The sequence below is a fragment of the Mucilaginibacter pankratovii genome (assembly GCF_014773265.1).
GTDB classification, from domain to species: domain Bacteria; phylum Bacteroidota; class Bacteroidia; order Sphingobacteriales; family Sphingobacteriaceae; genus Mucilaginibacter; species Mucilaginibacter pankratovii.
Genome location: NZ_JACWMY010000020.1, coordinates 1 through 57,671, shown reverse-complemented (window position 1 = coordinate 57,671; position 57,671 = coordinate 1). Strand labels below are relative to the sequence as shown.

Annotated in this window: 50 protein-coding genes and 1 rRNA gene (1 of these 51 running past the window's edge); 28 read left to right on the top strand and 23 right to left on the bottom strand. The window is 45.2% G+C overall.

The window, feature by feature from the left end; all coding sequences use genetic code 11:
• The 6 genes from atpH to IDJ77_RS26770 all read right to left on the bottom strand — a co-directional run.
• Positions 1-43 carry the beginning of an ATP synthase F1 subunit delta gene (gene atpH, locus IDJ77_RS26795; RefSeq protein ID WP_191192077.1) on the bottom strand. 506 nt of this gene lie to the left of the window's left edge, so the window shows 43 of its 549 coding nt (coding positions 1-43); its start codon is at positions 41-43; its stop codon lies beyond the left edge, outside the window.
• Positions 44-121: 78 nt separating this feature from the next.
• On the bottom strand, positions 122-616 hold the full coding sequence (gene atpF / locus IDJ77_RS26790; protein WP_191192076.1) for a F0F1 ATP synthase subunit B: 495 nt from the start codon (positions 614-616) through the stop codon (positions 122-124).
• Positions 617-712: 96 nt separating this feature from the next.
• Positions 713-922, bottom strand: a complete 210-nt coding sequence (gene atpE / locus IDJ77_RS26785) for an ATP synthase F0 subunit C (RefSeq protein WP_191192075.1) — start codon at positions 920-922, stop codon at positions 713-715.
• Between the two features lie 45 nt (positions 923-967).
• The gene (atpB, locus tag IDJ77_RS26780; RefSeq protein WP_224751253.1) at positions 968-1,984 is read right to left on the bottom strand and encodes a F0F1 ATP synthase subunit A; all 1,017 of its coding nucleotides are present in this window, start codon (positions 1,982-1,984) and stop codon (positions 968-970) included.
• Positions 1,985-2,067: 83 nt separating this feature from the next.
• Positions 2,068-2,454, bottom strand: coding sequence for a hypothetical protein (locus IDJ77_RS26775; RefSeq protein WP_191192073.1), 387 nt, complete (start codon positions 2,452-2,454; stop codon positions 2,068-2,070).
• A complete protein-coding gene (locus IDJ77_RS26770) occupies positions 2,451-2,681 on the bottom strand; it encodes an AtpZ/AtpI family protein (RefSeq protein WP_191192072.1) in 231 nt (76 codons plus the stop codon). Before IDJ77_RS26770 ends, IDJ77_RS26775 begins: the two co-directional genes overlap by 4 nt.
• Positions 2,682-2,821: 140 nt before the next feature.
• Here IDJ77_RS26770 and IDJ77_RS26765 point away from each other — a divergent pair, with 140 nt between their 5' ends.
• The 5 genes from IDJ77_RS26765 (at position 2,822) to uvrC (ending at position 10,641) form a co-directional block, all read left to right on the top strand.
• Positions 2,822-3,007, top strand: coding sequence for a hypothetical protein (locus IDJ77_RS26765; RefSeq protein ID WP_191192071.1), 186 nt, complete (start codon positions 2,822-2,824; stop codon positions 3,005-3,007).
• Positions 3,004-3,486: a nucleotidyltransferase gene (locus IDJ77_RS26760; protein ID WP_191192070.1), complete on the top strand. Its 483-nt coding sequence runs from the start codon at positions 3,004-3,006 to the stop codon at positions 3,484-3,486. Before IDJ77_RS26765 ends, IDJ77_RS26760 begins: the two co-directional genes overlap by 4 nt.
• A gap of 24 nt (positions 3,487-3,510) precedes the next feature.
• The gene (porW, locus tag IDJ77_RS26755; RefSeq protein ID WP_191192069.1) at positions 3,511-6,459 is read left to right on the top strand and encodes a type IX secretion system periplasmic lipoprotein PorW/SprE; all 2,949 of its coding nucleotides are present in this window, start codon (positions 3,511-3,513) and stop codon (positions 6,457-6,459) included.
• A gap of 7 nt (positions 6,460-6,466) precedes the next feature.
• Positions 6,467-8,734 (top strand): penicillin-binding protein 1A, encoded by a 2,268-nt coding sequence (locus IDJ77_RS26750; RefSeq protein ID WP_191192068.1) that lies wholly within the window; start codon positions 6,467-6,469, stop codon positions 8,732-8,734.
• An 83-nt stretch (positions 8,735-8,817) separates the two neighbouring features.
• Positions 8,818-10,641, top strand: a complete 1,824-nt coding sequence (gene uvrC / locus IDJ77_RS26745; protein WP_191192067.1) for an excinuclease ABC subunit UvrC — start codon at positions 8,818-8,820, stop codon at positions 10,639-10,641.
• 111 nt (positions 10,642-10,752) lie between these two features.
• On the opposite strand, the gene porN is transcribed toward uvrC, so the two are convergent.
• From porN to IDJ77_RS26710, 7 genes are all read right to left on the bottom strand, one after another.
• The gene (gene porN, locus IDJ77_RS26740; RefSeq protein WP_191192066.1) at positions 10,753-11,742 is read right to left on the bottom strand and encodes a type IX secretion system ring subunit PorN/GldN; all 990 of its coding nucleotides are present in this window, start codon (positions 11,740-11,742) and stop codon (positions 10,753-10,755) included.
• Between the two features lie 9 nt (positions 11,743-11,751).
• Entirely contained in the window at positions 11,752-13,284 is a 1,533-nt protein-coding gene (gene porM / locus IDJ77_RS26735; RefSeq protein ID WP_191192065.1) for a type IX secretion system motor protein PorM/GldM, read from the bottom strand.
• A gap of 40 nt (positions 13,285-13,324) precedes the next feature.
• Positions 13,325-14,128 (bottom strand): type IX secretion system motor protein PorL/GldL, encoded by an 804-nt coding sequence (porL, locus tag IDJ77_RS26730; RefSeq protein ID WP_191192064.1) that lies wholly within the window; start codon positions 14,126-14,128, stop codon positions 13,325-13,327.
• A 44-nt stretch (positions 14,129-14,172) separates the two neighbouring features.
• Positions 14,173-15,492 (bottom strand): T9SS ring complex lipoprotein PorK/GldK, encoded by a 1,320-nt coding sequence (gene porK / locus IDJ77_RS26725; protein WP_191192063.1) that lies wholly within the window; start codon positions 15,490-15,492, stop codon positions 14,173-14,175.
• A 258-nt stretch (positions 15,493-15,750) separates the two neighbouring features.
• Positions 15,751-16,515, bottom strand: coding sequence for a uroporphyrinogen-III synthase (locus tag IDJ77_RS26720; protein ID WP_128536268.1), 765 nt, complete (start codon positions 16,513-16,515; stop codon positions 15,751-15,753).
• 15 nt (positions 16,516-16,530) lie between these two features.
• Positions 16,531-17,526, bottom strand: coding sequence for a DUF4271 domain-containing protein (locus IDJ77_RS26715; RefSeq protein ID WP_191192062.1), 996 nt, complete (start codon positions 17,524-17,526; stop codon positions 16,531-16,533).
• A gap of 110 nt (positions 17,527-17,636) precedes the next feature.
• Positions 17,637-18,083 carry a DUF1569 domain-containing protein gene (locus tag IDJ77_RS26710; protein WP_191192061.1) on the bottom strand — a complete coding sequence of 149 codons (447 nt, stop codon included), beginning with the start codon at positions 18,081-18,083 and terminating at the stop codon, positions 17,637-17,639.
• Positions 18,084-18,186: 103 nt separating this feature from the next.
• On the opposite strand from IDJ77_RS26710, the gene IDJ77_RS26705 reads away from it, so the two are divergent.
• From IDJ77_RS26705 to IDJ77_RS26650, 12 genes are all read left to right on the top strand, one after another.
• A complete protein-coding gene (locus tag IDJ77_RS26705; protein ID WP_191192060.1) occupies positions 18,187-18,477 on the top strand; it encodes a hypothetical protein in 291 nt (96 codons plus the stop codon).
• Positions 18,478-18,707: 230 nt separating this feature from the next.
• On the top strand, positions 18,708-19,844 hold the full coding sequence (gene hemW, locus IDJ77_RS26700) for a radical SAM family heme chaperone HemW (protein WP_191192059.1): 1,137 nt from the start codon (positions 18,708-18,710) through the stop codon (positions 19,842-19,844).
• 128 nt (positions 19,845-19,972) lie between these two features.
• Positions 19,973-20,521 carry a fasciclin domain-containing protein gene (locus tag IDJ77_RS26695; RefSeq protein ID WP_191192058.1) on the top strand — a complete coding sequence of 183 codons (549 nt, stop codon included), beginning with the start codon at positions 19,973-19,975 and terminating at the stop codon, positions 20,519-20,521.
• A 230-nt stretch (positions 20,522-20,751) separates the two neighbouring features.
• Positions 20,752-21,633 (top strand): cupin-like domain-containing protein, encoded by an 882-nt coding sequence (locus IDJ77_RS26690; RefSeq protein WP_191192057.1) that lies wholly within the window; start codon positions 20,752-20,754, stop codon positions 21,631-21,633.
• Between the two features lie 769 nt (positions 21,634-22,402).
• Positions 22,403-25,123 carry an N-6 DNA methylase gene (locus IDJ77_RS26685; protein WP_191192056.1) on the top strand — a complete coding sequence of 907 codons (2,721 nt, stop codon included), beginning with the start codon at positions 22,403-22,405 and terminating at the stop codon, positions 25,121-25,123.
• Complete coding sequence (locus tag IDJ77_RS26680) at positions 25,120-25,995, top strand: hypothetical protein (protein ID WP_191192055.1); 876 nt, start codon at positions 25,120-25,122, stop codon at positions 25,993-25,995. Before IDJ77_RS26685 ends, IDJ77_RS26680 begins: the two co-directional genes overlap by 4 nt.
• Before the next feature lie 572 nt (positions 25,996-26,567).
• Complete coding sequence (locus IDJ77_RS26675; RefSeq protein ID WP_191192054.1) at positions 26,568-27,443, top strand: carbohydrate kinase family protein; 876 nt, start codon at positions 26,568-26,570, stop codon at positions 27,441-27,443.
• Complete coding sequence (locus IDJ77_RS26670; RefSeq protein ID WP_191192053.1) at positions 27,440-28,627, top strand: hypothetical protein; 1,188 nt, start codon at positions 27,440-27,442, stop codon at positions 28,625-28,627. Before IDJ77_RS26675 ends, IDJ77_RS26670 begins: the two co-directional genes overlap by 4 nt.
• Positions 28,628-29,081: 454 nt before the next feature.
• Positions 29,082-30,182 (top strand): vWA domain-containing protein, encoded by a 1,101-nt coding sequence (locus tag IDJ77_RS26665; protein WP_191192052.1) that lies wholly within the window; start codon positions 29,082-29,084, stop codon positions 30,180-30,182.
• A gap of 106 nt (positions 30,183-30,288) precedes the next feature.
• The gene (locus IDJ77_RS26660; protein WP_191192051.1) at positions 30,289-31,791 is read left to right on the top strand and encodes a sigma 54-interacting transcriptional regulator; all 1,503 of its coding nucleotides are present in this window, start codon (positions 30,289-30,291) and stop codon (positions 31,789-31,791) included.
• Positions 31,792-31,818: 27 nt separating this feature from the next.
• On the top strand, positions 31,819-33,111 hold the full coding sequence (locus IDJ77_RS26655) for a metallophosphoesterase (protein WP_191192050.1): 1,293 nt from the start codon (positions 31,819-31,821) through the stop codon (positions 33,109-33,111).
• Positions 33,112-33,140: 29 nt separating this feature from the next.
• Positions 33,141-34,025, top strand: a complete 885-nt coding sequence (locus IDJ77_RS26650) for a UbiA prenyltransferase family protein (RefSeq protein ID WP_224751251.1) — start codon at positions 33,141-33,143, stop codon at positions 34,023-34,025.
• A 231-nt stretch (positions 34,026-34,256) separates the two neighbouring features.
• On the opposite strand, the gene IDJ77_RS26645 is transcribed toward IDJ77_RS26650, so the two are convergent.
• On the bottom strand, positions 34,257-36,092 hold the full coding sequence (locus tag IDJ77_RS26645) for a CocE/NonD family hydrolase (protein ID WP_191192049.1): 1,836 nt from the start codon (positions 36,090-36,092) through the stop codon (positions 34,257-34,259).
• 55 nt (positions 36,093-36,147) lie between these two features.
• Here IDJ77_RS26645 and IDJ77_RS26640 point away from each other — a divergent pair, with 55 nt between their 5' ends.
• The 3 genes from IDJ77_RS26640 to IDJ77_RS28070 are packed head-to-tail and all read left to right on the top strand — an operon-like array spanning position 36,148 to position 37,392.
• Entirely contained in the window at positions 36,148-36,765 is a 618-nt protein-coding gene (locus tag IDJ77_RS26640) for a class I SAM-dependent methyltransferase (protein ID WP_191192048.1), read from the top strand.
• 25 nt (positions 36,766-36,790) lie between these two features.
• Positions 36,791-36,991 carry a hypothetical protein gene (locus IDJ77_RS26635; RefSeq protein ID WP_191192047.1) on the top strand — a complete coding sequence of 67 codons (201 nt, stop codon included), beginning with the start codon at positions 36,791-36,793 and terminating at the stop codon, positions 36,989-36,991.
• Positions 36,988-37,392 carry a putative toxin-antitoxin system toxin component, PIN family gene (locus IDJ77_RS28070; RefSeq protein WP_224751250.1) on the top strand — a complete coding sequence of 135 codons (405 nt, stop codon included), beginning with the start codon at positions 36,988-36,990 and terminating at the stop codon, positions 37,390-37,392. Before IDJ77_RS26635 ends, IDJ77_RS28070 begins: the two co-directional genes overlap by 4 nt.
• On the opposite strand, the gene IDJ77_RS26625 is transcribed toward IDJ77_RS28070, so the two are convergent.
• The 3 genes from IDJ77_RS26625 to IDJ77_RS27965 all read right to left on the bottom strand — a co-directional run bounded on the left by IDJ77_RS26625 (position 37,389) and on the right by IDJ77_RS27965 (position 41,672).
• Positions 37,389-38,075, bottom strand: a complete 687-nt coding sequence (locus tag IDJ77_RS26625) for a response regulator transcription factor (RefSeq protein WP_191192045.1) — start codon at positions 38,073-38,075, stop codon at positions 37,389-37,391. The genes IDJ77_RS28070 and IDJ77_RS26625 overlap by 4 nt on opposite strands.
• A 145-nt stretch (positions 38,076-38,220) precedes the next feature.
• A complete protein-coding gene (locus IDJ77_RS26620) occupies positions 38,221-39,849 on the bottom strand; it encodes a sensor histidine kinase (RefSeq protein ID WP_191192044.1) in 1,629 nt (542 codons plus the stop codon).
• Positions 39,850-39,854: 5 nt separating this feature from the next.
• Positions 39,855-41,672 carry an alpha/beta hydrolase family protein gene (locus tag IDJ77_RS27965; RefSeq protein ID WP_191192043.1) on the bottom strand — a complete coding sequence of 606 codons (1,818 nt, stop codon included), beginning with the start codon at positions 41,670-41,672 and terminating at the stop codon, positions 39,855-39,857.
• 201 nt (positions 41,673-41,873) lie between these two features.
• Between IDJ77_RS27965 and IDJ77_RS26610 the strand changes: the two genes are divergently transcribed.
• The 8 genes from IDJ77_RS26610 (at position 41,874) to IDJ77_RS26575 (ending at position 53,049) form a co-directional block, all read left to right on the top strand.
• Positions 41,874-43,682, top strand: coding sequence for a tetratricopeptide repeat protein (locus IDJ77_RS26610; RefSeq protein WP_191192042.1), 1,809 nt, complete (start codon positions 41,874-41,876; stop codon positions 43,680-43,682).
• A gap of 55 nt (positions 43,683-43,737) precedes the next feature.
• Entirely contained in the window at positions 43,738-44,253 is a 516-nt protein-coding gene (locus tag IDJ77_RS26605) for a hypothetical protein (RefSeq protein ID WP_191192041.1), read from the top strand.
• 194 nt (positions 44,254-44,447) lie between these two features.
• Positions 44,448-44,750 carry a DUF4286 family protein gene (locus tag IDJ77_RS26600; protein ID WP_191192040.1) on the top strand — a complete coding sequence of 101 codons (303 nt, stop codon included), beginning with the start codon at positions 44,448-44,450 and terminating at the stop codon, positions 44,748-44,750.
• A 6-nt stretch (positions 44,751-44,756) separates the two neighbouring features.
• Positions 44,757-45,311: a dTDP-4-dehydrorhamnose 3,5-epimerase gene (gene rfbC, locus IDJ77_RS26595; RefSeq protein ID WP_191192039.1), complete on the top strand. Its 555-nt coding sequence runs from the start codon at positions 44,757-44,759 to the stop codon at positions 45,309-45,311.
• A gap of 259 nt (positions 45,312-45,570) precedes the next feature.
• Positions 45,571-46,404, top strand: coding sequence for a M57 family metalloprotease (locus IDJ77_RS26590; protein ID WP_191192038.1), 834 nt, complete (start codon positions 45,571-45,573; stop codon positions 46,402-46,404).
• Between the two features lie 78 nt (positions 46,405-46,482).
• Positions 46,483-49,293, top strand: a complete 2,811-nt coding sequence (locus tag IDJ77_RS26585) for a S8 family peptidase (protein WP_191192037.1) — start codon at positions 46,483-46,485, stop codon at positions 49,291-49,293.
• A 111-nt stretch (positions 49,294-49,404) separates the two neighbouring features.
• Entirely contained in the window at positions 49,405-52,239 is a 2,835-nt protein-coding gene (locus tag IDJ77_RS26580) for an outer membrane beta-barrel protein (RefSeq protein WP_191192036.1), read from the top strand.
• Positions 52,240-52,272: 33 nt separating this feature from the next.
• Positions 52,273-53,049 carry a GLPGLI family protein gene (locus IDJ77_RS26575; protein ID WP_191192035.1) on the top strand — a complete coding sequence of 259 codons (777 nt, stop codon included), beginning with the start codon at positions 52,273-52,275 and terminating at the stop codon, positions 53,047-53,049.
• 37 nt (positions 53,050-53,086) lie between these two features.
• Here the strand turns inward: IDJ77_RS26575 and IDJ77_RS26570 are convergent, their stop codons facing one another.
• The 6 genes from IDJ77_RS26570 to rrf form a co-directional block, all read right to left on the bottom strand.
• Positions 53,087-53,962, bottom strand: coding sequence for a sugar phosphate isomerase/epimerase family protein (locus IDJ77_RS26570; protein WP_191192034.1), 876 nt, complete (start codon positions 53,960-53,962; stop codon positions 53,087-53,089).
• Between the two features lie 78 nt (positions 53,963-54,040).
• A complete protein-coding gene (locus IDJ77_RS26565; RefSeq protein ID WP_191192033.1) occupies positions 54,041-55,228 on the bottom strand; it encodes a Gfo/Idh/MocA family protein in 1,188 nt (395 codons plus the stop codon).
• 199 nt (positions 55,229-55,427) lie between these two features.
• Entirely contained in the window at positions 55,428-55,661 is a 234-nt protein-coding gene (locus IDJ77_RS26560) for a hypothetical protein (RefSeq protein WP_191192032.1), read from the bottom strand.
• Positions 55,662-56,041: 380 nt separating this feature from the next.
• Positions 56,042-56,764, bottom strand: a complete 723-nt coding sequence (locus tag IDJ77_RS26555) for a response regulator (RefSeq protein ID WP_191192031.1) — start codon at positions 56,762-56,764, stop codon at positions 56,042-56,044.
• 32 nt (positions 56,765-56,796) lie between these two features.
• Positions 56,797-57,165 (bottom strand): ligand-binding sensor domain-containing protein, encoded by a 369-nt coding sequence (locus IDJ77_RS26550; RefSeq protein ID WP_191192086.1) that lies wholly within the window; start codon positions 57,163-57,165, stop codon positions 56,797-56,799.
• A 420-nt stretch (positions 57,166-57,585) separates the two neighbouring features.
• Positions 57,586-57,671, bottom strand: a 5S ribosomal RNA gene (gene rrf / locus IDJ77_RS26545); the annotation flags it as partial.

The following is a 57,671-nucleotide window of genomic DNA, read 5'->3' as shown; positions in this document are numbered from 1 at the left end:
TCAATGCTTTTGCGTACCTTAATGCTACTGTTACTTCTGACATATTTTAGTTAATGGTGAGTGATGAGCGGTGAGTGGTAAGCGGCGTAACCACTCACTATTCACTACTTACTACTCTCTATTATAATTTCACTTCTTTCAACAGTTCTGCAACCAGTGCATCCTGTTTGCTGCTGTCTTCAAATTGCTTGCGCAATACTTTCTCAGCAATTTCCAACGATAAAGTTGCAACCTGGTTTTTAACATCAGCCATTGCAATAGCTTTCTGGTTGTTAATTTCTATACGGGCAAGCTCTATCTGGCGTGCACCTTCTTTGTGTGCAGCTTCTTTAGCTTCGCTGATGATACTGTCCTTAACTTTTTTTGCTTCAGACAGGATAGCATCACGCTCTATGCGGGCTTGTTTCAAAAGGGCATCGTTCTCGTTTGTTAAACGGGCCATTTCGTCTTTAGCTGCTTCGGCTTTAGAAAGCGAATCTTCGATAAAGCGTTCGCGCTCGTCAATAGCGCCCATAATAGGCTTCCATGCAAATTTGGCAAGTAAGAAAAACAGTACTAAGAACGATACTGTGGTCCAAACTACAAGGCCAATTTCCGGGGTTACTAATGGATTCATTTTTATATATAAAATGTTAAAATTTCAATTTTAAATAACCGTAGCTGCGGCCAATCGCAACAGACTACGGTTAAATGTTTTCCTTTCGGGGATTGATTATCTCAAGCCCAGGAAAGATACAACCACACCGAACAAAGCAGCACCCTCTACAAGGGCAGCAGCGATGATCATAGCAGTTTGGATCTTTGAAGCAGCTTCCGGCTGGCGAGCGATACCTTCTACGGCTTTACCACCGATCTGTCCGATACCGATACCTGCTCCGATTACTGATAAACCTGCACCAAGTGCAGCGATACTTCCAATCATTGTATTAAATTTAAAGTGAATATATAGTATAAAAATTATTAAAAATTAGTGGTGATGCTCTTCAATTGCTCCGCCGATAAATAAGGCAGTAAGCAGCGTGAAGATGAAAGCCTGCAATGCTGCTACCAGCAATTCAAGCACATCCATAAAAATAACAAAGGCAACTGATACCGGTGCGATACCCATCGATTTGAATACAAATATTAAGGATATTAAGCTTAATACGATAATGTGCCCTGCGGTGATATTGGCAAACAAACGTATCATCAAGGCGAAAGGCTTTGAGATGATACCTACGAGCTCGATAACCCACCATAAAGGCCAGATCCAAACAGGCACGTCGGCAGGGATAAAAATGTGTGCCCAGTAATGTTTGTTACCATTTAGGTTAACTACTATTAAAGTGATAACCGAAAGCACAAGCGTTACCGCTATATTACCGGTAAGGTTTGCACCACCCGGGAAGAAAGGCACCAGGCCGATCAGGTTGTTAACCCAAATAAAGAAGAAAACAGTTAAAAGTAGCGGCATAAAGCGCTGATACTTATAACCGATGTTGGGGCGGGCGATATCATCCCTTACAAAAAGAATAAGCGGCTCCATAAAAGACTGTAAGCCTTTTGGCGCTTTGCCTGAACGTTTTTTATAAGCTGATGAAACACTAAAGAAAATTACTAACAGAACAATCATCCCCATCCACATACTGGCAACGTTGCGGGTGATTGAAAAATCTATTAAACTGCTGTTCCATTTCCAAACGGTAGCGCTGTCTGCTAAAATATTATTTGCACCTACAATTTTTACCTTATCTTCTACCAATCTATATGTATAATATTTACCGGTATAGTCTGCATGGCCATGCTCGAAGTGCGACGACGAAAAAACCTCAAGCCCCTTATCGGTGTATAATATAACCGGAAGCGGAATAGCGGTTGTATTCCAAACATGCAGGGAATGCGAATCGGCAATGTGCTCTAAAATAACTTCGCTCGGCTCAAATGGCTTTTCAGCGCTTTCTTCATGCTTTTCCTGGGAAAAAGCCGGGATCGAAAATGTCGCCAATGTTAAAAAGACGGCACAAATTCGTAAAAGTGTAAATATTTTTATTTTCAAAATCGAGCTATTATACATCAAAATAAACTTTTCTACTTCAAATTTTGGTTGCGCAAGTTACGTAATAACACGTAAACTTCAAAGGCAGTATTTAAGAAATATAGGTAAAAGAAATTACCCACAAAAACCGGCTTATCTACCTTAATTTTCATGATAAAAACCACTAAAAATGCCAGGCATGCGAGTAATTTAAAAACTGTGGTGGCTAAAAAGGTCTGAGCATAATTTTCGGGGTTCACCTGCTTGGTAATAATAATGGCAACCATTACCAAAAAGGTAAGGCCGGTTATAAAAGCAAATATCAGCCAAAAATGAGGCACCAGTAAATTGGGATGGCCCGTGAATATTAAGGCAAGGGGCGGTAAAGCCAATATTATGGCAAATATTAAAAATGCGGTGATCGCGGTTTTGGTCTTCATTTTTTTACAGATCTGATAACTAAGAATAAGGATATAAATACGCCCGCAAGTGATAGTACAGCGGTTACCCACTTGGTTGCGTGGCCGGTGCTTTCATCTATTTTATACCCGGCAAAGGTAAACACACCAATGATAATGATCATCTGGAAAGCCAGCCCGGTATATTTGGCGTAGGAACTTGCTTCCTTCGCGCCTTCCTTTATATCGTTTGGTTCATTTTCGGCCATGGCGCAAATTTATTAATCCTATTGCATACTATTTAGTAAATTAGCGATGCTTTTTATAATACCTAATTTGTATAATGTTTGGGCGATGATTATATTGATTTAGATATACTCAAACAGGCCCGCCAATAGTTAAGATAGTGATGGAAAAGGTTGTGCATTTTGTAAAACAGGACGAAGAAGAAATGCTTTATATACGGCATTGGTTAAAGCAGCCAGTTATTGAGCGCTTAAAAGAGGTTACCCGTTTAAGATATAATTATTATAAATGGCTTAATAAGTCCTTCCCCGATAAAATTGAAAAGGTAGTGAACAGACAGCCGTTATGATATTAGAGAAAGATTTTCAGGATTTCATCGATTTGTTGAATAAACACGAAGTGGCTTATCTTATAGTTGGTGCACATGCACTGGCTTTTCATGGAAAGCCACGTCATACAGGTGATTTAGATATTTGGATAAACCCGACTGATGAAAATGCAGCTAAAATGATATTGGTTATAAATGATTTTGGCTTCGGTTCTGTCGGTTTAACTAAAGGCGACTTTTTACGGGAACATTATGTTACTCAATTAGGATATCCCCCGTTACGAATTGATATTTTAAACAGTATTTCGGGAGTTTCTTTTGACGAAGCATATGAGAATAAATTGTTTATCGACATAGATGAATTGACCATAAGTTATATCGGGTTAGATGACTTGATAAAGAACAAGGCAGGAACTGCAAGAAAGCAAGATATAGCTGACTTAGAAAACCTCTATAAATTGGCTGATGCTTCAAAAAGCGGCGGGGATAAAAAGAATTAAGTATCTACCTATAATTATACCATCTTGAGGCGCAATTCTAACCTATTCCTGCAAAAGCAATTCAAACCCGCTCTGTTTGTACTTGTACTTATTATAGCCGGCTGCTCGCTCGAAAAAAAGAGCGCGCTAAACCGCGGGCTGCAGAATCTCACGGCACACTATAATATACTGTTCAATGCAAAAGAGATCCTGAAGGAAAAAGAAGAAGGTTACGCTGCCGGATTTGTAGATAATTACAGCGAGCTGCTTTCGGTTTACCAGGATACTGCTGCCACCGGCGCCGCACCGGATAAAGACCTGGAAGCTGCCAAAGCAAAGGCCACCACCATCATTAGCGTAAAAGAACAAAGCCATTATATACCCGATGCCTATTTGGTGCTGGGCAAGGCCAATTATTTGGCAGCAAATTATTTCGACGCGGTTGAATACTTTAATTACGTAGTACTTACCGGTCGGCCCAAACAAACAGAGATAAAACAGGAGGCCCTGGTTTGGAAGGGACGCGCACTGCTATTTCTCCATAAAGATGCAGAAGCAAAGCAGGTAATAGATAGCGCCATACAAAACATCAACCCTAAAAAAAGCATTACTGCTGACGTTTATGCTGCAAAACTGCAGTACGATATCAATACCGGTGAATATGCTGATGCCGAGGCGATGGCCAAAGAGGCTATAAAATACAGTACCCATAACCTGCAGCGTATGCGCTGGACCTTTATCCTCGGCCAGTTACAGGAACTGAACAGCAAGCCTGCCGATGCCGTAATAAGCTACGCCCGTGTGGCCAAAAGCAACGTCAGCTTTGATATGGCCTTTAATGCCGACCTGAACCGTATCCGCATAGAGGATAGCCAAAATGGGGTAAAGATAAGTCGCCTCGCCCGGTTACGCGCACTGTTAAAGAACCAAAACAATGCCGATTTTACCGACCAGGTTTACTACCAGATAGCCCAACTGCAATATGCCGATAACCAAATTGATGATGCTATAAAAAGCTACAAACAATCTGCCAATTACAGCACCCGCAACCAAAATCAAAAAGGGCTCTCCTACCTGCGCCTGGCGGATACCTATTTTAAAAACAAAGCCGATTATACGCTGGCGAAAAACTATTACGATAGTACGCTTGTCACTTTATCACCAAATTACCCCGGATACAGGACTATCCAAAAGAAAGCTGAGAACCTGCAATTGCTTACCGATAACCTGAAGGTGATAGCCCGTGAAGACACGCTGCAAATGCTTGCCGCCCTGGATGAGCCGACACGCGAAAAGCGCCTTGATGAAATGGCCAAACGCCAGGAAATAAAAAAGCAAACTGCCGCTGCAGTTAATAATGGAACATCCGGCTCATTGGCAGATCCGTTTGGGGATACACCGTCGCCGGTTGCAAGCGTACCCAATGGCGGTAACTTTTATTTTTATAATACCAACGCGGTAAGCCAGGGCTTTAGCGATTTTAAACGGGTTTGGGGCAACCGCAAGCTGGAGGATAACTGGCGCCGAAGCGGTCGCTCCAACGCCGACCTCACTACCAATACCTTAAATACGGCAAAAAACGTAGATACCAATGCCCTGCCCGATTCACTGCAGCGCAGCCCCGGCGAGGTAGATGCCAATAACTTTAAGCAAGACTTGGTGCAAAACCTCCCGCTTACACCTCCCCTGCTGGCACAATCAAACATGAAGCGATATGAGGCATATTTAGCTATCGCCAATTTTTACCGCGATGTGCTGGATGACAAAAAGGAAGCCGCTGCCGCTTACGAAAAGGTGCTGGCGCTTTTCCCTAATAATGATAATAAGGCCGCCATCTATTATAACCTGTATCGTTTATACAGCGAAAGCAATGTCGCGCTATCAGATAAATATAAAGCCCTCGTACTAAAAGAATACCCCGCGACGGCCTTCGCCAAAACCATCCTCGATCCTGATTATGGTAAACGATTGAACGATGAGGATACCGGCTTTAGCGCCCTGTACAACCAGGTGTATGATTTATATGCAGCTAAAAAATACACGGCGGTTATTACTTCTGCCGATGGTTTACTAAAAACCTATCCAAATAACAAGTACGCTTCGCAACTGGAGTATTTGAAAACATTCGCGGGTGGCCACCAGGAAAAACTTGATCCGTTTAAAGCCGATCTGCAACAAATTATTGCCAGGTACCCCGACGACCAGCTGATAACGCCTTTGGTAAAACAGCACCTCAGCTATATTGACGTGAACCAAACCGAGTTAGCGGCACGCAGCATTGTTATAACCGACAGGGATATAGCCGATGGCACTTTCACCATACCCATTGTGTACCAGCAACAAACCGAATACCGTGTACCCTATACGGGCGGCCCCATTGCGATTGTACCGGATGTGCGCAAGCCTGAGAAGAAGCCGGTGCCGGCCCCCGTAGTAACTACGCAGCAATTGCCGCCACCCGTAAAACAGCAGGAGACAATACCGCCGGTGGTAAAACAAGAGCCGATTAAAGAACCGGAAGTGGTACAAACTAAACCAGAGCCGGTAACACAACCGGAAGTTACACAAGCTACCCCGCCTGTAAAGGCACCGGTAGCTACAGTTACCCCGCCGGTTGTTAAAAAACCATCAATATTTAATATGCGCGACAGCACAAACTACTATTTTGTTGTAGCTGTAAATTCGGGCACAACTAATTTGGCCTCTTCGCGTTTTGGTATCGGGCAGTTTAACCGGGTACAATACCAGGGCAGCCCTATCAATCACAACTTAAAAAATGCCGGTACAGATAACCAATTGATATACGTTGGGCGCTTTGGCAACCTGGAGAATGTGAAGGATTACGCCCGCCGCATAGTACCGCTACTGCCCGACATTATGAAAACACCAAAGGATAAATACAGCTTTTTTATCATTACGAAGGAAAATCTGGATAAATTAGCCGACGGAAAAACATTAGGTAGCTATATCGAGTACTATCAGCAAAACTATTAGGCCAGTCATGATCATCACTAACAATAACCGCAATAATAAAAATAAGCTTACCACGCAGGATATCAGGCGGTACAACTGGTATATATGGCGTTTTGTAATTGCCGGCTTCTCCTTTTTTGTGATCATGATATTACTGATCGCCTTCCAGGTGTTTGGCACGCTGCCATCCTTCCGCGAGTTGGAAAACCCCAAAAGCGATCAGGCATCCCAGGTAATTTCATCAGATAACCAGGTTATTGGCAACTATTATGTAAAAAACCGCACCAGCGTTACCTACAGGCAATTATCGCCAAACGTAATCAATGCCCTGGTAGCCACCGAAGACGCCCGCTTTTACGAACACTCGGGGATCGACTTTCAGCGTTCCTTTACCATCGTATTATACAACCTCATAGGCAAAAAACAGGGCGGTAGTACTATTACCCAGCAGCTGGCAAAAAACTTATTTACCGAGAAAACGCATAACCCCTTCGTTCGGGTTATTCAGAAGCTAAAAGAATGGATAACGGCTGTTAAGCTGGAACGCAACTACACCAAAGAAGAGATCTTAACGCTTTACCTCAATACGGTAGATTTTGGCGCGTATAACACTTACGGTATCAGTTCGGCATCGCGCACCTATTTTAATACTACGCCGGATAAGCTTACGCCAGATCAGGCTGCGCTTTTAATGGGCATGATAAACGGCCCGGGCATTTACAGCCCCATCAACCACCCGGATAACGCCTTAAACCGCCGCAACTTTGTGCTGCGCCGCATGGGCGAGGAGGGCTACCTGAGCGAAGGCCAAACCGAGGAATTTAAACAAAAACCGCTTGGCCTGATATTTAAAGTAACCGACCATAACGAAGGTATGGCCACTTACTTTAGGGCGGTGCTGAAAAAAGAGATCCAAAAGATCCTGGTAGACAAATCCATCCTCAAACCTGATGGTGTTACGCCTTATGATCTTGACCGCGACGGCCTGAAAATTTACACCACCATTGATGCTACCATGCAGCAATATGCCGAGGAAGCGCAAAAGGAGTACATGAAAAAATTGCAGGGGCAGTTCAATTCGCACTGGAAAGGGCTGAGCCTTTATAAAGCCATCCCGACATTTAAAAGTTTGCTTGATAAAGGCATGCATCGCTCTGACAGGTACATCAGCCTTAAGCTGCAAAATAAAACCGACGAAGAGATAAAAACCGATTTCAACACGCCCGCCAAGATGAATATTTTTACCTGGCATGGCGATATCGATACGGTGATGAAACCTATAGATAGCATTGTGTATTGCAAAATGATGCTGCGGAATGCCTTAATGAGTATGGACCCTACTACCGGTTACATTAAAGCATGGGTAGGCGGTACCAACTTCGAGCATTTTAAATATGACCAGGTGAAAACCGGTACCCGCCAGGTTGGCTCAACCGCTAAGCCATTTACGTATGCGGTGGCCATTGAAGACGGATTTTCGCCATGCATGCAAGTTGCTAACGAGCCGATAACGATTACAGGCTATGGTGCCGATTGGTCGCCGCGTTCGTCGCCATCTGAAACTGTGCCCGGTGTAATTACGTTGCGTACAGCATTAGCCAGATCGCAAAACTGGGTTACTGCTTATATTATGAATGAAGTAAAGCCGGTGCCTGTAATGGAACAGATAAAAAAGCTGGGCATTACCAGCGATGTGCCGCCTTACCCTTCTATTTGTTTGGGCACGTTTGATGCATCTGTTTTTGATATGACGGGCGCTTACTCCGCCTTCGCCAACGAAGGCGTTTGGACAGAGCCCACCTTCCTGCTCCGTATAGAAGACAAAAACGGCAACGTTTTATATAATAACACACCAAAGGTGGTGCAGGCACTTAACCCGCAAACCGCGTACGTGATGACCTATATGCTTAAAGGCGTTATAGATGAAGGCACCGGCTACCGCTTAAGGAGAGATTATCATATGATGAACCCTATCGGTGGTAAAACAGGTACTACTAATGATAACTCCGATGGCTGGTTTATCGGCATCACACCGCAACTGGTTACTGGTGTGTGGACAGGCTGCGAAGACCGCGATATTCACTTCCGCAGTACCCGCCTGGGCGAAGGAGCAAATACGGCACTGCCGATATTTGCAGGCTACATGAAAAGGGTATACGCCAATAACAAACTCGGCATTAAAACAAACGTAGACTTTGTTCCGCCGAAAAGCGGTGTAACCATAACCCTCGATTGCGGCGCCTACAGCCAGCAGCAAAAGGGCACCAACGAGGTGGAGAAAAAACTTGACTTTTAGGTTCGCAGTGGGTAGTTTACAGTTAGCAGAAAGCTCAGTTTGGCAGCTGCAAACTGCCCACCGCTAACTGCCAACTGAACGAGATGGACAAATTTGATCACCGAGAAGCTTTAAAGAATATACCGCACAAACCGGGGGTTTACCAATATTGGGACGTTACAGACGAACTGATATACATTGGTAAGGCTAAGGATCTGCGTAACCGGGTAGGATCATACTTTAATAAGGATACGCAGATAAATGCCAAAACAAGGGTGCTGGTATCTAAAATACGCAAGATAACTTTTACAATTGTTGATACCGAGGTGGATGCCTGGCTGCTGGAGAACAGCATGATCAAGAAGCATCAGCCGCGTTATAACGTGATGCTGAAGGATGATAAAACCTACCCTTGGATCATCATCAAGAACGAAAACTATCCCCGCATATACTGGACACGCCGCATCATCCGCGATGGCTCTAAATACCTTGGCCCATATGCTTCGGTAAGCATGATGCATACCATTTTGGGGCTGATAAAAGAGACATACCCCCTGCGTACCTGCAACCTGCAGCTTACCCGGCAGAATATCGAAAAAGGCAAGTTTAAGGTTTGCCTGGAATATCAGTTAGGCAACTGTAAGGGCCCCTGCCAGGATTACCAGTCGGAAGCAGACTATGACAACAGTATTGAGGAAATAAAGGATATCCTGAGCGGCAAGATCAGCGCCGTGGTACGCAACCTTAAAACCGACCTGGAAAAGGCGGTGAGCGAACTGAACTTTGAGCAGGCGCATCGCCTGAAACGTAAATCGGAATTGCTGGAGAATTACCAGAGTAAATCTACCGTAGTAAATTCATCCATTACGGATGTGGATGTATTCAGCATCGCGTCCGAAGAGAAATATGCCTTTGTAAACTACCTTAAGGTGATGAACGGCACCATCACCCAAACGCAAACCATCGAGCTGAAGAAGCGGCTGGACGAAACGGATGAAGAACTGCTCACCATCGCTATCACGGAGTTCCGCACCCGTTACGAAAGCTCTTCGAAAGAGATCATTGTTCCGTTTGAGATCGATGTAGAGGATTCGAAAATCAAATTTACGGTACCCAAGCTGGGCGAAAAGCGCAAACTGCTCGATCTTTCTCAAAAGAATGTAATGTTCTTTAAAAAGGAGAAGATAGACCAGTACGAAAAGCTGAACCCGGACATACGCACCGATAGGTTAATGGAATTGATGATGAAGGATCTGCGCATGAACCAGCAGCCCCGCCACATCGAGTGTTTTGATAACTCCAACTTCCAGGGCAAATACCCGGTATCGGCCATCGTGGTATTTAAGGATGGCAAGCCATCTAAGAAGGATTACCGCCACTTTAATGTAAAAACGGTAGTTGGGCCCGATGACTTTGCTACGATGGAAGAAGCCGTGTTGAGGCGCTACCGCAGGGTACTGGACGAAGACACGGGTTTGCCCCAACTTATTATTATTGATGGTGGTAAAGGGCAGCTATCATCGGCCATGAAGAGTTTAAAGCTGCTGGGTATTGATAAGCAAGTTACCGTTATTGGTATTGCCAAACGCCTGGAAGAACTTTATTACCCCGGCGACCAATACCCCATGTACCTGGATAAACGTTCCGAAACCCTCAAAATCATCCAGCAATTGCGAGATGAGGCTCACCGCTTTGGTATTACCTTCCACCGCAAAAAACGAGATAAGGGCACGCTTGCCACCGAGCTGGAACTGATAGAAGGCATCGGCAAAACCACTGCCGAAAAATTACTGAAATACTTTAAATCGGTTAAGAAGATCCGCGAGGCCAGCGAAGAAGTTTTGCAGGAAGTGGTTAACCTGAAACAGGCAAAAGCCATTACCCAGTATTTTAACCCGGCAATCAGCGATGTTACAGGCTTGCAATAGCAATTAATAATTCAACCCTAAAACAAAGCCCTCACAAGTAAAACTTGCAAGGGCTTTTATATTATTGGGGGCGTTAACTATTTTCTAATTAACCAACCTCTATTTTCTAAATTAGTAGCTCCACAGATTAAGCTCCCAGTCCATCAGGTTCTTTTTGATCCTTTCGGCTTCGTAAAGCTTATCAATACCCTGGGCGTAATCACGTATACGCTCGTCCTTATCGTTAGATTGCTTAACAATATAACTGCTGAAAAGACGCTTCATAAATACGTCGTCGAAACTCAAACCGGTCGCATCATTATTGCGGCTTACCGCCTCTTTAACGGCAAGTACCGGCCTTGCCTCAGGGAAGTAGATCCAAAATGCCGGTTGGTATTCGTTGTTAACAACGTTACCTGATGTCTTTATTTTCACCATTGGCGCGATACCTACGATACGCGGCTCAAAAATAGAACGCTGCCTGTCAAAAACCCAATCTTCCTTGATGCGGAACTTGATAAGGCTGTCTGCTAAAAATTCACCTGCAACAACTTTAGAACCTATTTTTTCTCCTGTTTTAGTGTCGAACTTATCCACTACGCTGCTATCCGACAATTGGCTGTGGGCCTGCGCACCGGTTAGCGGTTTAGAAAAGCTATCCCCATTTGGATCATCCTTAGTAGATGTTGGGTCGTACGCGGTTAATTCGCCATTATCAATAGCGGTCATCAAAACATCTATCAACCTTTGCTTAGGCGACGCCAGGTACTGGTTCATTTTCTCGCGCAGATCGATCTCGCGCCACACACGTTTCGCAAATGCCACGTCAGATTCGCGCAGGTTAGCGTAAGGTGTAACCTTAGCACTTAAAATGTTGGTTTTTTTGTAGTAACCATCCAGCGGGCGGTCAAACGGCTTTAATGGTACGGCAGCCACTTTCTTGGTAGTATCTAATACCGATGGCTGCAAAGTTGCGCCACCATTAGCACCAGCTTTTTGAGTAACCGGTTTACGTGCCACCGTTTTTTTCGGCGGGGTTCTCTTTTTGGCTACCGGTTTCTTTTGTGCAAACGAAGCGCTGCAAAGCAGGCAAAGCACAATAACTAAAAATCTTGCTTTCATATCTAATTTTTAATTAGCTGTTAATACTATCGCGTCAAGTCCACGCTGCGTGCCATCGGGGCCTACTGCTATAATATCTTGTATTACAACTGTTGTACCCGGCGTAACACCTGCCATTGCTGTGCGCATTTGTCCGCTGAGCTCGGCACCAACGGTTGAATATCTTACCACATCCTGGCGCGGTTTTAAAACCACTAATGTAAACCTGGTTACAGCAAAAGTTGCATCGAACTCAAAATTCTCTAACCTGGCAAATACTCTGTCCTGTCCTCTTAAATTAGCTGCGCTTGTGCTGCCGCTGCTTTTACCCGCAAACTGTGGCTTAGGATCTGGTATACGTTTTACACGGAATAAGGTTGAGCCTAAAACCTGGGTTTTACCCGGAGAAGTTTCACCTGATACCGAAACAGTGGCCTGGCCTGCACTACTTACAGTAGCCGTATAGTGCCCGTTAGACCCGCTTACCGATCCACCCGATATACTCACCCTTAATTTCTCTTTGGGAATACCCGGGGCCGAAATAGATATTGGGTTTGGAACACCAATGTACAATACGTTCATCTTATCAGGCGATACAACAGCCGACGGGCGCGCTACCTGGTAAGTTTGTGGATTGGTATCGTATGTTTTAGAAGTTCCATCTGCTTGTTTAACAGTTACACGCCCAACCCAGGTGAATACACCCTCGCTGCCGGTATTTACGGAATACTTTCCCTTACCATCTGCCACGGCCAAATTTGATCCGTTAACAGTTATGCTTGGGTTAGATTTTGAATCTGAGGCGGTAAGGAACACTTCAGCCGTGTAGGGCTGGCCTGCAATTACGTAACTCGAAGGTGCAACAGCTACCGCGCTGAACTTATCAAGGTTTACTACAGCCTGGTCAACTTCGCCTAATAGCTTCTTTACAATTTCGTTCTCAGCGTTCTTTGCATCAGCCTTGATTTTGGCAAGCGTGGTTAAAGTAGCTCCCAAAGGAATACCTTCGCCAAAATAAGCATCCTCCCAGCTCTTTTGCCCATCTATTCCTTTTGGAGGATCATTGGCCACAAGTGATAGATTGATACCTGTTTTTTCCTTTTCGCTTAATAAGCTAAGTAATTTTGTACGGGTTGCGTTTATCTTTTGGCGTAATTTCTCCGCGTGTTTATTCGCGATCATTACGCGTGGGGAGATATCCAGGTTATCCCGGCCATCAACGTCATCTATTTCCGGGTTAATGCCTCCACCCTCTTTCACCAGGAGCGCACTTAATTCATCAATATAAGTGCTTAGTTCGCCCGCGGCTTTACTTGCCTCCTTCGCCTTTCTGTAAGGCTCTTTGGCTCTTTCCGGCTGATCTTTAAGTTTTGTTTTCTCAAAAGCAGCGTAAGTATTATCTATCCCGTTGGTTACGTTACTACTTGATGTATTTAAACTGTTTTTGATATTTTTAAATGCATCCAGCAACCCCTCCGGTACGTTTAAGGCGATGAGCCCTAAAAGAACCAGGTATAGGATACCTATCATTCGCTGTCTTGGGGTTTCTTTACCTCCGGCCATTTATATTTATTCTAATTTTCGTTTGATTAAATATTATTTATTAACCGCGTGGCTGATTCATTGCACTAAGCATGTTACCGTATACCGAGTTAAGCGAAGCAAGGTTTTTAGCTAAACGGCCAACCTCATCCTTAAACTGGCGCGAATCGTCTAACGAATCGTTAAAGTTATTCATAGTTGATGACAGGTTTTTGTAAAAGCTGTTCATCGCTTTTAAATGCGCGCTCGAATCCTGTAGCTCCAGTTCGTAAACGCCGTTCAATTCGGCAAGGTTCAGGGCCAGTTTGTTAACCTGGTCGTGATATGCTTTAGAATCTGTATTAGATGCTGCCATCTCTGCTAAATTAGCCGATGCTTTATCAAATGCAGTACTTAAGTTATCATAGCTGGCGGTTGCCGCTTTTACTTTGTTGGTAAAAGCAATAGTAGCATCGCCGGCATCGGTAACTCTCGAGATCGCGTTAACCTTGTCGCCAAAATTACGCAAGCCTTCGCCAAGGCTGCCAATCAGTTCGGGCCCTATCTTGGCATCTTCCAGCATTTTGTCTAATGCAGCGGTATTAGAAAAGCCACTGTTTATTGCAACAGGTTTTGCCGACGCTTTTGGCAACTCTCCCGCGAATTCTTCACTTAACTCCGGATACACACGCACCCAGTCGATATCTTTATCCTCCCTCTGCAAACCTAATATCAGGAATAGTATTGCTTCAGTACCCAGCCCAACTGTTATAAATTCAGATGCGAATTTCCAGTGCTGAATTTTAAATAGCAGACCTATAATAACAACTGTAGCGCCAATTGATATGATATTACTTATTCCGAAAGGTTTTTTCTTACCAGCCATACGTTTTAGTAAATAATAATGATTTTATAATTGATTTGTTTTGATTAGCGCTTGTCCCGTATATCGCGGCCCAGATAATGGGTTACGCAACGGAAGCCGATGTAAGATTTTGCAGTATCCTGGTACTCGTAAGTACGGGTAGAATTCTGCAGGTAATAGCCAATATCCTTCCAGGAGCCGCCGCGTACTACTTTTCTTTTGAGTACTTCAGGGTCGTTTGGTTTGGCTTCGTAATTAAATGTTGGGGAAAGGTCGTGTACAAAAGTTGTGGCAGATTCGTCGTAAGCAGACATAGTCCATTCGGCAACGTTGCCTGCCATGTTATATAAACCAAAATCATTTGGAAAATACGAGCGTACGTTTACGGTATATGCACCGCCATCATCGGTATAGTTACCGCGGCCCGGTTTAAAGTTTGCCATCAGGCAACCCTTTGCATTTTTAATATAAGGACCACCCCATGGGTAATCGGTACCTATCCTGCCACCACGTGCGGCGTATTCAAATTCAGCATCGTTTGGCAGGTCGAAAGGCAAGTTTGCATCCAGGCCGCGGGCATGTTTGGCACCTTCGCTAAGGCGGGTGCGCCATGCGGTAAATGCCCTTGCCTGGCGCCAGGTAACACCTACAACAGGGTAGTTGCGGTATGCCGGGTGCGAAAAGTAACCTTCAACCATAGGCTCGTTGGCAGCGTAAGAAAAATCGCTCAGCCAAACCAAAGTATCCGGATAAATTGCAACGGTATCGCGCAAGATGAAATCCGAACGTTTTTTTGTTTTATCGTTTTTATAGTTGGCAGCATCGCGCAGCACAACCATAGCAAAGTTATATTTTAACAAACGGGTGTCTATCTCGTTACGATCGAACACGCGGTCGTCGCCCTGGTAATAAAGGCCTTGTAATTTCTGGGCGTTGGCAGCGGCGTTTTTGCCCCTGGTGCTAAAAATGGGGTTGCTGCGGGCGTAGTTCCAGTTAATGTACTTTTTGCCGTTAGGATTTGCAGGTGCCCCTTTTTTAGGCTGAAGGTAATATTTTTGATCGTTAAGGTAGTTGGTGATGGCAATAGAGTCGCGAACCCATAATACAAATTGCTTGTATTTGGTATTGGAAAGCTCGGTTTCATCCATAAAAAACGGGGCAACGGTTACCTGTTTGGTTTGCGAGGTTTGCGCAAAGGTTACATCCTGATCGGTTTGGCCCATCAGGAAAGTACCACCTTTAATATACACCATGTTTAGCGGAGCAGTTGCCCTGAAAGCGCGCTGACGCACACCAACAACTTCGCCATTTCCGGCGCCGCCGGTGCTGCATCCTACTAAAACAGAACTCGCTAAAACTACTATCAGAAAGTATATTTGCTTCATTTTTGTATTAAAAATCATTAACACGTTATCAACTTATTGCAACATAACGCACCCCCGAATATATTAAATATACTTCACTCCAATGCAAAAATGTTTTAAAAAACCAGGTTATAAGCCCCTTTAGTTAAAAATTGGCAATTATTTGGCGTTTAATTGAACATTAGCTAACAGCTTAAATTGGCAATTTAATTTTTTAATTATTTAGCGTTATACGCTATTGCTGAAAAAATGTTGCAAAAACGCTGTAGTAAATACAAATTATTTGTTTACTTGTTTTACGTATTGGTCTATAGCCATCGTCATGGATGGGGCGGCTGGGGTTGGCGCGGGGATATCCAATATTAAACCAGCCTGTAACACGGCTTTGTGCGTAGTAGCCCCAAATGCGGCAATACGGGTGTTGTTTTGTTTAAAATCGGGGAAATTTTGGTATAAGGACTGGATGCTTGACGGGCTGAAGAACGCGATAACATCGTAGAATACCTCGGCAAGATCGCTAAGGTCGCTGCATACGGTGCGGAACAGAACCGCCGGGGTAAAGTTATAACCGTTATCCAGCAAAAACTTTTGGGTTTCTTCGGCAGCTACATCCGAGCATGGGTACAGGAATTTCTCGCCAGAGTGCTTTTTCAACACTTCGGCCAGGTCGGCAGCGGTTTGCTTGCCAAAGAAGATCTTACGCTTACGGTATTGGATATACTTTTGCAGGTAAAGGGCGATGGTTTCCGAAAGGCAAAAGTATTTCATTTCTACCGGTACATCAAAGCGCATCTCTTCGCATATGCGGAAAAAATGATCAGCGGAGTTACGGCTGGTGAAAATAACCGCAGTAAAATCGGCGAGGTTTATTTTCTCCTTGCGAAAATCTTTTGCAGGTACGCCCTCAACATGAATAAACGACCTGAAATCGATCTTCAAATTGAGCTTCTTAGCCAGTTCAGCGTAAGGATTTTTATCATTCTCAGGCTTTGGCAATGTAACTAATATGCTCTTAACCTTTTTCTTTCTGTCTTCCAATGCTATACGTTATAAAACTAACTACTTAAAACCTATATTAAGTGCCTTTACCAATATCAATATCGGGCAAATTTCGAGGGCACAAAGATAGATAAATAAATAAAATTTATGAAATTGAAAATTTGTAATAATACTCACGCTACTACGCAGGTATTGCCATATAAAAATAACTATGGTAAGTAACAGCGTAATGCCCAGTAAGTAAGGGAAAAATTTATCGGCTATGAGGCTAAAACACAGGGCTACGGGTAAAAAAACAAAAGTAATATTAAAATACGTTAATGACAACGCCGTGATATATTCGGTAACCAGCTTATTAATATCAAATACAAAGCCCAAAAACTTTAGCACCAGGAATTTAACTGCAAACAGCCCAATAATAACCAGTGATAAGGTGCCGAATAACTGGAACCCGCTGATGGGGTAATAAACTTTATAATAGCCTGTAGTAAGTAAATACAAAAATATGCCAAAAGTAAAGCCGAAGAGCAGGAAAAGGCCGATGAACGTCCAGGCGTTTATGGGGCTGTCTTCTTTACCTGCCTGCGCCATGCTGCGCTTATTGTAAAAAGAAAGGAATACGTTGTTCATATCCTTACTGGAGTAAATATTAAGCACCGGGATAAACAATATCAGTACTACAATAATGGCAATAACCCATGGATCGCGCGCGGGGCGCACGTGGCCATAGCCCTTTATGCTGGGTTTTGTATTTGCACGCACGGCCATATCCAGGTAATGGTTGCCCGTGTAAGCATTAGCTTTTAGTATGCTATCTACAAACAGGCTGATACGTGTGCTATCGGGTTTTAACAGGTACACCATCGATAACGAATCAGACACGAATTTTTCTTCCAGCGCTATGGCATGGGCAACAGAATCCAGCACGGTCATGGGGCGCTGTACCCTTACGTAGCGCCGCGGGGTATCGGCAACGCCGGCAGTACTATCCTGCTGCGCAAAAACTGCAGAACACGCGGCAAAACATAATATAAGTAAACAGATAAACCGGCGCATTAAGTATCCCTCAATTAAGGCGCTGCAAATTTACCTTAATAATTGGGGCTTATGCAAAGTATATGTTAAATGTTTAAACACAAATGGATCTGCCATGGGGGGCGCACTGCCTAAGCACCAAACTGCCGAAGGTGATGGTCGATGTGTTTATAGGCAAGCCGGCCGATCTGTTCATTCGTCATCTTTCCAAAAAACGGATGCACAAAACCATGTATAGGGTTAACCGCATTGTACTCCAAAAGTTCTATCCACCTGGCTTTTTCGGCGTCAAAATCTCCCGGCGTATCTTTTATGATCGTCTCCGGTGCCGAGGGGGAGTTTCGCCGTATCGGCTTATCATCCTTTAGCACAGCTTTTAATATTTGCCGGCCAAAAATACGACCGATAAATATGCGTTTGGCCGGCAAGGTTCCGTTTGTTAATTCTTCCCAGCACCTGCAATGCTTTACCATTTGGCAGGCGGTCATTTTACCCCATTGGGCAGGCGAGTTTTCGTTAAGGGTGCTAATGCGTTTCAACAGTGCGCTGCGGGTTGCTTTATCAGAGGTGGTTTGCATAATGATGGGCTTATTTGTAATAACAAATTTATACGATTGAATTGATTGTGCGAAAGTGTATTATGACAACTTAAGGGGGCAAATGCGGCAAATGTTCATGGCAATGCCAACCAGTACCGTAAATAAAGCGCCCTTAACCACAACGCCACCAGCTGCCGACAAAACTTACTGTAGTGCGTTAGCCGATCTAACGGGTGGCGGGCTTACCTCGGTAAATATAATATACGGCAATGGCAGCGCTGTGCGGGCTGCGGTGGGCACCTATACCTGTTCGGTAGCAGCATTGATAGTGGCCGACGGAAACGGCTTTTTGATAGGCAATTTTGATGTTACGTACAAAATTGCGGATATTATTGTTGCCCCGTTTGTCCATACCATCACCGTTAAGGCCTGACTTAATTAAGTAAGAGCATTTTACAGACTTATGCAGTAGTGATTCGCTTAAAATCAAGCTTGTTCGGGCTTGTTCGGGCTGTTCGCGCCGCATGCCGAACGCGAACAAGCCTAAAAGCAATTGAAATTATTGCTAAAATCCGTGCTGTTAGCGGTTTTGTTTTAAAAGCGATTGGTGAAAAGGCCTCCAGAATAAAGAAACCCCTGTCTCTATTTTTTTACCTTTGCGCCATGGCCGGCATCTACCTACATATCCCTTTCTGCAAACAAGCCTGCCATTACTGCGATTTTCATTTCAGCACCTCGCTGAAGTATAAAGATGAGATGCTGCAAGCCCTGCTGAAGGAACTAGCCCTGCAAAAGCATTACTTGCAAGGCGAAACCATCGAGACCATTTACTTTGGAGGAGGCACCCCCTCGGTTTTACAGCCGCAGGAAATAAACCAGCTGATAGATGCCATCACCCAAACGCATACCGTAGTTACCGGCGCCGAAATAACGATGGAAGCCAACCCGGACGATCTTGGCAGTGCAAAGCTGGCGGGTTTAAGGGCAACGCCTGTTAACCGTTTCAGCATTGGCATCCAATCTTTTTTTGATGAGGATCTGCTTTGGATGAACCGTGTACATCGCGCTGCCGAAGCAGAAGCATCGGTAAAGCGGGCGCAGGATGCCGGATTTGAGAATATTACCGTCGACCTGATCTACGGCTACCCCCTGCTAAGCAATACCAAGTGGAAACATAACCTAAACAAGGTTTTTGAACTGGATGTGCCCCACATCTCTGCCTACAGCATGACGGTTGAACCCCAAACCGCCCTTGCCGCTTTCATTAGCAAAAAAAAGCAGCTGCCCATGAGCGAGCAGCAAAGTGCCGAACAATTTATACTGATGACCGATGCCATGCAGGCCAATGGTTTTGAGCAGTACGAGATCTCTAACTTTTGCAAATCTGGGCATTATTCGCGCCACAACTCCAATTATTGGAAAGGGGTAAAATACCTTGGATTAGGCCCATCGGCACACTCGTTTAATGGCCACACCCGCCAATGGAACATTGCCAATAATGCTAAATATATCGCGTCTGTTTTAGGGGAGAATACGGTACCTGCCGAAGTAGAAGTACTCAGCGAAACCAACCGGCTCAACGAATACATCATGACCTCCCTGCGCACCATATGGGGGCTGGACACGGATAAGCTGAATGCTGTAGCCAAAGGCTCGGCAGCCGAACTGCTAAAAGCCGCCCGACCGTATTTCGAAGACGGCAGTATCATACAAACCAACAACACCATCACCCTTACCCAACAGGGGAAACTTTACGCCGATAACATAGCTTCGGCGCTATTTTTCGACGACCGTACGTAATTTAAGGGCACAGGGTATCAAACTTTCTTATCCTTTTTTGTTGTAACAACATAAACGCCAAATAAAACCGCAGCTAAAGTTCCGGCGTATCTCCCTGTACATTACTTAAAAACATAATACATCTACCTATGAAAAAAATTATTATCGCGGCATTTGCTTTAGCAGCTATCGCAATTGCCCCTAACACTTACGCGCAAACCAAAATGGTGGGCGGCGCGGCCATGTATCCAACCAAAAACATTGTAGCCAACGCTGTAAATTCAAAGGACCATACTACACTGGTGGCGGCCGTTAAAGCTGCCGGTTTGGTGCCTACGTTACAGTCTGCCGGGCCGTTTACGGTATTCGCGCCAACAAACGAGGCTTTTGGCAAACTGCCTGCGGGCACGGTTGATATGCTGGTAAAGCCCGAGAACAAAGCAGCTTTGACCAAAATTTTAACCTATCACGTGGTAGCAGGCAAAATAAGCTCTGCCGACCTGCTGGCTAAAATTAAAGCAGGCGGCGGCAAAGCCGAGTTAAACACCGTTAGTGGTGGTATTTTAACCGCCATGGCCGATGGCAAAAAGATTTACCTGGTCGACGAAAAAGGCGGCAAATCATGGGTAACCATTGCCGATGTTAACCAAAGCAACGGCGTTATCCACGTAGTGAACACCGTGCTGATGCCCAATTAATTAGTGAGCGGTTGAATAGGGAGTGGTGAGTGGTTTTCAACTGCTAACCACTTTTTATTTTTATATAGCCCGATAACCGTTGTTCCCATTCACTTTCTAACAGACCGCAATAACTTTACATAATTTTAACGCGTTTTTAACGGGGCACGGATTTTTATTTTGTTATTTTGCTAAATTCGGGTGAACTATTACATTATAGCTTAATAGTTTATTAACCCGATACGCACATTATGAGCTTTATCCTTTCCCCTATTGATACTGTTGATACCATTTCGCCGGAAGATTTCCGCGAGAACTACCTGAAGCCGCGCCGTCCGCTGGTAATAAAAGGCCTTACCAAAAGCTGGCCCGCCCGCGAGAAATGGACGCCAGAATACCTCAAGGAAGTAGTTGGTAAAAAGGTTGTGCCACTGTACGATAACTCCAAGGCCGACCCATCAAAGCCCATCAACTCCTCGGCGAAGGAAATGCCGTTTGATGAGTATATCGACCTGATCCGCAGCACACCTACCGAACTCCGTATCTTCTTTTTCAACATATTTAAACAGGCCCCGCAACTGCTGGACGATATTGTTTTACCAAAAGACCTGATGGGCGGCTTCCTGGAAAGTATGCCGGCGATGTTCTTCGGTGGCTCTAATTCGGTTACTTTTTTGCATTACGATATCGATCTGCCGCACATCTTTCATACCCATTTTGGTGGGCGCAAGCACGTGATATTGTTCGAGAATAAATGGAAACGCCGCCTGTACTGTATCCCCAACGCTACCTACGCGCTGGAGGATTACGATGTACAAAACCCCGATACCAAAAAGTTTCCGGCGCTGGAAGGCGTGGAAGGCACCGAGGTTTTCCTGGAGCACGGCGATACCCTGTTTATGCCAACTGGCTACTGGCATTGGATGAAATACATCGACGGCTCGTACTCGCTAAGCCTGCGCGCCTGGGATGCCAGCATTACCCGCAAGGCCGCCAGTCTGTACAACCTGGCCATAAAAGGCGGGGTAGACAGCCTGCTGAAAATGGCTTTTAAAGAGAAATACGCCCACTACCGCGAGGCCCTCGCCATTAAGTGGGCCGAGAAGGAACTGGCCGACGGTAAGCCTTTGTAAGCCGGTATCCAAAGTGTTCCGTTTTGAGCTTGTTCGCGTTCGGGATGGGGGGCGAACAGCCCGAACAAGCCCGAACATGCGGGTTTAATTTGAACTTGTTCGCGTTCGGGATGGGGAGCGAACAGCCCGAACATGCGTGATTTAATTTGAACTTGTTCGCGTTCGGGGTGGGGGGGCGAACAGCCCGAACAAGCCCGAACATGCGGGATTTAATTTGAACTTGTTCGCGTTCGGGATGGGGGGCGAACAGCCCGAACAAGCCCGAACATGCGTGATTTAATTTGAGCTTGTTCGCGTTCGGGATGGGGGGCGAACAGCCCGAACAAGCCCGAACATGCGTGATTTAATTTAAACTTGTTCGCGTTCGGGATGGGGGGCGAACAGCCCGAACAAGCCCGAACATGCGGGATTTTATTTGAACTTGTTCGCGTTCGGGGTGGGGCGCGAACAGCCCGAACAAGCCCGAACATGTGTGATTTAATTTGAGCTTGTTCGCGTTCGGGGTGTGGCGCGAACAGCCCGAACAAGCCCGAACATGTGTGATTTAAACAGATAAATACCGCACAAGCCTGTAAAATTCTAAACGCAATTGCTTCCCTGCTACACACCGTTGTTAGTGTTCTCCTCAAAAACTTTACGTGATGCCTTCCACTACAAGACCACTGGGCGTAGATGAACGGCGGCAGGAATGCTGCCATTTACAAAAATTGGCGTGGTGCGGTGAAAACACCGACCACAGGCTGAATTATATTTATATTTGTGAACCTTTATGACATTACACGAAGCAATACAAGAACTGCTAACAACGTCTGATCAAGCTTTAACAAGCTCAGAGGTAGCGGAAAAGATTAACTCTTCGCAATCATACAAGCGCAAGGATGGTCAACAACTAACTCCAACGCAAATAACCGCTAGAGTCAATCAGTATGCTAACGTTTTCACGGTAACGTCAGATGGTCTTATTACCCTTATAGATAAAGATATACTTAGGTTCAAAAATGCATACTACCATATTCTAAATCGCTTTAGAGATGGGAAATATGGATTTTTCGAATATAAACCACTTGCCTTAATTGCTCTTTTTGTTGGCTGGCGCGACAGATTCCCCTATCGATTTTTAGATTATCCTAGTCAAGAGGTGATTGATGAACTTATTACAAGTAATCTTGAATTTCTTGCCCCAATTACACGTGATGAGTTAATTAGTTTAATAATACGATTGGAAGAAAAAGATCGCCATTGGCTTTGGGGAGTTTTGCAAGATATTAAATCTTTCCCAAAGCCGTCGGCTGTTGACTTCCGAGATTTTTTTAATGATATTATAAACGAATTTACAAATGCAGACAGTTTTCATAATGGACAATATTCGTCACCTCAAGTACTTTCTAAATTCATAGGATCCCTCTTTTTTATTCCAAATAATGGCTTAATAATTGACCCATTTGCCGGGACCGCAAGTTCGTTGCTTCAAGCGTATCAATACAATTTTGAGAACTCACCACAGTTAATTGCCAACGACATCTCTCTTACAGCAAGTATTTTGGGTTCACTAAATATTTTTGTTAATGGTTATCAAGAGGTTGATTATCAAATCAGCGATTTTTTTGCTAAACCATTTCCTGATAAATTCGCTGACCTAGTAGTAACCGTCCCTCCTTTAGGAATAAGGCAAAAGCAATATATTTATGAATTGAAAGGAGTATCCCCTGTGTTACTCGATGACTTCATTTGGAATTCTTTTGATGGTATGATCGATGCAACAGCGGCGGCAATATTATCGACTGTTTCTTTATTGAAGGAGGGGGGAAAAGCTGTAATAGTGGTGCCCGATGGAGTTCTTTTCAGTGTAAAACGCGATTTTCTTTTTTTAAGACAAATTTTAGTTCATGCAAATTTGCTCAAAGGGGTCATATCGTTGCCAAGTGGCATGTTTCGCCCCTATTTTTCTGTCTCGACATCAGTATTGATTATAGAAAAGACTCTACCACGTAAAAATGGCATCTTCCTTTTTGACAGTTCCAAACTTACTGTGGAAGCTTTTGAAGCAAGGTCGTTTGAGATTAAAAGTGCATACCACAATCAAGATCGTATTGAAAATAGTATTTACATCGACCCCGATGAGATACCATTCAAAAATTATGACCTGAGTCCTAAGCGTTACCTTTTGGAGATGCCAAGCGGGGGCAACCATTTACCTCTTCATGAATTGTGCGAAATTATTTACACCGGCACCGGGGTAAATAAGAGCAATATAAACAAAAATCATGGCATTCCATTTATTCAATTGGGCGATTTAATCGATTCAACTGGTCTTAACGAAATTGACAACTCCAAAACCGAATATTTTATAAGCGACGAAGAACTGCTCGCAAAAAGCCCCAGGTATATCCCTGACAAAGCCGTACTCGTTGCAAAAGTAGGCAGCAAACTTAAATCATCGCTATATAGATATAGCGGTCCAGCGTTATGTAATCCTAATATTATTGTTGTAAAAACCAACGAATCGCAATTGCTTCCGGAATATTTAATTACACAACTTCAGAGCGAATATGTGATTAATCAGATTGAAGCTATAAGACACAATATTGGTGTACCTCATTATAGTAAAACCGATTTCATCAATATACAGATTAACGCATTACCCATCGAAGAGCAGCGTAATTTTATAGCATCTTTTTATGGGAAAAAATTGCAAGAGGTAAAGAAGATAGTTGATTTACAGAGAGAAGATGATCTTTATAATATTATAGCAAGTCTAAAACACGAATTGAAGCAGCCAATATCGTCTTTAGGAATGGATGTAACGACACTTGACGAATTTTTGCAGGATAAAATTGCTTCGGGAAATTCGCTATCTTGGGAAGATTATGTAGTGCCGCTACTGCCCGGCCAGAACCCAAGTGACGAAACCCATTTGTTATTTAAGAACGTAATGCACCGAATGTTGTCATCGATCAAGGATGCCCAGGAAACATTAACAAAAGCAGAAGAAATCCTTAATATAGGTGGAGGTGTATTTGCGCCGGAGAAAATCCCTCTTAAACACTTTTTAAACCAAGTTATCAAACCTGTATTTGCAAACAATAATTGTACAATCACAATTGTTGGTGATGAAAGGGAAATTATGGCTGACAAATATCAAATCGAGGTGCTTTTCAAAAGATTAATTGAGAATGCTATTAAACATGGTTTTCAGGGTAGAACAAATAAGGCAGACAATTTAATTAACATCAGGATATCAAGTAAAACTGCGAATAAAGACTATAACGAAATCATTGTGGAAAATAACGGAAAGACTTTTCCAGCCGAGTTCGATATTGCCAAATTCCAAATGGTTGGTCAAACGTCTAATCGTCGTAGTGGCACTGGGTTTGGAGGATTCCATATTAAAAGAGTAATCGAAAGTCACCAAGGCGAACTCCACTTAGCCGATAAAAAAGAAATCAGCGAATCTCAATTTAAAGTGCGTTTCAAAATTTATTTACCATGAGTCGACCAGACAAAGCAATAAACATTTTATTATACGAAGATAAACCAGATTATTCCGCCAGTTTTAGGACTACAGCGCAAAAACAACGGATACTGACTAAAGCTACCGACAATGCCGATGAATTATTAGAACTTTTAAAATCATCACCTCGAAAATATGTGTTCATTGTTTTAGATGCTCGAGCATTTATGCATGAAGGTCAGGCTGTGGGAACGGAAGATGAAATGAATCTAATTAAAATTATACAAGACTTAGAAGAATTTAAAAGACAGAATCATTTAACATTACCTTATTGCATCAACACTGGCTTTGCCGATTTAAAATTACGCTTGTCCAATAAAGTCAGTTGTCCAATCTTTGAGAAAGGCAATGAAGCAGAATTGATTGATCATATATGGATTGAGTATATGCGCACAGATGACGCTAAATTATTAATGGAACATCCTGAAATTTTTGGATTTGCAACAGATCATTTTGACGACGCTGCCTATGCCGTATTAGCAAATTTGTTTACCGGAAAGAAATATCTATCATTAAATATCGCTCAAAGAGTAAATAACCTTGCAGCATTAAGACGGACTGCGGAACATTTAATGGATATTATCAACAATGATTACCTTGGAAATGTCGTCCCCCCGTCTGGCAGTCGCTTAAATGACATTACTGCGTATTTAAATCTTAACCAAGATATTCCTGTACACGTATTTTCTACAGTTACCTCGATTCGGAAAATTGCAGGCTATTTTGGAAGTCATACGCCCAGTACTTCACAAGAAATTGCTGCATATCCGTCTGGCGAACTAATAGGCGGATTAGCCTCGTCTTTAAAAGACGTTTTTATTTGGGCACATACTCTTTGTAGTCATCATTAAAAACAAACACTCACAGCTCCCCCCGCTGCCTTAAGTGTCCCTGCTTGTGGCCCGTATGCGAAGTACCCCCCGCCCGGTCAGGCGTCCTCGCCTGACTGTAAACCTTTGTCAGCGTCCACGCTGACGGGTATGATTGACTAATTTAATGGAGCTGTTATTTTCAGGCAATTTAAGCGAGGACGCTTAAATTTTCAGCATCCGGGCGTGGACGCCCGGAAGAGCGGGGAACAATGACGCGCCACCACTCCATTTATCCGCCTCCCCAGCGTTAGGGATAGTAAGGGTTTGCCCCGGCGCGACAGCCCAGCGCGCAGGCAACGGGGCCGAAGCAACGCGGAGCCCTGCATAGCCCGGCCCGCTTCTATCAGCGGGAACGCCATTATTCTGTTGGCAGTGGGCAGTAACCAGTGGCAGTCTTGTCTCTTGATTGTTACCTCTTGAATCTATCTCACGATATATGGCTGCAAACCATCCACCAAATCCGACTTCCTAAATCCCTATTCCGAAATTTTTCACATGATCTCTAATCACAAAATTTATTAGCTTTATACTTTCAGTTCAACCACCATTTTATGAATAAACAGATCTTGTGCTTCGGCGAAGTTTTATGGGATGCCTTTGGCGATGTTAAGAAAGCGGGCGGTGCGCCTATGAATGTTGCGCGCCACCTGGTGCAGCAGGGCAACAATGTACTGTTTGCCAGCAGCGTGGGTATCGACCCATCGGGCGTGGAGCTTACCGGTTTCCTGAAAGAGAACGGCTTGTACAGCGACCTGCTGCAGCGCGACGAAAACCTGCCCACCTGCGAAGTAACGGTTGAACTGGACGAAGATAACCAGGCCACTTATATTATCCCCAAGCCGGTGTCCTGGGATAACATCGGGTTTACCAATGAACTGGAGGCCGCAGCAAAAACGGTTGGCGGCATTGTATTCGGCAGCCTGGCCTGTCGCGAAGAAGCTACTTTTGAAACTTTACTACGTGTGCTTGATGAAAGCTATGCGCTGAAAATATTTGATGTAAACCTGCGCCCGCCGCATTATACCCTCAGCAAAATTGAAACGCTTGCCGCCCGCGCGGATGTGATAAAAATGAACGAGGAAGAAGCCGAACTGCTGATCCACGGCAGCAGCGGCGACCTTAAACAGAAGATCCAGGAGTTCCAAAGTAAGTTCCATACTAAAATTATCTGCGTAACCCGCGGCGCGCATGGTGCCATCATCTGGAACGACTACGCGTTTTATGAGCACCCCGGCTGCACCGTAAACGTGGTTGATACCGTTGGCGCCGGCGACTCGTTCCTGGCCACCTTCATCACCGGCCTGCTAAACGAAACGCCGATGCAGCCCCTGCTGGATAAAGCCTGCGCCGTTGGTGCTTACGTTACCACCCAGCGCGGTGCCAACCCGGTTTATAATGTGGATGAAGTGGTAGCGCAGTTTTCGTGAAGTACATACTTATCCTGATATCATGGCTGTGCATTGCGCCTGCATTCGGGCAGGCAAAATTGCCTGTAATTAAAGCTACATCTAAAAAGGTTGCCATCAGAGACGGCGATTTCCTGGACAAGAATGCCTGGTCGCTTTCGCCCAAAATTAAGTTGGACGTTTTTACGGCCGACCGCAGTCGCAAGCCCAAATGGGTTACCTTTTATACCGATATCGATTCCATCCGCGTAAAAGTGAAGCCCGGTACAAAGTTCAACTTTGTGGTGCTGCTTAATGGTGTCGATTCCTGCTTCACCCAAATTGCCAGCGCCATACCGCCGGAGGATAAGCAGCAAAGCCGGTTTGCAAAAACAGATACCATACCTTTTACGCTTACGGCTTACAATGCCATCGCGGTAAAAGCAATCATCAACAATACTGATACCCTTACGCTGCATTTTGATACCGGCAGCTGGGATTTCCGTTTAACTAAAGACGCCATCCTTAAGAAAACCAAACTGTTGGCCGGGCAAGCCGGTGTTGCGGCGGGTACAACCGCGCCAAACTATAACAATTTGGCTAAAGTATTTAAGCTGCAAATGAGTAATATAGTGTGGACCAACCCCGAAGTGGTCCCCACCAGCCTTACCGCGCACGATATGGACGGCCGCTTCGGCTGGAACCTGTTTGAGGGTAAAGCCATAGAAGTTAATTACGACCTTAATGTATTGGTGATCCATTCCGGTCCGTTTAAAGCGCCGAAAGGTTATAATAGATCAGCATTTGAGGTGATGCGTTCTTTCATAGTGGCCAAAGGGGGCTTCCCAATGGCAGGCAAACAATACCCCGGCAATTTTTTGTTTGATACCGGTTCCGACCAGGCCATTATACTGGATAGCGCCTGGGCAGCCGGGTACAATTTTTCGCAAGGTTTAAAGCTTATCCGCACAACGGTACTCAGCAACCCGAGAGGCGTGAAATTCGAGATCAAAATAGTGCGCTCCCCGGCCTTCACCATCAATGGGCTTACTTTAACCAATATCCCCACGGCTATTTTAGGCAGCAGCAATCCGGCTGGTTTCCCTGTAAATAACCTGGGTAACGATCTGCTGAAACGCTTCAATATGATCCTCGATTTTAAAAATGACCTGCTGTATCTGAAGCCTAATCATTTATGGGCGGGGAAGTATCGGGAGGATTCGTAGCCGTTTTTCTGGAGAGGCGACACTTCGTTTGAGGTTCGAATCCCTTCGTTCTGTATTTCTCCGTTAGGGGCGGTAGTGAGTTAGCTTCAGCCTGTGGATGTTACTTTCTTTTTCCGCAAAAGAAAGTAACCAAAGAAAACTCTCGGCTGCGCCCTGTTCTATCAAAGGTTGTGCCGGGGCAGTTTCAGTGGTTGCCGAACAGGGCAAGGCCGATTTAGAAAGGGCTTCGTTAGGCCTCCTGACAAATCCCCTAATCAACGAAATCACTTAATCATTAAAATCAGCGGTTCAGACCATAAGCATGCAAATCAAAATCCTGCCTATCGTATAAATCGCAAAAATCCCGGTCCAGACGGTCCTTTGTCATATCAGCCTAACAATTCCTTTTAATTCATTTCCACCCCAAACTTTTGAGTAAAATAATCCGTTACTTTATACTAAGAAAGGGTACAACATGCGCGGTTATGGATTTTCAAAGTTTAAACCCAACCAAATTCCCAAAGGCGGATTTGAAGAATTACTAAAATTATTCCTGGAGCTGCTTAACTACACCGCCGGTGATGCGGGCGAAGCTTTGGCCTGGCTAAACGAATTGGATAAGCAATACAACCTTACCAATGATGAGTATGGCATGGGCGATTTCATCGACGAGCTGAAGCAAAAAGGTTATTTGAATGAAGACAACCAAAGCGGCGAGATCAGCATTACGGCCAAAACGGAGCAGAGTATTAGGCAGTCGGCATTGGAGGAGATCTTCGGCAAGTTAAAAAAATCGGGTAAGGGCAATCACCGTTCGCCGCAAAGCGGGCAGGGCGATGAAAAGAACGCCGAGCGCCGCGAATTTGAGTTTGGCGACGCGCTGGACCAGATAGACATGACGCAATCTATCCAGAACGCCCAGGTGAACCACGGCATCGGCGGCGATTTTATGATGACCGAGCGCGACCTGGAAGTGGAGGAAATGGACTATAAAACCCTCACCTCTACCGTGCTGATGATCGATATTTCGCACTCCATGATCCTCTACGGGGAGGACCGTATCACACCCGCCAAAAAGGTGGCAATGGCACTGGCAGAACTGATCCGCACCAAATACCCTAAGGATACATTGGATATTGTGGTGTTTGGCAACGATGCCTGGCCCATAACTTTGCAGGATCTGCCTTATTTACAGGTTGGTCCTTACCATACCAATACCTACGCCGGTTTGGAGTTGGCCGCCGATATGCTTCGCCGCCGTAAAACGCACAACAAGCAAATTTTTATGATAACCGATGGCAAGCCCACCTGCTTAAAGGAAGGCACCAAGTATTATAAAAACAGCATCGGGCTGGACAGGAAAGTGGTGAACAAAACGCTGAACATGGCCGCACAATGCAAAAGGCTGAAGATCCCTATCACCACGTTTATGATAGCGAAGGACCCTTACCTGCAGCAGTTTGTCCGTAAATTTACCGAAACTAATGGCGGCAAGGCTTTTTATAGCTCGCTGAATAACTTAGGCGAATACATTTTTGAGGACTACGCGAAGAACAGAAGGAAGAACGTGAGGTGATTTGAAGATGTGCCAATTTGAAAATTTGAAGATGCTAACTCCTTTTCAAATTTTCAAATCACCAAATTTTCAAATTACCAAATCATCAAATTTTCAAATCAGAAGAATGAACTATAAAAATATAAAAACACTTGGTCAGCTAAAGCAAACGGGCTATGTAAGCCGATCTGTTAAAGATGAGTTGCGGGCTAATCTGATCACCCAGTTACAAAATAAAGAAGGCGGTTTTGAAGGCATCGTAGGTTTTGAGGATACGGTTATCCCCGATCTGCAGACGGCCATCCTGTCGCGCCACAACATTTTACTTTTAGGCTTACGCGGGCAGGCAAAAACCCGTATCGCGCGCTTATTGGTGAACTTGCTGGATGAGTATGTGCCGTATATCGAGGGTTCGGAATTATTTGATGACCCTTTGGCGCCTATCAGCTGGTATGGGCATAATGTGATAGAAACTAAAGGCGATGACACCCCGATCGCCTGGGTACACCGCAGCGAACGCTATACCGAAAAACTGGCTACGCCGGATGTTACCGTTGCCGATTTAATTGGCGATGTTGACCCGATAAAGGCGGCTACCATGAAACTGACCTATTCGGATGAACGCGTGATCCACTTCGGATTGATCCCGCGCGCACACCGTGGCATCTTCGTGATCAACGAATTGCCCGATCTGCAGGCGCGCATCCAGGTATCGCTTTTCAATATTTTACAGGAGCGAGATATCCAGATCCGTGGTTTTAAACTGCGTTTGCCATTAGATCTGCAATTCGTGTTCACCGCCAACCCGGAGGATTATACCAACCGTGGTTCTATCGTAACACCGTTAAAGGATCGTATCGAAAGCCAGATCCTTACCCACTATCCGCGCACGGTAGAGATATCGCGCAAGATAACCCAGCAGGAAGCCATGCTTACCAAAGAGCAGCGCACTAATGTAGAGGCCGATGGTTTGGTAAAAGACCTGGTGGAGCAAATTGCTTTTGAGGCCCGTGCATCAGAATATATCGATAAAAAATCGGGCGTATCGGCACGTTTAACTATTTCGGCATACGAAAACCTGATCAGCAATGCCGAACGCAGGATGATCATCAATGGCGAAAGCAGCACCTTTGTGCGCATCTCCGATTTCCTGGGTGTTATCCCCGCTATCACCGGCAAGATAGAGCTGGTATACGAAGGCGAGTTAGAAGGCCCCGGCAAGGTGGCCAATATCCTCATCGGCAAAGCCATAAAAACACTGCTACTGCAATTTTTCCCCGATCCGGAGAAGGCCAAGAAAGCAAAAGGTGTGAACCCTTATGCCGAGATCATCAATTGGTTTGGCGATGGTAACAGCATTGCTTTGGTAGATGGCCTACCTGCGCAGGAGTACAAAAAACTGCTGAACGCTGTACCGGGACTAAAGGATATTGTGAAGAAATTCCATCCGAGCCTGAGTGAGAACCAGTCGTTATTATTGCAGGAATTTATCTTGCACGGGCTGGCAGAGTTTTCGCAATTGAACAAAGGATTTTTAGATAATGGCTTCGCTTTTTCGGATATGTTCAATAGCTTGTTTAACTTGCAGCCCGACGACGACGATCTGGACATAGACGACGACCGTTACTAACGCAATTTATTCACCAGCTTTAAATTAATGCAGGGCCCGCTAATTACTCTTCTCATCATCATCGTTCTGTTAGCCATCGACTACTATATTTTGCGGGGGCTGCAAACTGCGTTCAAGAAAACAAAGTTCATCCATAAAAAATGGTTTAAGCTTTTTTACTGGGCATCATCGTTGTTTTTAGTAGCGGCGCTGTTCATCAGCATTTATGTAAAGCTTGGTGGTGTAGGTGTGCGCGGCGCCCTGCTGTTCCTGTTCTTCATCGTTTTTATCTTCAAGATCTTTTACGTACTGTTTATCCTGGTGGATGATGCCCGCAGGTTTATCATCTACCTCATCCGTAAAAACAAAAAGCCGGAGCCTGCCGCCGAAACAACAACTGTAAAGGCAGAAACCGCTTTGTTTGGCTCTATCCCGCGCTCGGAGTTTTTAATGAAGGCCGGTTTGCTTGCCGGTGCCATCCCGCTTTACGCCATTAAGCATAACATGAGCAAGGGGCTGTACGATTACCAGCTGGAACACGTAAACCTTTACCTGCCCAACCTGCCAAAGGCCTTTGATGGGATGCGGATAGGGCAGATCTCGGATATCCACTCGGGCAGTTTTCACAGCAAATGGCAGATGAGGGCCGGCATAGAAATGCTGATGAAACAAAAAACCGATGTAATATTTTTTACCGGCGATCTGGTAAACGGCCAAACGCCCGAAGTGAAATATTATATGGATGTATTTGATAAAGTACGTGCACCGCTGGGTGTTTATTCTATATTAGGGAATCATGATTATGGCGATTATGGCCACTGGCCTTCTCCTGCCGATAAAGCAAAAAACCTTGCCGATATGGTAGTTGCCCACAAAGAACTCGGTTGGGACCTGCTGATAGACGTAAACCGCCGCATAAAAGTTGGCAACGAAGAAATTGGTATATTGGGTATTGGCAACTGGGGCGAAATGAGCCGTTTCCCCAAATATGGCCGCATGGATAAAGCCATCCAAAACACGGATGACCTGCCTGTGAAACTCCTGCTCTCGCACGACCCATCGCATTGGCGGGCACAGGTATTGCCCGAATATCCGCAGATAGATGTGATGTTTTCCGGCCATACGCACGGCATGCAGTTTGGCGTGCGCACGCCCGATTTCCAGTGGAGCCCTATAGAATATGTTTACACCGAATGGGCCGGGCTTTACCGCGAAAAACACCAGCAAATTTATGTGAATGTTGGCTACGGCTTTTTAGCCTACCCCGGCAGAATTGGAATATTGCCGGAGATCACTATTTTTACATTAAAAGCCGCGGCAGATCCATCTTTAAAAGCCTAACATCCGCAGGCCAAACCATACCGGTGCCAATGAAAAAGTTAGCCCGCTCTGCATTTGATTTTTTCCTGTTCAGTAACCTGTTCATGTCGCTTTGCGCGGTTGCACAGGCACTGGTAACTTTTCATCTCATCGGTTCTAAACCGGTAACAACGGTTACGGGTTTGCTGTTCACTTCCACATTGGGCATCTACAACTTTTGTATCCTGCTCTCCAAACCGGATAAGCCGGAGACTTCGCCTTACAGGCGCGTGCGCTGGTTCTTTTCGCATTACCGGCTGATGGTTACCTTCACCATCGTGTCGCTGCTATCGCTGATACCTCTGTTCTTTTTGTTATCGATGGAATCCAGGATCTTGCTGGTGTTCTTGTCGATACTCTCCTTTTGCTATAGTATACCGCTATTTACCATCGGCGAGCATAAGTTTGGTTTGCGTAATATCCCGGGCTTAAAGCCTATCCTCATTACGTTGGTATGGACGCTGAGCTGCGTTTTACTACCGATCTTAGAGGCCGAGAACCTACACCTGGCGGATGTATCCATGCGCGATACTATGATACTGATAGCCAAGCGATTTTTACTGATTGGAGCCCTAACTGTGCCCTTTGATATCCGCGACCTGTTCCAGGACCGCCAGTCCGGCTTAAAAACCATCCCCGTTGCCTGGGGCGAAAAAAACGCCTACCTGTTTTGCCAGGTGCTGCTTGTCGGATACGTGGTGCTATTGTTCCTTTTCCGCAATAACGGGTTTAATTTAGATTTCTTCGCGCTCACGCTAACCGCCGTACTCATGGGCTGGCTCATCTTCCGCTCTAAATGGGAAAAGAATGAGTATTATTATTTCTTTTATTTAGATGGCGTGCTGGTGTTGCAGTATGTGGTGCTGGTGGTGTTTAATTTGATTTTTCCGGGTTAAAAAACCTATTGTCATTTCGAGGGAAGCGCAGCGACGAGAACTATCTCTTGAACGCAGTGAAAAAATCTTCTGCGGCACACTATAACCGCTTCGCATGTGGTTATGCACTACCGCCTTGCATGATCGAATTGCACCGCGTATAAGATTTTTTCACTGCGTTCAAGAGATAGTTCTCCTCGCTATCGCTCGTTCGAAATGACAACGTGTTGAGGTGTTGTAGTGAAACTTCCCCTACTCCACCACCGGCAAGGCTACCGCCGATGCAAACTTCACCGAATGGTAAACCTTGTGTGTGGCCGGGGTGTAATCGCTTTCCTTTGCTTCAAAAATATTGGGCACGTATTTCTGCGGGTTACGGTCGATGATGGGGAACCAGGTGCTTTGTACCTGCACCATTATCCTGTGCCCCTTCTTAAACACATGGTTGCTGCCGTGCAGGTCGATGGTGTATAGTTCCACTTTACCGGGTGTTATCGGCTCGGGCTTTTCAAAACTTTTGCGGAAACGGCCGCGGAACACATCATTTGCTATCATAAATTCATAACCCGACATTTTTAATTCCTGTTTATATTCCGCCGGGTAAACATCTATCAGTTTCACTACCCAGTCGGCATCGCTGCCTGTTGTTGAGGCATATAGTTTTGCAGCAATATTACCTGTGATGGTTACATCGCTGGTTAAAGTATCGGTTTGCCAGCTCAATACATCGGGGCGGTTATCTACAAAGCGCTGATCCTCGGTAAGCCAGGTAAACCACCGGGAACCGGGGCCATAGGTTTCTTCGATAGGACGCGGGCGATAAGGCACGGGTTTGGCCGGGTCGGATACGTAACTGTCGGCTTCCTTCTCGGCAGCGGTTGGCGGCGTAAACGATAATTTGCCGTTGCTATGGAAGTAGATATTTTTGATCTTCGATTCGGCGGGCGGCCATTTGCTATAGTTCTTCCACTCGTTGCTGCCGGTTTGGAAGGTAATGGCTTCGGCAAATTTGCCATCACCCTTATCTTTCAGGTAGTAAGCAAACCAGCGCGCCTGTACATCCTTGCGAAAGGTAACTCCGGTATTGGTGCCGAATTTAATATTACCCAGTTTATCGCCGTTGCCGCCGGCCCATCCGCCGTGATTCCAGGGGCCAATTACAATGTAATTCTGATTGTTCTTGTCCTGCTTCTCCAGCACTTCGTAAGCTTTCTGCGGACCGTAAAAATCTTCCTGATCCCACCAGCCGGCTACGTGTTGTATGGCAATTCGCGGATGATCCAAACGAAATTTCATCGCCTGCTTTTGCCAAAAGCTATCGTAATTGGGGTGTTTGGTAAAGTCGTTCCAGCTGGGCAGTTTGTTGTGAAAATACTTTTTGTTGACATTGGAAAGCGGACCAAGTTTTAAATACCAGTCGTATGTATCATAGGTACCAAACTGGTAAAGGGTATCGGTTTTAGAGGCTTCCTCCATAAAGGCATACTCGAAACCATAGCTTAAACGGAATGCACCGTTATGATGGAAATCATCGCCCAGGAACATATCTGATGGTGTGGCCTGCTCAGATACCGCCTTCATGGCCGGGTGTGGGTCTGTGGCCCCAATGAGGGCGGTCCAGCCATCGTACGAGATGCCGTACATACCGGCCTTGCCGTTGTTATCAGCAATGTTCTTTAGCAGCCAGTCTACCGTATCATAAGTATCACTACTTTCGTCGATACTGTTGGGTTTGCTTTTATCGCGACTGAAGCGCTGCATCTCAAAAGCACCTTCAGATCTGTAACGGCCGCGAATATCCTGTGCTACAAATATATAACCATCTTCGGCCAGGTCTCTAACATAAGAACCGCGCTCCGGGCTGCGGCTTTTGGCAACGCCATAGGGTGTGCGGGTGATCAGAAAGGGCAGTTTTTCGTGCTGGTCCTTTGGGGTATAGATCACCGTGAACAACTTAATGCCATCGCGCATGGTTATCATCACTTCTTTACGGTTATATTTATCATCTGCGGGGGCCTGGGCAAACACATTATACGTGCCCAATAAAACCAACACGAGCAGCACAGGTTTAAGATATAATGCCTTCATAGGGTTTGATTTTAGATTTAGCTAAATATAACAAATACGCTTCAGAAAAACATCAATGGCAAGCAATTACGATAACTCCGCGTCTTTTTATGATGGCTTGTCGCGCGCCGTATTTAGCGGGGCGCTGGTTAATGCGCAAGCTTACTTTTTACCGCAAATACCCGCTGGTGCTGCGGTTTTAATTATAGGCGGAGGCACGGGCTGGATCCTGGAAGAAATAGCGAAAGTGCATCCAACCGGGTTAAACATTGTTTACGTAGAGATCTCTGCCAAAATGATGGCCTTATCGCGCAAAAGAGATCCGGGTGCGAACCAAGTAGACTTTATTAATAAAGCGATAGAAGATGTTGAGTATCCTGAGCATTTCGACGTCATCATTACGCCCTTCCTTTTTGATAATTATAAACAGGAGGATTTACCGGCAACCCTCCGGCACATCCATCAAATGTTAAAACCCGGCGGCTTGTGGCTGAATACCGATTTCCAGTTAACCGGCAAATGGTGGCAGTTTGCATTGCTGAAAAGTATGCTGCTGTTTTTTAAAATGCTATGCAGGGTGGAATCATGGCGCCTGCCGGATGTGGGTAAGGAATTTGAACGACTGGGTTATTCGCTTATAAAAGCAAAATCGTTTTTTAAGGATTTTGTGGGGACGAGAATGTATAAGAAATAAGATTTAGTTTTCGTTATATTTGAGTATGGAAAGATTAACGATACAAGTTCCTGAAAAGAAATCCAAATTGGTTAAATCCTTACTGAAGGAGTTGGGGGTGATTGTGGAAACGGAAGCTCAAAGATTAGTAAACGAGTTTGACAGCAGAAATGTGCCGGGTGAGGTCCCTTCTATGGATGAAATAGTCGAGGAAATTCGCCTTATGAGAGCTGAAAAATCGCGATGATTGTTGTTTTAGACTGCAATATTTGGATGACACTTGCAATAAGCAGAAAGTTATCGTTACTCTACTCCCTTAAAAAACACCAGATAAATACGGCTGGTTGCACCGAACTTTTTAATGAAATTTCAGAGGTTTCTCAACGTAAAAAATTCAAAAAATATTTTAATAGGTTAGATATAGAGCAACTCTTCCAAATCTATTTCACATTCACTTTAAATTTCGAGCTTTCAGAGATCGAATCGATAGTTAGTGATCAAAAAGATAATTATCTCTTCGCTTTATGCGACGCATCGAAAGCCGACTACCTGGTAACAGGCGATAAACTACTGTTAGATGTTATGAAGCATAAGAGCACCGAGGTTATCACCTTAGCCAAATTCCGGCAAATGGTTTCTAATCCCTAATAAACAAACTTATACCCTATCCCCCTAACCGTTTGCAGGTAGGTTGGCGAATCGGGGTTGTTCTCTATCTTTTTACGGAGGCGAACGATGTGCATATCCAGCGTGCGGGTGTTTACATCGGCGTTGTAGCCCCAAACCTCCATCATCAGCTCTTCGCGGTTTATTACTTTGTTTTTGTTCTTCAAAAAGTAAAGTAAAATCCGGTTCTCTAAAATGGTCAGCTCGGTTTTACGGCCATCGCGGATGAGCAGGTGGGTATTGGGAAGATGCTCCATATTACCGAATTTGTGCGATTCGGTTTTCTCGTTGTTCAGCGAGAATTTTATTTTGCTGTCTATCATCGCCACAAGCACATCCATATTAAATGGCTTGGTGATGTAATCAGATACGCCAAAATTATAGGCCCCTATCTTATCAATATCCTGTGCCTTGGCGGTCATCATAATTACCAGTTTATCAAAGCCCTTTTCGCGCAGGTTGGCGCATACTTCCGAGCCTTGTTTGCCGGGCAGCATCCAATCCAGCAACACAATATCAGGCTGCTCCAGCAATATCATACTTTCGGCCTCTATACCGTTGGCAGATTCTAAAACTTTATACCCTTCGCTTTGCAGGCGCTCGGCCACCAAAAACCTCAGGTTTTCGTCGTCTTCTACCAGCGCTATTTTAATTTCCTTGTTCATTTTTATATCGTAAAAAGTACCTGTCTTTTATAGGTGGCGGTGAGGACACCGCCACCGGGGGATTATTTTCCTGTAGACGGTGTCCCACCGCCTACTTTGTCAACTTTTTTTATCCCTGAGAGGCGGTGTCCCCACCGCCGCCGCGCTAATTTTCCATCGGCAATGTAACAATAAACGTCGAACCTTCATTTATCTTACTGTTCAGCGCAATGGTACCGCCCATAAAGTTTACCAGTTCTTTGCAAAAGGCCAAACCTAAGCCCACGCTGCCGTTTTGGTTGTACTGGTTCTCAATCCGGTAAAACTTCTTAAACACGTCGCCCTGCTCGTTTTTTTCCATCCCAATTCCCTTATCGGCAAAAGAGAATACAATATTACGCTTCTCCTGTTTTATACTGATGAATAATTCCTTTTTTCCGGGATGTGAGTACTTATAGGCATTCTCCATCAAATTCTGAAATACGCTGCCCAGCAGCACCGGGTCGCTGTTGAATTTGGCAACTTCTACCTGTTGCTCCAGCTTAAAATCCGGGTATTTAATTTTAAAGGTATCAATGTAGCCCTTTACAAAATCGGGCAGCTTTATCTCTTCCCGCTTTACGTTGATAGAGCGGTTCTCCAGTTGGGTAAAGGATAGCAGCTTGTTCATCAGCTCGTTCAGCTTATCAGCCTCTTCATCCAGTATCTTACCATAGTGCTTACGCTGGCGTTCGCTCAGTTCGGCATCGCCGCGCAAGTTGGAGCCTGCAATTTTTATAACGCTTACCGGGGTTTTAAACTCGTGGGTAAAGTTGTTGATGAAATCGTATTGCAACTTAAACACTTTTAAATTCACGTTTAAATTACGATAGATAAGGTAACTGATAAGTACCAGGAAAAAATAGATCAGCATCAGGATGGCCCCTATGGGTAAATACCGTCGGTCTATCTCCTTATTCACATGCGCCCGCTCCGAGCTGAAGTACAGCTTAAAGTTGGAGAAAGCTCCCGGCAGCGCCGCTTCGGTGATCACTTTTTCTTTGGCCACATCCAGCGGGTCGTACACCACGGGCTGTATGGTTACCTCCTGGTACAGCTCTTTGTGGGTATTATCCACCTCCAAAAAATGAGGGTCGAGCGAGAAGGTCATCATATTTTGCTTGCCAAAGCCATCGCTTCGCTTGTTGCGCAGCAGGGCACGGTATATGCGGATATCCTCCCTTCGGGGAATGTTGAGGTAACTTATTTTATCGGGGTTAACATTATAAAAGGTTTTAAAGATCTCGTCCTGCGTGGGCAGCCGCGAGGTATCGGCCACGCTGATAAAAGTATTTAGCTTAAGCGCCATCTGCTTAAAATCATCGTCGTTGGCGCTGCTCATATCCTTTACACCGGCAATGCCGTTGTTTTTGGGTTTATAGCGAAAAATAGCCTTTACCGTTATACCGTCGTGGTTATTTTCGCCGGGGTTACCTATCTGGATATCATAAAAAAGCACCTTGCGCACAAAGGGGTAAGCGCTAAAAACTGTTGCCGAGTAATTTGCTGCCGATGCCGAATCTAAAAAACCCTGGTAGGAGGTAATTTCGGGGATCTTGGTAAAAAAAAAGTCGTTGTAGGGCCTGATGGTTTGCTCCAGCACCTCAATCTTTTTGGAGGCAAACTCATTCTCTACGTATTTGGAAGTAAGCTTGTACGATACAAATATGGCGATGATGAGCGTTACCGTTATCAGTACCAAAAAAGCCGTTATCAGCGAAAAATTGGTACGATAAATTTTGTTTTGCGCCTTCATAGCGGCTATTGTTTACCCTGCATGTTTGTATCCAGGAATTTTTCTATTTCTGCATACATCTCCATGCGATTGTGCTCGCTCCTGAAAAATGCGCGCTCGTTTTCCTTTAGCCGGTAAATAACCGGCACATTACGTTTCATTAATTCGCGCACAAACTGGTTTAGCTCGCTGATGTTTGCACGGGGGTCTTTAGCGCCCTGAAATATCAACAACGGACTTTTAATTTTGTCGGTATGAAAAACCGGCGATATGGCACGCAACTGCTCGGCATCCTTTTCGGGGTCGCCAATCATTTCGTAAGTCATTTTTAAAAATGGCTTGTAAAAGGCCGGGGCATCTTTAAGGTAGGTAAAAAAGTTAATGAGCCCGTATTTTACCACCGCGCAGTTATACAGATCGGGATGGAATGACACGCCGTACAGTGCCGAGAAGCCGCCAAAGCCGCCGCCAAAAATGGCTATCTTTTTTGGGTTGGCTATTTTATTAGCTATAAGCCAATGCACACCATCGGTAATATCATCCTGTATTTTGCCGCCTACCTGCTTAAAGCCCGCCTTGCGGAAGGCCTTGCCATAGCCTGCCGAGCCCCGGTAATTTACCTGGAACACTGCATAGCCCCGGTTAGCTAAAAACTGCACCTCGGCATCGTACCCCCACGAGTCGCGCCCCCAAATGTTGTCATGCGGCATTACCACCACGGGCAAATTTTCGGGTTGCCTGTTGTTTGGTACTGTTAAGTATCCATTAAGCGTAACCCCGTCAGATGCCTTGAAGCTAATGGGCCGCATGGTGCAAAATTCATCAGGATTTATGCCGCTATAAATATCAGCCAGCTTGGTAAGCTTATCGCCATTCTTTTCGTACAGGTAATAAGAGCCCGGGTTTTTATCCGTATAGGTGTTGATGATGAATTTATTTTCGGCGCTATCGCGGTCAACAATGTTCATCTCATCCCCCTTTAGCTTACCCGCAATATTACCGTAGAGCTTTTCAACCTCGTTATTTAAAAAATACTTTTGGGGCTTTGCCTCGTCCCAGTAAGCATACTCAATGCGGCGTTTATTTTTGGAGTAGGCCAGGTCCATAATATCTGCTGTTGTGCTGGCGTATATCACTTTCACCTCTTTACCACTTTCGGCATCTATTACCACCACGGCTGTTTTATCCCTGTCTACGTTGGATAATGCGTAGAAATAATTTTTCTCACCGGTAAAAGCAACGGGCTCTACCCTATCATTAAAATTATTTTTGATGATGGGCTTAAAGGCTGCCTTTTCGTTAGCGCGATACAGGATGGTTTCGTTCACCCCGTCAGACACTTTTACCAAACGGATATCACCGTTCGGGTCGGGGTACCAGCGGGTAACATTGCCCGGGTTTTGAATGTAAAGCTTCAGTTCGCCGGTTTTTACGTTCATACGGTAAACATCAAAGTTGGCGGCGTCGCGCTTGTTCATGCTTACGGTGATCACATCTGGCTGCAGGCGGTTGCGGTTGAGGATGCGGATACGTACCTTATCCAAATTAAGCAGGTTTTTTATTTTGAGGCTGGCTACATCAAGCGTAAACACCCTAAATTCGTCGCTGGCGATGATGTCCTGCGTAAATACGATCTGGTTGTTGTACGTCCACGAATAATCGCGAACAGAGTAATCGGTATAAGCGGTGGCCATTTGTTCGGCCCCTGTCTGCAACGATTTGATGTAGATATTTTGCTTATCTTTATAAGGCTTTAGGTACGATACGAATTTACCGTCGGGAGATATTTTGAAAAAGCTTTTCTCGGGCGTCTTAAAAAAGTCGCTTACAGGAATCTGCCTCACCTCGTTATGCTTACAGGCACACAATAAAGCAAAAAAAGCAACGAATAATAATCTAAAGCGGCCGGGCATGAATTACAGGCTTAATTTATAATTAAGGGTCAAATTACTTATTTTAAAACAGGCAAAAGCAAATGTCACTACAATTTTACCCTGCAACAACGTTATATACAATTCACCGGGGCGCATAAATATAGAAAAAGAATGAAGCGTTTTTTCATCATAATTATACTCTTTTTTGCTTGCAATGCAAAGCTTTTTGCACAAAATAACGATCTGCTGCTGGCAAGGCAGTACGCGCAAAACGGCGATACCCAAAAAGCGCTGGATATTTACCTAAAACTGTATAAGCAGGATAACGAAGCCTATTACCAGCAATATTTTAACGCCCTGCTAAGTGCCAAAAAGTTTGATGATGCTGAGGCCATTACCAAAAAACTGGTGCGCAAGCACCCCGGGAGTTACGAGTATACCATTGCCCTTGGCACCATATATACCCAGCAAGGCAATACCGATAAAGCCGACGCCATTTATACCGACCTGGTAAAAAACCTGCCGGCCGACCAGAACGAGATAGCATCCATCGCGTCTCAGTTTTACCAGAACGCCAATGTAGATTATGCCGTGAAGATATTTCAGCAGGGGCGCAAAATTTTGCATAACGACGCGCTCTTTTCCTTCGAGCTGATCAACCTGTACCGCTACAAGCGCGATAAAAACGGGCTGACCGAGGAGTACCTTAATTTTCTCCCCTCGAACCAGCCCTTTTTAGGCCAGGCCGAAAGTATGCTGGCATCGGTTTACGAAGGGCCGCAGGATTATGATATCCTGAAATTCGCGCTGCTGAAACGCATCCAGAAAGATCCGCAGCAGCTTATTTATGTAAACCTGCTTACGTGGCAATATCTGCAGCAAAAAGATTTTGCACAGGCGCTTAACCAGGCACTTGCCCTAAGCCGCCGCCAAAACGACGACGGCAGCAATATTTACGAGCTTTGCACCACGCTAAGCACCAACGAGGCCTACGACGAGGCCATCCGCGGGTATGAGTATATCATTGCTAAAGGCAAGGATAACCCAAACTACGTATCGGCAAAAATAGAGCTCATCAACACCAAAAACCTTAAAATCACTTCGGGCAAATACACACAGGCCGATCTGCTGGGCCTGGAACAAGATTACCTTAACCTGCTGAACGAATTTGGCCGCAACCGCAGCACGGTTTTTGCCATGCAGAAACTGGCCAACCTGCAGGCTTTTAAACTGCACAAACTTAAAGATGCGCAAACCCTGCTGGAAGCAGCCGTTGCCATTGCCGATGTGCGGCCCAACCTGCTGGCCGCCTGCAAAATGGACCTGGGCGATATCTACCTGCTAAACAACCAGCCCTGGGATGCAACGCTAACCTATAGCCAGGTAGAGCTGGGCAACCCCAACACCACGGTTGCACAGGAGGCATTTCTGCGTAATGCCAAACTGGCCTATTACACCGGCGATTTTAATTTAAGCCGCCGCCAGCTGGATGTGTTAAAAGCCGCAACCACGCAACTGATAGCCAACGACGCGCTAAACTTATCGTTATTAATATCTGATAACCTGGCTATTGACAGCGCCGGCGCTGCCCTGAAGATGTACGCCCGTGCCGATCTGCTGATATTTGCGGAGCAAACCGATAAAGCCATACTTACGCTGGATAGTATCGGCAAAAAGTACCCGGGCAACGCGCTGGCAGCAGATGTATTGATGGCTAAAACCCGGATCCTGATCCAGCAAAAACAATATACCGACGCAGTGGTGCTGTTAAAACAAATTGCCGATAACTACTCTGATAACCTTTGGGCCGATGACGCTGTATTTATGCTGGGCGACCTGTACGAAAACAAGCTGAACAACCCGGCCCTCGCCCAAACCTTTTACCAAAAGATAATTACCGATTACCCCGGCAGCCTCTGGCTGAACGATGCCCGCAAACGATTCAGGCTGCTGAGGGGGGATAAGAATGAGGCGAGTTAAGCTTTGGTAGCGAGTCCATATGGCATTTAACAAATTAATGCGTTACTTTTAACGCATGAAAAAAACCTATTACCTTATCTTATTTGTGCTGATGCTATCAGCAACAACTAAGGCCCAAACCAATTGGGTTACAAAAAACATTGATGAAAAACTGTCGATAAAATTTCCTGCTGAACCCGAAATGGTAACTAAGAATGGCATTGACAGTTATTTGTTTAAAGGGAATGACAGCGTTAAATACAGTACTACTGCAGTAGACCTTAAAGTTGCAGCTCATTTAGATTCGGCCACCCTGGCACCAGTTAAGGATAAACAGGAATTCGCCGACAGTATGATGGCAGGTATGGCAAAAAAAAAGACAAACTATACCTTTGGAGCGGTGACGATAGGTAAATGGAAAACGTACACCACCTACACTATTTCCGGATTGGAAAACACTAATAAAAGTACGTTATATATAAAAATGATATTAGTTGGCAGTAAAATGTACACGCTCTCGTGCCTGATACCTGCAAACATGGTAACCAAAAGCAACGAGGTGTTTTTAGGCTCGGTGGAGATAGTGAAATAGAGTGGTTCATTGGTTCATTGGTTCATTGGTTCATTGGTTCATTAAGCTAAGTTGAACTGATTTGCTGATGTTTTGGTATATCTATAAAAAATCAAATCGGTGTAATCATTCCTCAAATCGGTGTAATACCTAAAAACAAAATCGGTGTAATCTCCTTATAATCGGTGTAATCAAAAAAATGTACTTTTGCCCCCATGATCATTTATAACGAAACCTTTATTCTGGAAGATACAGTTGAGCAGGAATGGCTTGCCTGGATAAAAGAGGTGCAGGTACCCGCCATTATGGCAACAGGCCATTTTAGCTCGCACCAGGTATTAACCATTATCGATTCGCCTAACGATGGCATCACCTATTGTGTGCAATACATGGCCGATACGATAGAGCAATTCCAGGAATATTACCGCAAACACCTTTTCCAGTTCCAGGAGATCCACCAGGAGCGTTTTGCCGAAAGGTTTGTAATATTTACCACCGTAATGCAAACTGTAGATTAACCAGATATGACCGTTACCGAAACCCTTATATCCGGTGTGCTGATACTGGAACCACGTGTATTTACCGACGACCGCGGCTATTTTTACGAAAGCTACAGCAAACGCACCCTTGCCGAAATCGGTATCGACGCGGATTTTTTGCAGGATAACCAATCGATGTCGCAAAAAGGCACGGTGAGGGGCCTGCATGCCCAGGCACACCCATTTGCGCAGGGCAAGCTGGTACGAGTATTACAGGGCAGCGTAATGGATGTTGCGGTAGACGCGCGCGTTGGCTCGCCAACCTACGGCAGGCATGTTGCCGTTGAATTAAATGCGGCCAACAATTTACAGCTTTGGGTACCACCCGGCTGCTTGCATGGTTTTGTAACTTTGGAGGATAACACCATTTTTGCGTATAAAGTAACCAATTACTACGATAAAGCATCAGAAACCGGTGTGCTTTGGAACGACCCCGAACTGGCTATTGGCTGGGGCATTGCCGAAACCGAAGCAGTGGTATCTGGTAAAGATCAGGTGCTGCCTGTTTTTAAAGAATGGGAAAGCCCTTTCACCATCTGATAACTCCTTGTTTAAAAAATATAAAAAACGCATAGCCTGTAAGCTATGCGTTTTTTTTGTTCCTGTAATCCCATCCTTATTCCAATAAGTGGTAAGCCATTTACACTTGTTAAGTTTTTCTTACAAGTTATCAACAATTTAATCAATCGTTAACTTATTGGTAACCCGAATGTCATCTTTTTCGTATATATGTATACTTAACAAAACAAACTAACTAACACTTAACTCACTTAACCCATTTACTACTTAAAACATTTACATGAAAACTAATTTTTTATTTAAAACCGGCCTTGCGGCAGCGGTAGTTTCCACCGTGCTTTTCGCTTGCCAAAAAAATGCAAAAACTACCGACACGACACCTGCATCATCAACAGAAGTATCTGCCCAGGTGAAGCAAAACATTGCCAGCATGGGTTTCAGCACCGACCAGGTGCATAAAGTTGACGGCGGCTACCTGGTAGAGGGCGACATCCTGCTTACAGATGAGAATTTTGCCGAAGGCACCTCCGGCCCTGTTTTACGCATTGCCGAATCTGAGCAGTACCGAACAACCAACCTGGTAAAAAACCTGCCACGTACGGTTACAGTTTCTATCTCAAACCTGCCAACCGTGTATGGTACGGCTACTCAAAATGCTATTGCCCGCTACAATGCGCTTAACTTAACCCTTAAGTTTCAGTTTGTAAGCAGCGGCGGCCAGATACAAGTAGTTGGCTTTAACGAGGGCCCAAGCGGTGGTTATATTACTTTAGGCTCATCGGGCTTCCCTACCAGAAAAGGCAACCCTTACGGCACAGTTCAAATGAACACCAATGCGCAGGCTTATGGCACCAATCCCGATGTAAATTACCTCACCTCAGTTTTACAACACGAAATTGGCCATTGCATAGGTTTCCGCCACACCGATTACTTTAACCGTGCTTACAGCTGCGGCGGCACGCCAACAAACGAAGGTGCATCTAACATTGGTGCCATCCTGATACCGGGTACACCATCCGCTGCGGATGCCAACTCGTGGATGCTGGCCTGCTCTAACGGCGGCGACCGCACCTTTAACGCAAACGATAAAGTTGCGCTGAACTACTTATACTAAGTTCAAATTAATTAAAAATTAAGTGTTAGTTTTACGTAAAGGGGAGTTTATACTCCCCTTTACGTTGTTATACCCGCTATGCTGAAAAAAGGTATCTGCCTGTTATTTTTTTTGTCGTGTTTTGTTTTTTGCCGGGCACAAACTACCCGCAACGACAGATCCCTTAATGCGATATATTCGGGCGGGAAGTCCGGCGCAGTAAGGCAGAGCGACAGCCTCTATTATTACCTCGTCAATTTCAAAGATCCCTCACGCACTCCATCACCAAAATTCCGATTGCTAAAAAGGGTCTCCTATAATGCCTACATCCTCTCCTCGGTACAAAAAATAAACGCCGGCGAAAACATAGTCGCCGTAGCTCCCGCAAACAGCCTTTGGAAAGCCGATGACGGGCTTGCAAAGCTAAGTACCGATCATCCAAACAGTACAAAACTGGTAACGCTGGTGCTTAAACAGGCAAATGAAAGCAGCCTTGCCGGCATCAATCAAAAAGCCGTCACTGTCAGTTCAAACGGCACTACCCTTACGGTAAAGCTGCCGCTGAAGCAGCTCGCCGCCCTGCTGGAGAACCCAAACATTATTTTTGCCGGCCTGGTACGTAAAGCCCATACCGAACTGGCGATAGATAATATCGACCTCGGTGTAAATAGCATATCGGCCATAACCGGCATTTACCCCGGCATCAATGGCGGCGGTATAAACCTAAGCCTTAAAGAAGACAACTATGACGAATCCGATATCGACCTGATGGGTCGTTCGTTTGATGCGGCGCCCAAATCGGCAAATCTCTCCGGGCACGCCAATATTATGGCAACACTTATTGGCGGTAACGGCAATTCCTATATAAAAGGCCTGGGCGCTGCCCCTGCGGTACGCTACACCTCCTCAGATTTTGCGAATTTATCTCCCGATAGTACACCCTATTTTAAAAACTATCACATCAGTGTTCAAAACCACTCTTATGGCGTTGGTATCGAAAACTTTTATGGCATCGAGGCGGTAGCTTATGATGCGCAGCTTTACGGGCAGGATTCGCTGGTGCACGTTTTCTCTTCCGGCAATATCGGCACCACAACACCGGCCACGGGCGTATACAACGGGATAGCTAACGTGGCCAACCTTTCGGGTACCTTTAAACAAGCCAAAAACGTTTTGATTGTTGGCGGTACGGGCCGTACCAATATCCCCGAAGCATTAAGCTCTTCGGGCCCTGCATATGATGGCCGTGTAAAACCCGAACTGGTGGCTGATGGTGAAGATGGCACATCGGGCGCGGCGGCGCTTGTATCGGGTACGGTGGCATTGTTGCAGCAGGCTTATAAAAAGCAATATCAAAAACTGCCTTCCGGCGCGTTACTTAAAAGCGCGCTGATCAATGCCGCCGATGATATAGGAGCACCCGCAGTAGATTTTAAAACCGGCTATGGCAGGTTAAACGCGCTGGAAGCTCTCCGCACGTTAACCGAAGGGCGCTTTAAAAACGGCAGCATAAGCAACAAAGGGCAAATCAGCTATCAAATTACGGTGCCTGCAAATTGCAGTCTGCTTAAAATATCTTTGGCCTGGAACGATGCCCCCGCCGTGTTAAATACCCCATCAGCCCTGGTAAACGACCTCGACCTAAAGGTTAGCACACCATCGGGCCAGGCTTTGCTGCCATGGGTACTCAGCAGTTATCCCGCATTAGATTCGTTAACAAAACCTGCAACCCGCCGGCGCGACACACTAAACAACACCGAACAGGTAACCCTGCAAAATCCCCAAGCCGGCGTTTATACCATTAGCGTAAGCGGCAGCCGTGTTACCACAAACGCGCAGGCCTTTTATCTGAGCTATTCCGCCCGCCCCTCCAATGCTTTTGAGTGGACGTTCCCCAACGTAAATGCGCAGTTATTCGCAGCTGATGATAATTACCTGCATTGGCAAAGCACTTACGGCACAACAATAGGGCAGCTAAGCGTAAGTTATAACCACGGCCTTACCTGGCAGCCCCTTGCCGGCGTAAACCTGGCTGATGGATTTTATAAATGGACAAGCCCTGATCTATTTACCCAGGCGATATTAAAATTAACGGTTAACGGGCAGGAGTACACCAGCCACGAGTTTACCCTATCTAAACCATTAACCTTAAATGTGGGCTATAACTGTACCGATGGCACCCTGCTGCACTGGAACCCGCAGCCGGGCGCAAGCGGTTATACCATATACAGCATTAAGGATAATATTTTGCAGCCGTTAACCACAAGTATTGATACCACTATCATTATCCCCGCAGCAATGCAAACCTCCAAATATTTTGCAGTAAGCGCGCAGGGCACCGGGTTTGAAGGTATAAAAAGCTACACCATTGATGCTACTACACAAGGTGTGGGCTGTTATATAAAAACCCTTTTGGCAGATGTTACCGTTGATCAAAAGATAGTGCTGAGCCTATCTGTTGGGAGTGTAGTGAACCTGAAAGATGTTACCTGGGAAAAACTGACGGGCCCGGACAAGTACCAGGCACTTGGCAGTACATCTGTCTCCTCAAGCGCATTATCCTACCAGTTTACAGATCCATCGCCAAAAAAAGGCATCAACTATTATCGTGCAAAACTCGGCACTACTGATGGTAAGATCATCTACTCGGATAATGCAAGCGCCGTTTTATTGCAAACAGATCAATTCACGTTATATCCAAACCCGGTTACAACGCAGCTCAACATCCTCAGTGGCGACCAGAAGGATTATGAGCTAAAATTATACGACACCATGGGTATCTTACGCTTTACTAAAACCTTTAACGGGCTACAAAACAACATCCCGGTAAAGCTAATTCCGGGCACATATGTTTGTACCATAGGCCTTAAGGGTGCGGTCCTCTACAAAAGCAAGATCATTAAGCTCTAGTAACAATATTGTGATTTTAACACTTTAAGGGCTGTTTTTAACACTATTTAACAAGTTACATTTCTTCTACTAAGAATTTAGTTATACCTTGCTGCCTCTAAACCAGCACCGATGAAATTAACCTTTACCGCTTTTTTCTTACTGATATTCTGCTCCTTTTCGGCACTTGCACAAAAAAATTATTCCGTTAAAGGCACCATCCGGGATTCGGTTGCCAACGTGGGATTGGTAAACAGTTCGGTAAGTGTACTAAACGCAAAGGACTCTACCCTACGTAAATTTATGCGTGCTAACGCGGGCGGCGCTTTCAATTTAGCTAACCTGGGCAAGGGTAATTTTATCCTCCTGGTTACCTACCCGGATTATGCCGACTATGTAGAAAAATTCACTTTAGACTCCATTCACACCGAGCATGCTTTCGGCAATATCAACATGTCGCTAAAATCGAGGTTGCTAAAAGAGGTGCTGATAAAGGGAACCGTTGCAGCCATTAAAATTAAGGGCGATACCACCGAATACAATGCAAAGGCATTTGTGATTCAGCCAAACTCGAAGGTAGAGGACCTGTTAAAACAACTCCCCGGCATACAGGTAGATAAAGATGGCAAGATAACCGCGCAGGGCCAAACCGTAAATAAGGTATTGGTAGATGGCGAAGAGTTTTTTGGCGACGACCCTACCCTCGTTACCAAAAACATCCGCGGCGATATGGTGGATAAGGTGCAGCTTTACGATAAAAAAAGCGACCAGGCCACTTTTACGGGCATTGATGACGGCGAGAAAACCAAAACCATCAATATCAAGCTAAAAGAAGATAAAAAGAACGGCTACTTTGGCAAGATAGACGCCGGCGTTGGTACCGATGGCTATTACGAGGGCCAGGCGCTTTACAATAAATTTAAAGGCAAAAAGAAATTTTCGGCGTACGGTACCCTCGGCAACACTGGTAAAACAGGATTGGGCTGGGAGGATAACAACAAACTGGGCACCGGTGGCATACAATTTAACGATGATGGCGGTGCATTCTTCGATGGCAGCGGCGGCGATAACGGGCTCGATTCGTTCAGCGGCAGGTACGATGGAGATGGGATCCCCGTGGCACGCACCGGCGGTTTGCATTACGACGATAAATGGAAGAACGATAAATATACACTGAACACCAACTATAAGATCGGATCGCTATCTGTAGATGGCACGCGCAATACCATAACCCAGCAAAACCTGCCCAAGGATGCTACCGGCAAAGTGGGTACCATTAACAGCGTTACCGATCAAACTTTTGATAACTACATGTTCCGCCAGAAGCTGGATGCCGCTTTCTCTATAAAACTGGATACCACATCTACTATAAAATTCACGGTAGATGGCACATTGAAAAACAGCACTACCCGGACAACCAACCAAACAACCAGCCGCCGAGAAGACGGCAGCTTGTTAAATATCAACGACCGCAACGTTGATAATGATGTAGATCAGCAATTGTTTAACTTCTCTACCTTCTACACCAAAAAATTAAAGAAAAAGGGCCGCACCTTATCGGTTAACTTTACTACCGGTTTTACCGACAACAAATCCAGCGGCTTTTTAAAATCGAATCTTGGTTTTTACAACAAGCAGAGCGTTTTAGACAGCAGCCAGGTTATAGATCAACTAAAAACGGACAATACCAAAACATCAAAAGTAAATACCAACGTTACCTACACCGAGCCGCTATCTAAATACCTATCGGCAATTTTGAGCTACGGACTAAGCTTTAATAACAGTAACGCCGACCGTAAATCGTTCGACCAATCTGCCCCGAACGAATATAATTTGCTGAACGCATCGTTAAGTAACCACTACATTTTTAACCAAGTATCTAACCAGGGCGGACTTAACTTTAACTACAAACGGGGTAAAAGCACCTTGCGCTTTGGCACCAGGATAGCCGATGTAACGTTTAAACAGGAAGATGCCTTAAGCGGGAATTTCGCAAAACGCAGTTTCGTTAATTGGAACCCAAGCGCTAACTACCAGTATAAAATATCTACTTATGGCTCGTTAAACGTAAATTACTATGGGAACCAAACGCAACCTACTATAGATCAGCTGCAGCCCATCCGAGTAAACACCGATCCGCTGAACGTGGTTATTGGTAACCCTCTACTTAACCCATCGTTCACCCATCGCTTTGGCTTGTGGTACAATATGTACAAGGTGCTGAGCGAACAATCTATCTGGCTGAGCGGTAATTATGGCTTCACTACAAACCCTATCATAAATAACGTATTAACTGATACATTAGGCAGAAGCATCATACAGGCCGTTAATTTGACCAACAAGAAACCATCAAACTACAATTTAAATATAGATATGGGCCGCAAATTAACTGGCTTAGGCGGTATTAACCTGGGTGCAAGGTTCAGCACCAACGGCAATATTTACTACAGCTTTGTTACCAGGCCGCCTGAGCCAACAGCACTTAACCGCACAAAATCTTACAATTACTCTGGCCAATTATCCCTATCGAAATACAAGGAGAAAAAATACCAGGTGTACATCAACGCGGGGCCGGATTATACTATCGGCCAATCGTCATTACAGCCCGATATTAATAATAACGGCCGTGGTTTTAACGCCGATTATTACATCAGCGTTTACCTGCCGTTTAAATTCCAGCTGAGCAGCGATGGCCAATACCAATACAGGGCGGCTACACAATCTTTCGATACTGATTTTAAGCAAACCATTATCAACGCAAGCCTAACCAAATCGTTCTTTAAAGCCGAAACGTTGAAGTTGATACTGAGAGGTAATGACCTGCTTAATCAAAACTCCGGCTTTAGCCGCAACGCATCAAGCAACCTTATTACACAAAGTAAATACACCACTATCCGCAGGTACTTCATGCTTTCGGTAGTGTGGGATTTTAGCGGAATGGGCGGCGGCGCACCTGCAAAAAAATAAGACGATATTTAAAACATTTAAGATAGCACACACATGAAAAAGCACCTGTTTATATTGTTTACCTGCCTGCTCAGCAGCGGCATTTTATCGGCACAGAACGCACACTTTACCACCTCGGGCACTGTAGAATACGAGAAAAAGGTAAACATGTATGCCGTAATACAAAAGGTAATTAACAAGGATAACGAAAGCTGGTATACGCCCGCATTTGAATCGTACAAAAAGAACAACCCGCAATTTAAAGTGCTGAAAAGCAAGATGACCTTTGGCGATAACAAAACGCTTTATTCCCCTATAGAATCTGATGACCCGCCAAGCAACAGCTGGTTTAGCGATATGCCCCTTGCCCAGCAGATCAACACCGTGTATACCGACCTGAACACCACCGTTGCCACTACCAATAAAAAAGTATTTGATGAGCAGTTTTTGGTCAAAGATACCGCCCGCAAGATCAACTGGAAAATTACGGATGAAACCCGCGAGATTGCCGGCTATACCTGCCGTCGCGCCAACGCCATCGTAATGGATTCTATTTATGTTGTGGCTTTTTATAGCGATGAGATCCCTGTTTCTGGTGGCCCCGAATCTTTCACCGGCTTGCCGGGTATGATCTTAGGCTTGGCTCTGCCTCACGAGAACGTTACCTGGTTTGCTACCAAAGTAACCGATACGCCAATTGCCGAAACATCTTTAAAAATACCGGTAAAAGGCAAACAGGTAAACTACAAAAGCCTGTTCAACACCCTCACCACCGTAATGAAGGATTGGGGCGAGTATGGGAAGAAGTTCTTTAAGATCTACCTTTTGTAGAGCAAAGACAGAAAGACAAAAGAATAAAGACTAATATTTACAGTTGCCGCATTCCTTTTAGGTATGCGGCATTTTTTTTGGCGCTCTGCAGAGGCGTTTCGTGGTAGTAACGGCTTTGTTCTACAAAAAAATAATTTACACCATTATCCTGTGCTGCGGAAAGGAGTTTTGGGAAGTTGATGATACCCTGACCCAGATCGCAGGCCGATTCTTCTTCACTACCTTTGGGGAGTCGGTGTTTCATCACATCGCGCAGGTGCATCAGCTTAAAGCGGCCTTTATGGTTTTTAAGGTAGGCATATGGGTCCTGGCCTTCGGTTACGGTGTAATATACATCCATCTGGAAGTCCACCAGGTCCTTATCGGTATTAGCCAGCAGTACGTTGATGGGTAGTTGTCCGTCTACCGGCTTGTAAGGATAATCGTGCGGATGGTAGGCGTAGCGTAAGCCATGCTTTTTGCAAATAGCACCACGGGTGTTAAAATCATCGGCGGCGTGTTTAAAAAAGTCGATATGTTTTTGCGGGCCAAGCCATGGGCATACCAAATACTTCATGCCAATTTCTGCAGCCTGCGCGGCCATTTGCTCAAACTCATTCAGCAGCATCGGGTTATGATGGGCAGATACCAGCTTCATTCCATAACCGGCGGCAAGCTTTTTAAACTCCTTGTTGGTCATCCCCCAAAAAATACCTTTATCACTGCCATAGCTTTCTAACTGGGTATAGCCCATAGCGCCAAGTTGCTTTAGGGTGCCTTTGGCGTTTTTGGTCATTTCGTTGGTAACCATATAAAGCTGGATGCCCAATGCCGGGTGTTTATGTCCGGTTAAAATTGCACGCATTGCCGATGCGGCTGCAGATGAAGCAGCTAACAAGCCGCTCGTATATAGAAATTTTCTTCTGTTCATCATAAACTTATTGGTGAGCCCCCAAGCCCCCCTGAAGGGGGAGTTTTTCCGCTATTGTTCCCCCTCAGGGGGTTAGGGGACTTAAATATCCCTCACAATCACTTCGCCTGTCACTTTATCTTTTAATATCAGCTTCTTATCGCCGTGTGGCAAGATCTCTTCTTTTATCAAATAAAATTGTTCGTCGTAAACGGCAAATTCGGTGGCGATTTTGGTATCGGTGCTGCCGCGCCAGTCGTCTAATTTAACAGGCTCCCAAATGCCACTTTTGGCAGACGCGTAGGCAGCATCAATAATGGCGTTCACTACGTAGCCATCGTAAAAGGTTTCGGCGGGTTCGCGTTTGCCTTCAATGGCCTCAAACATATCGGTAAACATGTGGTTGTAGCCCAGTTCGTTCACCTCATCGCCTACGGGGAAAAGCCAGCCACTGCTGCTTTCGGCTTTCTCGGCAACATATCCGCCTCCCTTGCCTGTGCTGAACATATCAAATCCGGTACGCAGAAAGTTATTGAGCCAGATGGTACCTTCGGTACCCATCACCTCGTCGCGCAAGTCCATACCGCCACGGAAACACCAGCTCACCTCAAACTGCCCGATGGCACCGTTGGCGTATTTTACCATACCGATGGCATTGTCTTCCGCATTTATGGGATGTACCTGCGTGGCGGCCCAGCACATAACCTCCACCGGGCGAATATCTTTACCAATAAAACTCCGCGCTATTTCTATACAGTGGCACCCCAGATCTACAATAGCGCCGCCGCCGCTTTGTTCTTTGTTCCAAAACCAGTTGCTGTGCGGGCCGGGGTGTGCCTCGCGGCTTTTGGCCCAAAGAATGCGCCCCAATGCACCGGCCTTTACGCTTGCCAGCGACTTAAGAAACTTTGGCCCGTAACACAGGTCTTCCAGGTAGCCGCCCATTACACCGGCAGCCTCCACCGCATCCAGCATTTGTTTGGCTTCGGCGGCAGTACGGCCCAGCGGTTTAGTGCATAGTACATGCTTGCCAACGGCTGCGCAGGCTTCTACGGCCATCAGGTGCAAGTCGTTTGGCAACGAGATCACCACTACATCCACCTCCGGGTGGTTGATCACCTCCTGCATATCGGTACTATAGTAAGGCAGTTTATAATCAGCGGCAAATTGTTTGGCCTTATCGGCATTGCGGCCATAAACGGTGTGCAGGGTATCTGCGCGGCGGTGCCCCACTAACGAATCGGCATAAAAACGCGCAATAAAGCCCGTGCCAAGCATAGCAATTTTCATTTCAGGATAATTTTAACGGAGGTTTGTAATTGGGCTTAAGATAGGAGTAGATGCGCAGATATGCAAATGCTGGTAAGAATATCTGAACCCGAATTAAATAAATTGTAAGAATTAACAGAATGACAAATACGCAATTCGCAAAACTTCATTTAATTCGGGTTCGGATAAAGCACCTCAAGTAGAACAAGGGGATTGAAAATTAATGCTGCACAATATCCGCCAGTTCGCTTACATCGGTTTTTAGCTTTTTGGCCTTTTTCCTTTTATTTTCAAGGTAATCCTGTGCGTGCTCTTTCAATTCTGCGGCGGCAGCGTCAATATCGGCTTTGCGTTTGATATACAGGTAGGTGATGGCGCCGGCGAAAATTGCACCCAATGCTAATCCTGCTATTAATTTATTACTGCTATCGTGTTTTTTGAATGGATTTTTCATGGTATTGTTTTTATAAACTAACAAGCTGGTTTGGTTTTGGTTCTGATTATGTTGAAATAACTACTTTTTGGAGTTTAGATAAAAGGACAAAGCCAGAATTATTTTGGGGGATTGACAGGAATGCCCGCCATGAGTATGAACGCTTCTCTGCCGCCACCAGCATCCCCGCTTGTGGCCTGCATGCAAGGTGGCCGCCATGCATACCATACTTAGTAGCATTTACATTCTTCCCACCATATAAGAGCTTAGCCAACCACAAGCGGAGACGCTATGCGGTAGCGAAGGATAAACAAGAAAGCGAATGCCGGGCGCACCAGCCTGTTGGGATCACTTCGTACCCCGCAGTAATACGGCGGAGAAAAACCCTGCTAACCATCACCTTAATTGCTTGGTTGCTTAGCTGCGGTGCCCCATTTTTCTAACACGGATATTACCTCGTTCAGTTTCATGGGCTTGCTTAAATAGTCGTTCATACCGGCGTTTAAGCAAATTTCGCGGTCCTCTGTCATGGCGTTTGCGGTTAGGGCCACAATAACCGGCTGAATTTTTAAATGCTCGCGGATAAATCTTGTGGCCTCCAGTCCGTCCATCTCCGGCATTTGTATATCCATCAGTATAAGGTGGTAATTTCGCTTAGCCACAGCATCAAGCACCTCATGGCCGTTAGATGAAACATCCGGGTTATAACCCATTTTCTTCAGGATATGCAGTATCACTTTTTGGTTTACAAAATTATCTTCGGCTATCAAAATGTCCATCGGGTACCGTTCGGCCATATCTTTCGAAAATTGGTTGATGATAGTCGGTTGATTGGGTTGTGGCGCCACTTCAATATCTTTTAGCTGATCAGCAATATGCTTATAAAGCAAGTGATGCTTAGTGGGCTTGGTTAGCACGGTGTTAAACAAGTGCATTTCGTGTTTAAGCTGTTCGTTGCCGGTAGAGCTGAGTAATATCAGCGGGATATCGGCATCTTTTTTACGGATGCTTTTCGCCAGCCCTATGCCATCCACCTCCGGCATATTCATATCAGTGATAATGAGGTCGAATTTTGTGCCCGAACTTAGCTGCTTTAAAGCGTTTGTTGCCGAGCTTGCCAGCACCGGGGCAAAGTCCCACTGCCGCAGCTGTGTGCCTAAAATAAGTTGCCGGTGCGGCGGCTATACATATTAAGCCCGTTTTGCGTAGACAGCCAAATATTACCGTCGCGGTCCTCGGCGAGGTCGCTGATGGCGTTGTTGCTAATGGAATTATTATCATTAACGTCGTTACGGAAAGTTAAAAACTTATACCCGTCGTACCGGTTGAGGCCGTTGCGGGTGCCTACCCATATGAAGCCCTGGGCGCTTTGTTTGATACAATTAACGTTGATTTGCGTAAGCCCGTGTTCGGTAGTGATGTGCTCAAATTTTAAACTCTCGTTTTGCGAATAAGAGCAAAAGGGGTTTAATAGTAAAAAGAAAAACAACAAAAATATTTTTGCTGCGATAAAGCTTTCGCGCATATGACGATGATTGCAAGAAACTCAAAAAGAGGTTCTTAATTTACGGTTATAATAGCGGTAGTATACGTGTAGTTTTTTTTTAAGTTGCTAAATGTTACCTCCTTTAATGCGAGTATGCCAGGGCTGGCCCGCTGGAGGAGTATCTCGTGCTTTTACCACTGGCAGGATAGCTTACTTAATTTATAATTTAGATGGATGGCGAAATAAAGTAACGGGTGCGCTATGCTTTTTCACTACGCTGTATACTCAGGCCAGTATATAGGGTTTACTGCTTGATGCCGGATTGCCGCACTTCGCTGGCAAGGAGAAACGGGAGTGTGATGGGCCATGCTTACCATGACAGCAAAAAAAGCATATAAAAGCAGAAACCCCGCTATCTTTCGATAACGGGGTTCTTTGTTAAGGCCTGTTGGCATTAAGATTTGGCACCGACCTACTCTCCCACATTTTACTGCAGTACCATCGGCTCTGGCGGGCTTAACTTCTCTGTTCGGAATGGGAAGAGG

What these genes read in the sequence shown, in the direction of transcription:
- atpF (WP_191192076.1), bottom strand. Translation starts at nt 616, where the DNA reads ATGAATCCATTAGTAACCCCGGAAATTGGCCTTGTAGTTTGGACCACA.
- atpE (WP_191192075.1), bottom strand. Translation starts at nt 922, where the DNA reads ATGATTGGAAGTATCGCTGCACTTGGTGCAGGTTTATCAGTAATCGGA.
- IDJ77_RS26775 (WP_191192073.1), bottom strand. Translation starts at nt 2,454, where the DNA reads ATGAAGACCAAAACCGCGATCACCGCATTTTTAATATTTGCCATAATA.
- IDJ77_RS26770 (WP_191192072.1), bottom strand. Translation starts at nt 2,681, where the DNA reads ATGGCCGAAAATGAACCAAACGATATAAAGGAAGGCGCGAAGGAAGCA.
- IDJ77_RS26765 (WP_191192071.1), top strand. Translation starts at nt 2,822, where the DNA reads ATGGAAAAGGTTGTGCATTTTGTAAAACAGGACGAAGAAGAAATGCTT.
- IDJ77_RS26760 (WP_191192070.1), top strand. Translation starts at nt 3,004, where the DNA reads ATGATATTAGAGAAAGATTTTCAGGATTTCATCGATTTGTTGAATAAA.
- IDJ77_RS26750 (WP_191192068.1), top strand. Translation starts at nt 6,467, where the DNA reads ATGATCATCACTAACAATAACCGCAATAATAAAAATAAGCTTACCACG.
- uvrC (WP_191192067.1), top strand. Translation starts at nt 8,818, where the DNA reads ATGGACAAATTTGATCACCGAGAAGCTTTAAAGAATATACCGCACAAA.
- porN (WP_191192066.1), bottom strand. Translation starts at nt 11,742, where the DNA reads ATGAAAGCAAGATTTTTAGTTATTGTGCTTTGCCTGCTTTGCAGCGCT.
- porM (WP_191192065.1), bottom strand. Translation starts at nt 13,284, where the DNA reads ATGGCCGGAGGTAAAGAAACCCCAAGACAGCGAATGATAGGTATCCTA.
- porL (WP_191192064.1), bottom strand. Translation starts at nt 14,128, where the DNA reads ATGGCTGGTAAGAAAAAACCTTTCGGAATAAGTAATATCATATCAATT.
- porK (WP_191192063.1), bottom strand. Translation starts at nt 15,492, where the DNA reads ATGAAGCAAATATACTTTCTGATAGTAGTTTTAGCGAGTTCTGTTTTA.
- IDJ77_RS26715 (WP_191192062.1), bottom strand. Translation starts at nt 17,526, where the DNA reads ATGCGCCGGTTTATCTGTTTACTTATATTATGTTTTGCCGCGTGTTCT.
- IDJ77_RS26710 (WP_191192061.1), bottom strand. Translation starts at nt 18,083, where the DNA reads ATGCAAACCACCTCTGATAAAGCAACCCGCAGCGCACTGTTGAAACGC.
- IDJ77_RS26705 (WP_191192060.1), top strand. Translation starts at nt 18,187, where the DNA reads ATGCCAACCAGTACCGTAAATAAAGCGCCCTTAACCACAACGCCACCA.
- hemW (WP_191192059.1), top strand. Translation starts at nt 18,708, where the DNA reads ATGGCCGGCATCTACCTACATATCCCTTTCTGCAAACAAGCCTGCCAT.
- IDJ77_RS26695 (WP_191192058.1), top strand. Translation starts at nt 19,973, where the DNA reads ATGAAAAAAATTATTATCGCGGCATTTGCTTTAGCAGCTATCGCAATT.
- IDJ77_RS26690 (WP_191192057.1), top strand. Translation starts at nt 20,752, where the DNA reads ATGAGCTTTATCCTTTCCCCTATTGATACTGTTGATACCATTTCGCCG.
- IDJ77_RS26685 (WP_191192056.1), top strand. Translation starts at nt 22,403, where the DNA reads ATGACATTACACGAAGCAATACAAGAACTGCTAACAACGTCTGATCAA.
- IDJ77_RS26680 (WP_191192055.1), top strand. Translation starts at nt 25,120, where the DNA reads ATGAGTCGACCAGACAAAGCAATAAACATTTTATTATACGAAGATAAA.
- IDJ77_RS26675 (WP_191192054.1), top strand. Translation starts at nt 26,568, where the DNA reads ATGAATAAACAGATCTTGTGCTTCGGCGAAGTTTTATGGGATGCCTTT.
- IDJ77_RS26665 (WP_191192052.1), top strand. Translation starts at nt 29,082, where the DNA reads ATGCGCGGTTATGGATTTTCAAAGTTTAAACCCAACCAAATTCCCAAA.
- IDJ77_RS26660 (WP_191192051.1), top strand. Translation starts at nt 30,289, where the DNA reads ATGAACTATAAAAATATAAAAACACTTGGTCAGCTAAAGCAAACGGGC.
- IDJ77_RS26655 (WP_191192050.1), top strand. Translation starts at nt 31,819, where the DNA reads ATGCAGGGCCCGCTAATTACTCTTCTCATCATCATCGTTCTGTTAGCC.
- IDJ77_RS26650 (WP_224751251.1), top strand. Translation starts at nt 33,141, where the DNA reads ATGAAAAAGTTAGCCCGCTCTGCATTTGATTTTTTCCTGTTCAGTAAC.
- IDJ77_RS26645 (WP_191192049.1), bottom strand. Translation starts at nt 36,092, where the DNA reads ATGAAGGCATTATATCTTAAACCTGTGCTGCTCGTGTTGGTTTTATTG.
- IDJ77_RS26640 (WP_191192048.1), top strand. Translation starts at nt 36,148, where the DNA reads ATGGCAAGCAATTACGATAACTCCGCGTCTTTTTATGATGGCTTGTCG.
- IDJ77_RS26635 (WP_191192047.1), top strand. Translation starts at nt 36,791, where the DNA reads ATGGAAAGATTAACGATACAAGTTCCTGAAAAGAAATCCAAATTGGTT.
- IDJ77_RS28070 (WP_224751250.1), top strand. Translation starts at nt 36,988, where the DNA reads ATGATTGTTGTTTTAGACTGCAATATTTGGATGACACTTGCAATAAGC.
- IDJ77_RS26625 (WP_191192045.1), bottom strand. Translation starts at nt 38,075, where the DNA reads ATGAACAAGGAAATTAAAATAGCGCTGGTAGAAGACGACGAAAACCTG.
- IDJ77_RS26620 (WP_191192044.1), bottom strand. Translation starts at nt 39,849, where the DNA reads ATGAAGGCGCAAAACAAAATTTATCGTACCAATTTTTCGCTGATAACG.
- IDJ77_RS26610 (WP_191192042.1), top strand. Translation starts at nt 41,874, where the DNA reads ATGAAGCGTTTTTTCATCATAATTATACTCTTTTTTGCTTGCAATGCA.
- IDJ77_RS26605 (WP_191192041.1), top strand. Translation starts at nt 43,738, where the DNA reads ATGAAAAAAACCTATTACCTTATCTTATTTGTGCTGATGCTATCAGCA.
- IDJ77_RS26600 (WP_191192040.1), top strand. Translation starts at nt 44,448, where the DNA reads ATGATCATTTATAACGAAACCTTTATTCTGGAAGATACAGTTGAGCAG.
- rfbC (WP_191192039.1), top strand. Translation starts at nt 44,757, where the DNA reads ATGACCGTTACCGAAACCCTTATATCCGGTGTGCTGATACTGGAACCA.
- IDJ77_RS26590 (WP_191192038.1), top strand. Translation starts at nt 45,571, where the DNA reads ATGAAAACTAATTTTTTATTTAAAACCGGCCTTGCGGCAGCGGTAGTT.
- IDJ77_RS26585 (WP_191192037.1), top strand. Translation starts at nt 46,483, where the DNA reads ATGCTGAAAAAAGGTATCTGCCTGTTATTTTTTTTGTCGTGTTTTGTT.
- IDJ77_RS26580 (WP_191192036.1), top strand. Translation starts at nt 49,405, where the DNA reads ATGAAATTAACCTTTACCGCTTTTTTCTTACTGATATTCTGCTCCTTT.
- IDJ77_RS26575 (WP_191192035.1), top strand. Translation starts at nt 52,273, where the DNA reads ATGAAAAAGCACCTGTTTATATTGTTTACCTGCCTGCTCAGCAGCGGC.
- IDJ77_RS26570 (WP_191192034.1), bottom strand. Translation starts at nt 53,962, where the DNA reads ATGATGAACAGAAGAAAATTTCTATATACGAGCGGCTTGTTAGCTGCT.
- IDJ77_RS26565 (WP_191192033.1), bottom strand. Translation starts at nt 55,228, where the DNA reads ATGAAAATTGCTATGCTTGGCACGGGCTTTATTGCGCGTTTTTATGCC.
- IDJ77_RS26560 (WP_191192032.1), bottom strand. Translation starts at nt 55,661, where the DNA reads ATGAAAAATCCATTCAAAAAACACGATAGCAGTAATAAATTAATAGCA.
- IDJ77_RS26550 (WP_191192086.1), bottom strand. Translation starts at nt 57,165, where the DNA reads ATGCGCGAAAGCTTTATCGCAGCAAAAATATTTTTGTTGTTTTTCTTT.